This is a genomic window from Curtobacterium sp. MCBA15_016, assembly GCF_001865105.1.
Classification (GTDB): Bacteria; Actinomycetota; Actinomycetes; order Actinomycetales; family Microbacteriaceae; genus Curtobacterium.
The window spans coordinates 173,187-214,673 of the sequence record NZ_MJGR01000002.1 but is presented as its reverse complement, the minus strand read 5'-3'; the positions used below and the strand labels follow the sequence as shown (position 1 = coordinate 214,673).

The window sequence follows — 41,487 nt, the reverse complement described above, 5'->3', positions numbered from 1 at the left end:
GCACGATCGTCGCGGTCGAACCGGCGGGGCGCACGGTCGTCACGGTCGAACCGGCGCGGGGCGCGGTCGTCGTCACGACGGGGAGCGCGGTCGTCGCGGTCGAAGCGACGCGGGGCACGATCGTCGCGGTCGAAGCGACGCGGGGCACGGTCGTCGCGGTCGAAGCGACGCGGGGCACGGTCGTCGCGGTCGAACGAGCGACGCGGACGGTCGTCGTTGTTGTCACGACGGGGCGCACGGTCGTCGCGGTCGAAGCGACGGGGAGCGCGGTCATCGCGGTCGAAGCGACGGCCGCCACGGTCATCACGCTGCGGGCGGCCCTGGCCACCGTCGCGCGGCTCCCAGTTCGGACGGCTCGGGCGCTCGCCCTGCGCCGCACGGCCGCGACGCTCCTCGGCGTCCCAACGCTGCTTCTGCCGCGGAGCGGACGGGTCGGCGGCGCGGAAACCGCGGTGCTTGCTGCTGCGAGCGGCGGGGGTGCCGTTCGGGTGACGGACACGGTCGGAGGCGCGGTTGTCCGCGCCGCCCTTGTTGTACGGGGCCATGGCTACTTTCTCGGGGTGCAGACGTACCGCAGCGCCCGGCAGCGACATCGGCGGGGGCTTGCGTGCGGAGAGGGGGTTCTTCCCGTCGCGGATCGACGTGAATCCAGCCCTCGAGCAACACACACCCAAACGAAAACTCCGTGATCGCAATGTCACGGCGTCGAAGGCCGACCGAGTGAGTCTACGCGATCGGACCGTCGCTGGCCAGCCCACCGCCGGGCCGGGGCTGCGAGACGGGGGCGATCCGTGCCTCCTGGACCGTTCGCGGGTCAGGACTCGGCGAGCCGCTGCCGCTGCTCGGCCACGTCGAAGTCCGCTGCGGGCCAGGTGAGCTGCATGTCCTCGAGCGTGCGGAGCAGGAGCTGCTGCACGGCGAGCCGGGCGTACCACTTGCGGTTCGCCGGGATGACGTACCAGGGGTTCGTCGCGGTCGAGGTGCGGTCGAACACCGTCTGGTACGCGTCCTGGTAGTCGTCCCAGAGCAGGCGCTCGTCGATGTCGCCGGGGTTGAACTTCCAGTGCTTGTCGGGTCGGTCGAGGCGCTCACCGAGTCGTTCGCGCTGCTCGTCCTTCGAGATGTGGAGCATGACCTTGACGAGGCTCGTACCAGACGCGGCGAGCTCGTCCTCGAAGTCGACGATGGCTCCGTAGCGGCGCTCGATCTCCTCCGGCGGGGCGAACGCGCGGACCTTCTGGATGAGGACGTCCTCGTAGTGGGAGCGGTCGAAGACGCCGAGCTGGCCGGCGCCCGGGAGCTGTCGCTCGATGCGCCAGAGGAAGTCGTGCTCGCGTTCCTCGGCGTTCGGCGCCTTGAAGCCGGCGTAGTGCACGCCGTTCGGGTCCACCGCGCCGACGACGTGCGAGACGATCCCGCCCTTGCCCGCGGTGTCCATCGCCTGGAGGACGAGGAGTACACGGCGCTGGTCACCGGCGGTCGAGGCCGCCCAGAGTCGCTCCTGCAGCGCGGACAGTCGGGAGGCCCCGGCGGCGAGCGCCTCGAGCCCGTCGATCTTCCGCCCCGGGAACCCCGGGGTGCCGTCGGGGTCGACCCGGTCGAGGCGGAACCCCTCCTCGACGCGGAGCAGTGGTTCGGGGTCGGCGTTCCAGGCCTTGCGACGGCTCACGGGTCCTCCTGCGGGGTCGTCACCATCCTGGCACCGCCGGACGGGTTCGTCCGGCGGTGGTCCTCGGGTCGGAGGAGGGGACGGTCGGTTCCTCCCGTGGGTGGACGACGGCGTGCGGGGACCGGGTTACCGTTGATCCGATGAGGTCAGGCTGTCGCACGCTGCTCGCGCTCGTCGCCGCGGTCGTGGCGCTCGGCGCGGTCGCGTCGTGCAGCACGGACCCGGTCGGTGACGAGAACCGCACGGTGACCGCCGGACCCGTGATCTACCCGCTGTCGCTCCGGTACCACGGCATCGACGTCGTCGCCGACGTGCCGTACGGGTCGGACGCGCTGCAGCGGCTCGACGTGTGCCTGCCGGCGGACAGTGCACCGGACACCACGAGGACCCCGACGCCGACGCCGGGCGGGACGGCTTCCGCGACGGCGGACGAGGTCGGGGCCGACGCGGGCGGGGACGGGAGTGCGAGTGGTGCCGGGACTGCCGGGACTACCGCGGCCGGCATCGCCGCTGCGGGGGCCGGGGCAGCCGCCGACGGGAACGGTGCCGGTGCTGGTGCTGGTGCCGGTGCCGGCGACGCTGCCGTCGCCGAGGCGGCCAGCGGCACGCGTCCCGCCGTCCTGATGATCCACGGCGGGAGCTGGTCCCACGGCGACAAGGCCACCGCGGCGTACCGATCGGTGTGCAAGTACCTGGCCTCCGAGGGCTTCGTCACCTTCAACGTCGACTACCGGCTCGCCCCGACGGACCCGTTCCCGGCCGGGCTGGACGACGTCCGACGGGCACTCGACTGGGTGTTCCGTCCGACGACGCTGTCCACCTACGACGTCGACAGCAAGCGGGTCGGGGTGTTCGGGGGCAGCGCCGGTGGGAACCTCGCGGCGATGCTCGCCGTGACGGACCACGACTCGACCGCCTACGCCGAGGGGGACCGGATCCGGGCCGTCGTCGACCTGAGCGGCCCCACGAACCTGACGACCCGCTCGACCGAGGCCGACGGCGTCTCCGCCGCGTTCCAGCGGAAGCAGTTGCTGTACCTCGGTTGCCGGACCTACTCGGACTGTCCGGCCGCGACCCGGGCGTCGCCGGAGTACCACGTGACCTCGGACACGGCGCCGTTCTTCATCGGCCACTCCACCGACGAGTTCATCCCGCTGTGGGAGTCGCAGGAGTTCGCGGCGACGCTCCGACGACATGACGTGCCGGTGACGTTCGTCGCGGTCGAGGGGTCGGCGCACTCCATCGCGCAGCTCGACGAGGCGATGAGCAAGCGCGTGGCGAGCTTCCTGCGGGAGCACCTGGACTGAGGCGCGGCCGCGGGCCGCGCGTGGCTGGTGGCCGCCGCGGCCCCGAGTCTCGGTTCGGCGGACGTTCCTCGGGCGGTGCGGACGCGAAAGTGTCCGCGGGGCCGAGACTCGGGCACCGGCACCGGCACCGGCCGCACGTGCCCCGGCCGGGTGGCACCCGGAGTCGGGACTGCCGCCCGGCGCCCGCGCACCGCAGACTTCGGGGGTGACCGACACCTCGATGCGCCCTGCACACGCGACTGCCTCCCGCTGGGAGCGGCACTCCTCGCTGCAGACGTTCGCCGAACTCCTGCTCGGTCTGTCGTTCACCGCCGCGGTTGCCTTCGGCGGGTACGCGGCCGTGACCGGACGGATGACCGTGCTGTCGCAGGGCGCCGGCGTGGTGTTCCTCGTGACGCTGACGTGCGTCCTCGTGTCGTGGTTCCGTGCCGTCGAGCGCGAGGAGGCACCCGTGGCGGCGCCGGCAGCCTCCGTCGTCGACCCGATCTCGGCGATCGACGCGGAGTACCGCCGCTAGTCCTCCCCCGCCGCGACATCCCCCGCAGCGGCCTCACGCGCAGCGGCATCCCCCGCAGTGGCCTCACGCGCAGTGGCCTCCCCCGCCGCGGCCTCGCGCGCCGCCCGCCGGTCGGCCCGCCGCTCGAAGAGCCCCTCGACGAGGGCGTACAGCGACGGCAGCACCACGAGGGTGAGCAGCGTCGACGACACCAGCCCGCCGATGACCACGAGCGCGAGCGGCTGCGAGATGAACCCGGACCGGCCGGTCAGCCCGACGGCCATCGGGAGCAGCGCGAAGATCGTCGCCAGGGCGGTCATCAGGATCGGCCGGAGTCGTCTGGTCGCACCCTCGATCAGGGCATCGTGCACGCGGAGCCCCCGGCGCCGGTACTGGTTGACGAGGTCGATGAGGACGATCGCGTTCGTCACCACGATGCCGACGAGCATGAGCAGGCCGATCAGTGACGCCACACCGAGCGGGATCCCCGTCACGATCTGCAGGAGCAGCGCGCCGGTGACCGCGAACGGCACCGACACGAGCAGCAGCAGCGGCTGCCGCAGGCTCCGGAACGTGGCGACCATGATCACGTAGACGATCAGGACCGCGACGAGCATGGCCAACAGGAGCTGGCTGAACGCCGACGACTGGCTCGAGGCGACACCGCCGATCTCGGCGGATGCGCCGCGCGGCAGGTCGAGCGCGTCGACGGCCGCGGTCACGTTCTGCACGGCGGCACCGAGGTTCGTCGAGTCCGGGGTCACCGTGATCGTGGCCGTCCGGACGGCGTTCGACGTCGTGATGGACGTCGGCCCCTCGGACTGCTCGACGGTCGCCAGGTCGGACAGCGGCACCGACCCGGTCGAGGTGGGGATGGACAGCGACCGCAGTGCTGCGACGGTCGTCGGGGGCTCGGGGTCGGCGATGTACACGTCGAGCGTCGCGTCGTCGATCTCGATCGTGCCGGTGTCGCGGGGCGAGACCGCCGCGGCGACGATCCCGCCGACCTGCGTCTCGGTCAGGCCGCGCTCGGCGGCGGCCTGCCGGTCGACCCGGACGGCGAGGTACGGCTCGGACGCCGACAGGTTGCTCGTCGCGCCGGTCGTGCCGTCGACCTTCCGCATCTCGCGCAGCACCGACGCCGCCGCGGTCCGGAGCTCAGCCTGGGTCGGCGCGGTGACGTCGACCTCGATGTCGCTCGAGCCGCCGAACCCGCCACCGGCCGACGAGAGGCTGACCTCGCCGACGCCGTCGATGCGGTCGATGCGGTCGCGCGCGGTGGACTGGATGGCGGTCTGGTCGTCGCCGGCGTCCGTCGTCACGTTGTACTGCACGGAGGCCGACGCCCCGCCCCCGAAGGCCGCCTGGATCGACTGCCCGCTCGTCCCGATGGTGGTCTGCACGGTCTGCACACCCTGGACACCGCGGAGCACGCGCTCCACCTCCTGCGCCGCGTCGGACTGCTCGTCGAGGCTCGTCCCCGGCTCGAGGTCCTGCGTGACCGTGAAGGTGTTCTGCCCGGAGTCGCCGAGGTAGTTCGTCTTGACGAACGGCACGGCGGCCGCGGTGCCGCCGAGCACGAGGACCGCCAGGACCACCACGAGCGCCGGCCGACCGATGGCCCAGCGGAGCACGGGCTGGTACCCGCGCCGGAGCCGGTCGGACGTGCCGGCGTCGTGCAGGTCCTCGGCGGACGACAGCGCGGTGGTCGCAGCGGACCCGTCGGCAGCAGCGCCACCGGCAGCAGCGCCACCAGCGGCGGCGCCACCAGCGGCGGCGCCACCAGCGGCGGCGCCACCGGCGACGGTGCCACCGGCGGCGGCAGGCGTCCGGAGGAACCAGTACGCGAGCACCGGGACGATCGTCAGCGACACCAGCAGCGACGCCACGAGCGCCATCGTCACGGTCAGGGCGAACGGCCGGAACAGCTCGCCGACGAGCTCCGCGACGAACGCGACCGGCAGGAAGACGGCGACGGTGGTCAGGGTCGACGCAGTGACGGCGCCGGCCACCTCGCGGACGGCGTCGAGCACCGCCCGGGTCCGGTCCACCCCGGGTTGCAGGTGCCGCTTGATGTTCTCGATGACCACGATCGAGTCGTCCACCACGCGTCCGATCGCGATGGTGAGCGCGGCGAGCGTGATGACGTTCAGCGTGTACCCGGTCGCCCGCATGCCGATCGCGGCGAGGAGCACCGAGGTCGGGATCGAGATCGCGGTGACGATCGTCGACCGCACCGACAGCAGGAACAGCAGGATCACGACGACGGCGAACCCGAGGCCGAGGAGCCCCTCTTCGGCGAGGGAGTCGATGGACTGCTGGATGTAGGGCGCCTGGTCGAACACGACGGTGAACCGGGGGTCGCCGGCGACCTTCGCCTCGATGCCGGGGAGGGCGTCGCGAACCGTCTTCGAGACGTCGACGGTGTTCGCTTCCTGCGTCTTGGTGATCGCGATGGTCAGTGCCGTCTCGCCGTTCACACGGCTGATCGACGTGCGCGGCGACTCCTCGATCGCGACCTTCGCCACGTCGCCGATGGTGGTCGGCGTCGTCGCGGCGGCCCCGGCACCGGCGGTCGCACTGGAGGCGCTGCCCGCCCCCGCCGCACCGCCAGCCGCCGTCCCACTGGTCGCGTCCACGGCCCCGGTCGCGCCCGCCCCGCCGGTCGCGCCTGCCCCGGCGTCCGCCGCACCGCCGGACGAGGAGCTGCCGGAGGATCCCGCCCCGGACGACGACCCGCCGCTCGACGACGCGGTCAACGGCAGCCCCTCGATGTCCTTGATCGACGCGATCCGCTCCCCCGTCTGCACCGACAGCGTCGTGCCGTCCTGGGTGATCGTGCCACCGGGGACGAGCGTCCCGTTGTCTTCGAGTGCGTCCGCGATGGACTGGGTGCTCAGGCCCCGCGACGCCAGCTCGTCGGTGTCCGGGGTGATCACGACGCGGCGCCCCGGGTTGCCGAAGACGTCGGCCTGCCGGACCCCGTCGAGCTTCTCGATGTCGGGGATCGCCGTGGCGTTCAGCCGGTCGACCAGTTGTTCCTGGTCGCCCTTCCCCGTGACGGCGAGCTGCAGGACGGGCAGGTCGTCGAAGGACCCGGTGACGATCTGCGTCTGCACGGTGTCCGGGAGCGACAGGGCGTTCACCGCGGTCTGGATCTTGTCCTCGGCGCTGGCGAGGTTCGATCCGTAGTCGAACGACGCCGAGACGACGCTCTGCCCGGTCGACGACGTCGCGGTGGTCGACTCGAGGTTCGGCACGACCTGGATCGCCTGCTCGATCTTCGTCGACACGTCGTTCGACACGACCTCGGGCGTGGCACCGGGGTACGCGCTGACGATGGCGACCTGCGGGAACTGGACGCTGGGGATGAGCTCCTGCTTGAGGCTCGTCAGCGCGATGCCGCCGAACACCGCGACGACGACGGTGACGAGCGCGATGAGCGCGCGGTTGCGGAGGCTGAAGACCGAGAGGAGGTGCACACCCTGATCCTTGCAGGGCGTCCCTCGACGCGCTCAGCCGCCGAGGAGCAGGTACGCGCCGAGCACGCCCACGGTCCCGAGCACGCCGGTCGCGAGCGCCACGATCCGGCCGAGCGGGGTCCGTGCCGTCACGACCGCCACGACGAGGACCGCCAGACCGACGACGATCTCGACCACCCAGGTCACCGGCCCCGTGGTGTCCGCGACCTGCAGCAGGGCCCGGACGCCCTCGCCGACGAGCACGGCGGCGGTCGCCCCGAGCGCTGCCCCGCGCCACCCGACGTCCCGGGACCGGAGTGCCACCGCGACCGCACCCGCGAGCACCCCGGCGGGGATGCCCATCAGGACCCAGAAGTTCGTGATCGACAGCACGTCCGGGTAGCCGCGCAGGTTCGTCGCCGCCCAGTACCCCACGTGCATGAGCTCGAGGAGCACGACGCCGAGCACCATCGCGACCGGCGACGCCCAGCGCCCCGACCGCACACCGGCGAGCAGGCACAGCGCAGCCGCGACGACGAACCAGGGTCCGGCGGAGTTCGCGACGGAGGAGAGTCCGGGCACCGCCTGCCCGAACGAGGTCAGCACCCCGGCGAGCAGTGCCCCCGTGAGCGCCATCGAGACCCGGGCGGCGGCGGGCACCGCGTGGGTCGGAGCGGGCGCCGGACGGACCGTCGTGCCGGCGTGCATGGTCGTCTCCATGGGACCAGGATCCCGGTGGCCGGGCGTCGCGCGCATCACTCCGCAGAGCCAGATCGCACGAGGGGCGTCACCCCGGAGGATGACACTGCCGAGCGAGGAGGGCGCGTCACACCACCGCGGCGAGCGACCCCCGCACGCCGGCGGCGTCGCCACCGATCCGTGCCCACGACCGTTCGAGCACGTCGACGAGCCGCACCCGGTCGGCCGGGGACATCGTGAACGGCACCCGCAGGAACCGCTCGAACCCACCGTCCGGCCCGAAGACCCCGCCGGACGCGAGCACGACGCCCTCGGTGCGCGCGGCGAGCACCAGCGCGCTCGACACCGGGCGCCCGAGCCCGACCCACGTCGTCAACCCGCCCGCCGGCGACGGCACGTCCCACTCCGGGAGCCGCGCGCGCAACGCATCCACGACGTCGTCGCGACCCTGGCGCAGGTAATCGCGCCGCGCCTCCAGGACCGCCGCCGTCCGCGGGACGAGCTCCCGCGCGACCAACTGGTCGAGCACGGGCGTGCCGAGGTCGCCCGTCGGCCGGGCGAGGAGCAGCCGCTGCAGGAGCGCCGGTGCGGCGCGGATCCAACCGATCCGCAGGCCGCCCCAGAACACCTTGTCGGCCGACCCGATCATCACGACCGATGCCCCGGACGGGTCGGCCGCTGCCAACGGCAGGGACGGCGAGCCCTCGATCCGCAGCTCGCCCATGGTCTCGTCCGCGATGACCGTCGTCCCGGTCGACGCGGCGACGGACAGCAGGAGCTCCCGGGTGGACGCGGACATCGTCGCTCCGGTCGGGTTGTGCAGCTCGGGCATGACGTACGCGACCGCCGGCGCCGTGCGGCGCATCGTGGTCTCGAGCGCCGTGGCGTCCCACCCGGTCCGCGCGTCCACCGGCACGCCGACGAGTCGACCGCCGACCTCGCGGAAGGCCTCGTGCGCGTGCGGGTAGGTCGGGGACTCGACGAGGACGGCGTCGCCCCGGCGGACGAGCACCCGGGCGAGCAGGGCGATCGCGTGCTGCGCCCCGATCGTCACGACGACCTGGGACGGGTCGGTGGGCAGGCCGCGTTCGGTGTACCGCTCGGCGATCGCCGCGCGCAGCCCGGGATCCCCGACGGTGTCGTACCCGATGCCGGCGAGCGCTGCGGGGACGTGCCGCACCGCGCGCTCGACCGCCTCGGCGATCCCGGGAGCCGCGTGCAGTGCGGCCTTGCGGAGGTCGAGCAGGTCGTCGTCGACGACGCCGCCGAGCCGTTCCGGGTCCGGCCGGCCGATCAGCCCGGCCGGGAGCCGGACCACGCTGCCGGACCCCCGGAGCGACACCACGAACCCGTCGGACCGGAGCCTCGAGTACGCGTTCGCGACCGTGGTGCGCGAGACGCCCAGCGCGGTGGCGAGGCCCCGCTCGGCGGGCAGCCGCACGCCCTGCGGGATCCGGCCGTCGATGACGAGCACGCGCAGCGCGTCGGACAGCGCCTCGTACGCGGGGGCGTCGGTACCGGCGCGCCAGTCGGTCAGGAGGAGCGCTGCGGATCGGGCACTGAGCAGGACCGGGGTCATGGATCCACGGTAGCGGAATTGGCTCTCGACCCGCAGTCCAATCTCCACGACGATCGAGCCATGCCCCGCTCGACCGCCCTCACGCTCCGCTTCGTCCAGCTCTTCGTGGGCCTGTTCCTCTACGGCGCCTCGACGGCACTGCAGGTGCGTGCGGTCGTCGGGGTCTCGTCGTGGACGGTCCTCACGGAGGGGCTCGAGAACGTGGTGCCGTGGTCCTTCGGCGTCATCACCGTGGTGTCGAGCGGCGTCATCCTGCTGTTCTGGATCCCGCTCCGCCAGAAGCCGGGCATCGGGACGCTGCTCAACGCCCTGGCGATCGGACCGAGCGCCGACCTCGTGCTCTGGCTCGTCCCGACACCGTCGGAACTCCTCGGCCGGGTCCTCCTGTTCGTCGCCGGGCTGGTGCTCCTGGCGGTCGCCACCGCGTTCTACATCGGCGCCGGCTTCGGCACGGGCGCTCGAGACGGCCTGATGGTCGGCCTGCACGAGCGCCTCGGCTGGCCGGTGTGGGTGGCGCGGACAGTCATCGAGGTCTCGGTCGTGATCGTCGGCTGGTTCCTCGGCGGCGACGTCGGAGCCGGCACCGTGGTCGCGGCGTTCGCGATCGGTCCGATGGTGCAGCCGCTCATGCCGGTCTTCCGCCGGTTCCCGTGGAGCCCGGAACGGACGCGTGCCGCCACACCGGTCCAGGAGGCACGGGTCGCCGCCGCCTCGGAGGTCGCCTAGAGCCCTTGCGTGCGTCCAGGTCGCGATATAACGTGTCCGTCACAGACGCGATACATCGCGAGTTCGAGGAGGCAACATGGCCCAGGAGAAGTGGCTCGTCGAGGAGCCGAAGGTGATCGACACCGGGATCGTCCGCCGCTTGCGCGTGGGCCTCGCCGGAGGACAGGTGGACGTCGTCGCGCACGACGAGCCGACCGCCCGCGTCGAGGTGCACAGCGTGTCCGGCAAGCCGATGAAGATCGAGCTCGACGGCGACACGCTCACGATCGACCACCCGCAGGTCCGGTGGGACGACCCGATCGGCTTCCTGAAGTCGTTCCGCGGCAAGGCCCACGCCGACGTCAGCGTCCTCGTGCCCCGCGACGCCATCGTCACCCTCGGCGTCGTCTCGGCCGGCGCCCTGCTGTCCGGCACGAACCGCGGCGCCACGCTCAACACGGTGTCCGGCGACCTCGTCGTCGACGACGTCGCGGGTGACGTCACCGTGAACGCGGTGTCCGGCACGACGACCATCCGCGAGCTCGACGGCGCCCTGACGGTGCACACCGTCTCCGGCGACGTCGTGGCGACCGGGGCGATCCCGCGGTTCTCGGCCGACGGGGTGAACGCCGACGTGGTGCTCGACCTGCACGGCACCCCCGACCAGGCCCGCGTCAACACGGTGTCCGGTGCGGTGAGCGTCCGACTCGAGGACGGCGTGCCCTACCAGTGCACCGTCAGCACCGCCTCGGGCAAGCTGCAGTTCGACGACTCGGAGATCCGCGGCGTGCGGGGGTCCTACGTCAAGCAGGGCGGCGAGCTGTCCGGGCAGTGGCTCGACCTCAAGGTGAACTCGGTGTCCGGCGACATCGCGGTGCTGCACGCCCCACCCGTCGCGGAGCCGACGGCACCGATGGAACCGACGACACCGACCGCGCCGGCTGCACCGACCACGCCCGCGGCCCCGGTGAACGACGGCGAGGTGCCCGAATGAGCCCCGTCTTCGCGCACGGCCACCTGCGCCTCTACCTGCTCGTGCTGCTGGCGGACCACCCGATGCACGGGTACGAGGTCATCCAGGCCCTCGGCGACCGCTTCGGCGGCACCTACGTCCCGAGCGCCGGCACCGTGTACCCGCGGCTCGCCAAGCTCGAGGAAGAGGGACTCGTCACGAAGTCCGCGGACGGCCGGAAGACCGTCTACGCGATCACCGACGCGGGCCGCGCCGAGCTCGACGCCCGTGCCGACGAGATCGCCGCGGTCGAGAACGGCGTCAACGACTCGGTGAAGTCCCTGGCCGACGGCGTCCGCGCCTCGGTGGGCGAGGCGATGCGGTCCCTCCGTGCCGACCTCGCGGCGAGCGCGCAGGCACCGCGCGGCCGGACCGCCGACGAGCCCGTGGACGTCCCGTCCGAGGGCGCCCGCGCCCTGCGCGAGGTCGAGATGGTCCTGTCGTCGTTCCGGCAGCAGGTCCGCGCGGACCTCCGCCGTCGGGCGACCCGCGGCACGCTCGGTGCGGACACGGTCACGCGTCTGCGCGACGGCCTGGAGGCGCTGCGCAAGTCCCTCTGACGACCGGCGGCCGACAGACGGTGACGACCCGCGCCTCCAGGCAGCCCGCCAGGAGGCGCGGGTCGTCCGTCACAGACCGCGGTCGGCCAGGGCGTGCATCGCGTCCCGCAGGGCGCGGGCGGCACCCGCGCCCGCCCACTCGTAGGCGTGCGTGAACCGTTCGTCCTGCACGTACATGTCGCCGAGCGTGCGGAACCGGTCGGCGGTGAGCTCGGCCGGGGGCGTCGCCTCGGCGAGCCAGGCGAACTGACGCCGTGCAAGTGCTGCGCCGGCCTCCGACGCCGGACCCGCGCCCGACGCGGCGAGCGCTGCGGCGTCCTGCGCGATCGCCCGCTGTTCTGCCTGGAAGGCCTCCTTCGCGGCGGGGTCCTTCGACTCCCACCAGCGTGCGCCTCGGTCCCAGGCCGCGGGCCCCCAGCGCTCCTCGACCTCCTGCCGGAAGCGCGTCTGGTCGAACCCGTCGAACGTGTCGGTGGCAATCATGTCCTGTCCTTCCTCGATCCTCGTGATGGTGGTCCGCACGGCCGCGAGCTGCCGCGCGAGCCGGTCGCGCTCGCGTTCGAGCCACGCGACGTGCGCCGTGAGGGCCGTGACGTCGTCCTGCTCGCCGTCGAGGACCCGGCCGACGTCGGCCAGCCCGAGTCCGAGCCCGCGCAGCAGGAGGATCCGTTGCAACCGGACCAGCGCGCGGTCGTCGTAGCGTCGGAGCCCACCTTCGCCGACCGCGGTCGCGGGCAGCAGCCCGATCGCGTCGTAGTGCCGGAGCGTGCGGCTCGACACACCGGCGGAACGCGCCACGTCGGCGATGCCGTGCGGTGCTTTCGCAGCTGCGGCCGCTGTGTCTGTCGAATCCCTCATGCAGGCCACGGTAGAGGTTGACGCAGCGTCAACTGCAAGGGGTTTCCGGGGTGCGCCCGACCCGAACCGGCACGGACGGGGAATACCACCGGGGTCGGTCGTGTTGACTCGCGCCCGGAAATGAGTAGGTTTGCCGCTCGTGACGAACGAGATCCGGTCGTTGAAAGCGCGACTGATCGGGGATCCCCTCCCCTCCGAGAAGCTCGAGGGACAGCTCCTCCCGAAGCACCTGGCACTGCCGATCTTCGCGAGTGACCCGCTGTCCTCCGTGGCGTACGCGCCGCAGGAACTCCTCATGATCCTGCTGCTCGGCGGGATGGCGTTCCTGACGTTCGCCCCGTGGGTCGCCGCCCTCGTCGTGCTGCTGCTCGTCGTGGTCGTCGCGTCCTACCGACAGCTCATCAAGGCGTACCCGTCCGGCGGTGGCGACTACGAGGTGGCACACCGGAACCTCGGCGAGAAGGCGGGGCTCGTCGTGGCTTCCGCACTGCTCGTCGACTACGTCATGACCGTGGCGGTCTCGGTCGCGTCGGGCGTGGACAACATCATCTCCGCGCTCCCGTTCCTCAACGAGTTCCGGGTCGAACTGGCCCTGGTGTTCGTCGTGCTCCTCGCCGCCGCGAACCTCCGGGGTGTCCGCGAGTCGAGCAAGGCCTTCGCCGTGCCGACCTACCTCTTCGTGGCGAGCGTCTTCGTGATGGTCGTCGTCGGGCTCGTCCGGGCCGCGGCCGGCAACGCCCCGGTCGCGGAGTCCGCCGCCTACACCGTGCAGAACGTCGAGCACACGACGCAGGCCGCGTTCATCCTGCTGCTCCTCCGCGCGTTCGCGTCCGGCTGCTCGGCGCTGACCGGTGTCGAGGCGATCGCGAACGGCGTGCAGGCGTTCCGCCGCCCGAAGATCAAGAACGCGCAGATGACCCTCGTGTTCATGGGGTCGATCGCGATCGTGCTGTTCGTCGGTCTCATCACGCTCGCCCTCATCTCCCGCGTGCACTACGCCGAGAGCGCGTGCGACCTGCAGGGCTTCGCGCAGTGCGCCACGACGCCGCAGCGTTCCCTGATCGCGCAGATCGCGGCCGCGACGTTCGGCGACAACACGGTCCTCTTCTTCGTGATCCAGGCGACGACCGCGGCGGTGCTGCTGCTCGCCGCCAACACGGCGTTCAACGGCTTCCCGCTGCTCGGGTCGATCCTCGCCCGGGACTCGTACGCCCCGAAGGCCCTGTCGACCCGGGGCGACCGGCTCATCTACTCGAACGGCGTGATCGTGCTCGCCCTCGTCGCGGCGGCGCTGCTGATCGTGTACCGGGCGAACGTCACGAGCCTCATCCAGCTCTACATCATCGGTGTGTTCGTGTCGTTCACGCTCGGGCAGACCGGGATGATCGTGCACTGGACGCGGTTGCTGCGGGCGGACCGGGCGGGCACCGCGGACGGTCCGGTCAACCGTGGGCAGGTCATGCGCTCCCGCGCCATCAACGCCACCGGCGCGACCTTCACGTTCGTCGTCCTCGTCATCGTCACGATCACGAAGTTCACGCACGGCGCCTGGCTCGTGTTCCTGATCATGCCGATCCTGTTCGTGCTCATGCTCGGCGTGAACCGGTACTACCGCGACGTCTCGCACGAGATCGAGGCCGACGAGGAGACCCGGTTCGGCGCGACCGGCGACCACGCGATCGTCCTGGTGAACAAGCTGCAGAAGCCCGTGCTCAAGGCACTCGACTACGCGATCGCCGCCAAGCACGCGAGCTTCGAGGCCCTGCACGTCGCGATCGACGACGCCGATGCGGCCCGGCTCCGGGCGCAGTGGGAGGAGTACGGCATCGAGGTGCCCCTGACCATCGTGCCGAGCCCCTACCGCGACATCTCGATGCCGCTCATCAAGTACATCAAGGCGCACCGGATGGAGCACGGCTCCGAGGTCGTGACCGTCTACACGCCGGTCTTCATCGTCGGGCACTGGTGGGAGACCTTCCTCCACAACCACCGCGGTCGTCGCATCCGGAAGAAGCTGCTGCTCGTGCACGGCGTGACCGTCGCGCTCGTGCCCTGGCTGCTCGACTCCTCCGAGCTCCTGTACGGCCGGCGTTCCCGCCCGCTCCCCGGGCAGGAGCGCCGCGGCGAGCCGATCCGCCCCGCACTCCGCCGCTCCCCGCACGGCGTCGTCCAGCACGACGCCGAGGACGACCGTCTGCTCCGGTCGGCCCAGCGGAACAGCCTGCAGCCGCGCCGCGCGACCCGTCCGGCCGGTCCCGCCGAGGGCGTCGACCCGACCCAGTGCACCGGTGAGATGCACGTCCTCGTCCCGTCGCCTCCACGCGGCGACGGTCGCTCGTCGTAGCATCTGTCGTCATGACGATCTCCGACCTGCGCACGTTCGCCACGTTCGACGGGCACGGCGGCAAGGTCTCGAAGCGCGTCGAGGTGCTCGACCACGAGCCGACGCCCGGCGGCCCGCACGAGGGACTCGTCGCCGTCCGCGGCCCGCACCCCCTCGGCGCACTCGACGAGCAGGCGGCCGAGGACTCGACGCACCGCATCGGCTGGGTCGACCCGGCGACGCTCCGCGACTGGTACCGCCCGGACCGCGTGGTGGTCTCCCGGATCGAGGCGCGTCGGTCCGGCATCGAGCCCGGCACGTACGCGGATTCGCGCGGTCGCGGTCGGGTCCGGATCGACGGCCTGGAGGCGCGGCTCGCCCCCGACGGTCGGCCCGCCTTCCGCGCACTGGCAGGTTCCGCGGACGCCCCGGTCGTCGACGTGCCGCTCCCCACCGACCAGGCGGTGCGGCTCGTGGCGGTGCGCGCGGTCGACGAGGGCCTCGAGATCGTGACCACCCCGGTGTCGCCGTTCCTGTCGCCCGGTCGGTACCCGGCCTTCGGCGACGACGTCGTGGGGCTGCCGCCGCGCTCGGGCACCGGGCACGTCCTGGTCCGCGCTGCCGTCCTGATCGACGGCACCCTGCACGAGGTCGAGCGGATCGACGAGCGTGCCGCGACGATCTGGATCCGCCGCGAGGACCGGTCGGTCCCGATCGCGGTGAGCTCGGTCGGTCCGGACCTGGTGCGGTACACCGCGGTCGCCGACTGACCGCGGGCGCTGCCGCGGGCGTGGGCGCCGTGTGTCCGGGGGACGCCACGGTGGGGTTTCCGGTCGGGGGTGCGGCGTAGCGTCCACGCCATGAGTGACGCAGACCCGATCGACGACCGCACCGACCAGCCCGAGACCCTCGGCGGAGCCCGCCCCGACCCCAGCACCGACGCCAGCAAGGACCCCGAGCAGTGGGTCACCGGTGACGAGCCCATGACCGGGCCGCAGCGCAGCTACCTCGACACCCTCGCCCGCGAGGCCGGCGAGGAACTCCCCGCCGACCTCACCAAGGCTGAGGCCTCGGAGCACATCGACCGCCTGCAGCAGCAGACCGGACGCGGCGCCGATTCCTGAACGCGGGTCCGCGCTTCTGCGGACCCGGGCCTGGGCATGTTCTGGTGATGTCCGGGAAGTCCCCCGGACGGGGGTGGATGATGACGCGTCACCGGTTAGCTTCGACGGCATGCGAACGACATCGACCTCCATCGGCCTGACCGCGCTCCGCATCGTCCTCGGCGTGGTGTTCATCGCCCACGGCGCCCAGAAGTTCGCGCAGGGGATCGGCTCCGTGTCCCAGGGCTTCTCCGGCATGGGCGTCCCCCTCGCCGAGGTCGCGGCGCCCCTCGTCGCCGGGCTCGAACTCGTCGGCGGGGTGTTCCTCGTGCTCGGTGTCGCGACCCGGATCGTGGGCGTGCTGCTCGCGGTCGACATGGTCGTGGCCGGCCTGCTCGCGCACGGGTCCGCGGGGTTCTACTCGCAGGACGGCGGGTTCGAGTACGTCCTCGTGCTCGCGGTGGCGTCCCTCGCGGTGGCGCTGACCGGGCCGGGGCGGTTCTCGCTCGACGCGGTGTTCCTGCTGGCCTCGCGCCGGCGTCGTGGCGTCGAGGAGCCACTGCCCGCCTGACGCCCCCGCCAGTGTGCGAGGTTCCGCGCTCCGTGGGACGGCCTGCGTCCCGCACCGGGCGCGGAACCCCGCACGGTGCGTCGGCGACGTCGCACCGTGCGAGGTCAGTCGGACCCGACCGCCGGCGCCGATCCCGCATCGTCACCCGCGAGCACGTCCATCACCTGCCGGGCGATCCGCCGCCCGGCACGGTTCGCCCCGATGGTCGACGCCTGTGGCCCGTACCCCGCCAGGAACAACCGCGGCTCATCCACCGACCGACCGTCCTCGACCACGATGCCGCCGGCCGCGGTCCGCAGGTGCAACGGCGCGAGGTGCCGCAGGTCCGCACGGAACCCGGTCGCCCAGATCACGGCGTCGGCGTGCACGTGCTCACCCTCGGCCGTGACCACACCGGTCTCGTCGAGCCGGGTGAACATCGGCGAGTCCTGCAGCACACCCCGCTCGAGTCCGGCACGGATCCGGCGCGACACGGGGACACCGGTGCCGGAGACAATGCTCGGCAGGGTCTCCCCCGCCCGTGCGGCCCGGTCCTGCTCGTCGACCGCCGCCACCGCGGACTCGAGGTCGAGCGCCGCCGACTCCGACCACACCATCGGTCGCCGGGTGAACCACCGGGTCCGTGCGGCGACGCCGTCGAGCTCGAGCAGGAACCCGATCGCGCTCGTGCCACCGCCGACGACCACCACGTCCTGACCGGCGAAATCCGCCGCACTCCGGTACTCCGTCGTGTCCAGCTGCCGACCCCCGAAGGCATCCCGACCCGGGTACCACGGGACGAACGGCGTGCCCCACGTCCCGGAGGCGTTCACGACGACCTCGGCGCCGATCCGGCTCGTGCGCCCGTCGGCGGTCCGGACGGTGACGCACAGGCCTCCGGACGCTCCGGGGCTGTCCCCGATGCGCGACACGGACGACACCGAGACCGGACGACGGACCCGCAGGTCGTAGTGCTGCTCGAAGCGCCGGTAGTACTCGCCGACGACGTCCCGCGCCGGTCGCGACCGGTCCGCGTCGTCGAACCGGAGGCCCATCGCGTTCATCCCGGGCAGGTCGTGCACGCGGTGCGCGGCTCCGAGGCGGAGGGCCTCCCACCGGAACTGCCAGGCTCCACCCGTGCTCGGCGCCCGGTCGAGCAGCACCAGATCGCTCCCCGGCGTCAGGCCGAGCCGGCGGAGGTGGTATCCCACCGAGAGGCCGGCCTGACCCGCGCCGATCACCACGACCCGGGCGTGCTGGTCGGCCGGGGCCTGCGCGTCGTCTGTCATCACTTCGATTCTGCTGTGGGCGGGGCCGTCGCGGCGACGTCCAGATCGGGGTACATGGTAGAGTGATCGGCAGATTTCAAACCACGAAACCGTTCGGTTCCCCGGGTGACTCCTCTCCCGCCAGGACCGGACCAGAGCCGATCACGAGGGGGTCACGCATGGGGCGCGGCCGTCAGAAGGCGAAGCACACCAAGGTCGCCCGGGAACTGAAGTACTTCAGCCCGGAGACGAACTACGGTGCGCTCGAACGAGAGCTCTCCGCCGGGCAACACTCGGACGAGAACTCCTACGTCGACCGCTGGGCAGACCAATACGGTGATGACCAGCTCGAAGAAGACGACGAGTTCGAACCGCAGCAGGACCAGAACAAGTCCGCCTGACCCAGGCTCGATGACGACGCCGCGCACCCTCCTGGGCAGCGCGGCGTTTCGTCGTGCGTGCCGCCCGGTGCCGCCAGCCGCCCGCGTCTGACGTCGGCCGGGGCCCCGCGGACTCGGAACGACATCCTCGACGTCGTACGACAGCGACGATGTCGCACCCGCGCGCCTGCAAAGGCCCGCGCACGCAACGAACGACGAAGCCGACGTCGCACGACAGCGACGATGTCGCACCCGCGCGCCTGCAAAGGCCCGCGCACGCAACGAACGACGAAGCCGACGTCGTACGACAGCGACGATGTCGCACCCGCGCGCCCGCAACGACCCGCGCACGCAACGAACGACGAACCCGAGGTCGCACGACCTGCCGCGCCCGTTCCGCCCCGGTCGCACGAACTGCCGCCCGGAAGGAGTCCGGACGGCAGTTCGTGCGACCTCGAGCCCGCGCGGCGCGCGCGGCCCCGCGCGCCCCCGCGCTCAGCCCGCGTACGCCCCCACGAGCCGCACCGCGCCGCCGTCGACGCCCTTCGCGCCCTGCTCGAACCCGTCGAGGTCACGCGCCGAGGTCGAGATCGTCCCGACCGCCCACGACGGCAGCCCGGCGGCCCCGAGCGACGCGATGACGTCCGACGCTGCAGCGGCCGACACGACCGCGAACATGCCGATGCCGAGGTTCCAGGTGCCCTCGGTGTCCTCGATGGGAGTGCCCGCCATCGACGCGAGCACACGGAAGACGGGGAGCGGCTCCCACGTGGAGCGATCGACCTCGACCCAGGACCCGACGGGCAGCACGCGCGCCAGGTTCGCCGCGATGCCACCACCCGTGACGTGTGACAGCGAGTGCACGGCGCCCGGGTGCTGCTCGATGAGCGACAGCAGCGGCGTCGTGTAGAGGCGCGTCGGCTCGAGCAGGGCTTCCCCGACGAGGCCGCCGAGCTCCGGCAACGAGTCGGTGTACCCGACGCCGCGCGACGACAGGATGTGCCGCACGAGCGAGTACCCGTTGGAGTGCAGCCCGGAGGACTCGATCGCCACGACGACGTCGCCGTCCTGCACGAGGTGCGCGCCGAGCTGCGACCCGGCCTCGACCGCGCCGACCGCGGCACCGGCCACGTCGTAGTCGTCCGGCCCGAGCAGCCCGGGGTGCTCCGCCGTCTCGCCCCCGACCAGCGCGGTGCCGGTCTCCGAGCAGCCGCGGGCGATGCCGGCGACGATGTCCGCGATGCGCCCGGGGACGACCCGGCCGCAGGCGATGTAGTCCGTCATGAAGAGCGGCTTCGCGCCGACCACGACGATGTCGTCGACGACCATGCCGACGAGGTCCTGCCCGATCGTGTCGTGCTTGTCGATCGCCTGCGCGATGGCGACCTTCGTCCCGACGCCGTCGGTGGAGGTCGCGAGCAGCGGCCGTGAGAAGTCCTTCAGGAACGAGACGTCGTAGAGCCCGGCGAAGCCACCGACGCCGCCCATGACCGACGGGGTGTGGGTGGCCGCGACTGCGGACTTCATGAGTTCGACGGCCAGGTCACCGGCGGCGGTGTCCACTCCGGCTTCGGCGTACGGGTTGGGCATGCTGAGTCCTTCGCGGTGACATGGCAGACTTGTTCGGTACCCCCCGATTCTACGGTCTGGAGCACACCCGCGAATGTGCGGCATCGTCGGCCTCGTTGCACAGGGCCCCGCCAACCAATCCATCTACGACGCACTGCTCCTCCTGCAACACCGGGGACAGGACTCGACGGGCATCGCCACGGTCGAGGGTCACATCCACCACATGCACAAGACCCGCGGTCACGTGCGGGAGTCCTTCCGCACCCGTGACATGCGCGCCCTGCTGGGCACCATGGGCCTCGGGCACGTCCGGTACGCCACCAAGGGCGCCGCCAGCAACGAGGAAGAGGCCCAGCCGTTCTACGTGAACGCGCCCTACGGCATCGTCCTCGTGCACAACGGCAACCTGACGAACACGCGGGAACTCACCCGTGAACTGTTCGACATCGACCGGCGGCACCTCAACACGAGTTCCGACACCGAGCTGCTGGTGAACGTGCTCGCGCACGAGCTCCAGGGCCAGGTGCGCGGCAAGGACCTCGACCCCGGGCAGGTCTTCGACGCCGTCGAGCGCGTGCACGAGCGGGTCGAGGGCTCCTACGCCGCCATCGCGACCATCGCCGGGCACGGGCTGCTGGCGTTCCGCGACCCGTTCGGCATCCGCCCGCTGATCCTCGGGCACAAGTTCGACGAGGCCGGCAAGCCGGAGTGGGTCGTCGCCTCCGAGTCCCTCGTGCTCGAGTCCGGCGGCTACGAGATCGTCCGCGACGTCGCCCCCGGTGAAGCGATCTTCATCGAGATGAACGGCCAGATGCACGCCCGTCAGTGCGCGAAGAACCCGCGCCTGGTGCCGTGCTCGTTCGAGTACGTCTACCTCGCCCGTCCCGACTCCGTCATGAACGGCATCTCGGTGTACGACGCCCGCCTCCGGCTGGGCAACCGTCTGGCGGACACGATCGCGCAGTACGCCCCCACCGGAGACATCGACGTGGTCATGCCGATCCCGGACTCGAGCCGCCCGGCCGCGATGCAGGTCGCGCAGAAGCTCGGCATCGAGTACCGCGAGGGCTTCTACAAGAACCGCTACGTCGGCCGCACGTTCATCATGCCCGGGCAGGCGGAGCGCAAGCGGTCGGTGCGCCAGAAGCTCAACGCGATGTCGTCCGAGTTCAAGGGCAAGAACATCCTCATCGTCGACGACTCGATCGTGCGCGGCACCACGAGCCGCGAGATCGTCGAGATGGCCCGCGCCGCCGGTGCGAACGAGGTCACGTTCACGAGCGCCGCTCCCCCGGTCCGGTACCCGCACGTCTACGGCATCAACATGCCGACCCGCGCGGAGCTCATCGCCCACGACCGGAAGATCCCGGAGATCAACAAGGTGCTCGGCAGCGACCACCTGATCTACCAGGAGATCGGCGACATGCGCGACGCGATCATCGAGGGCTCCGACGTCACGGACCTCGAGATGAGCTGCTTCACGGGCGAGTACGTCACGGGCACGGTCAGCCCGGAGTACCTGTCCTGGGTCGAGGCCAACCAGCTCAGCTGAGCGACGGTCGCGAACGCGACCCAGCAACGGACGGGAGGCGCGGTGCCAGCTGGCACCGCGCCTCCCGTCCGTTCGTCCGGTCGCGTCTACCGCGCCTGGTCGCCGTGGTCCTCGATCTCGCCGTCCACCGTCTCGGGCGGCAGCTCGACCTCGACGCGCTCCGCCGTGAGACGAGCCGCACGGCGCGAGAACACGCGGTCCAGGACCACGGCGACGACCGCGCCGACGAAGGCGCCGATCGTGACGCCCCACAGGCTGAAGTACCCCACCAGGCTGCCGAAGCTCGCGGTCTCCTGCGTGTCCCCGCGGTCGATGTCCATGGTGAGCGACACCACGATGAGCGTCGCGATGAAGCCGAGCACCGCACCGCCCACGATGAAGACGCCGAACTTCGGGGCGCGACGGATCGTCACCTCGTCGGAGGAGGAGACGGCGTTCGGCGCCGGAGCCGGTCGTTCGTCGGGTCGATCGGTGTTGCTCACGGTCCCATTGTCCCCCACTGTGGGACGTGCTCCGGTCTGTGCGGCCAGGTCGATCCGGGAGAGGATGGTCCCTACCGATCGGTATCCACGGGGAGGAGGTACGGCAGATGCGCGAACGGACCACTCGTGGTTCCCGGATCCCGGCGCGGATCGGCTGGCCGATCCTCCAGCGTCGCGAGGAGGACCGAGCCGTCTCGGTCGTCGCCGAGCACCGGTGGAGCGTCGCACTCGTCGGGGCTCCCGGTCTCGGCAAGAGCTCGGCGGCGGTGCGGGTCACCGACCGCGTCTCCGGGCGTGACACCTCCGGCCGGACCCTCGTCGTGCCGATCACCGCCGTCGCCGCCAGCCGCTCGATGCCGTTCGGCGCGGTGGCCGAGCGCTTCGGAGAGCTCCCCGGGTCGCTCGCCGAGCTCGTCGGTGCCGGCGGTGCCGAGCAGCGCCTGCGTGAGAGCGAGGAGCTCACCGACCGCGACGTCCTCCTGCGCGTGGACGACGCCGACCACCTCGACGCGATCTCGGCGCGGTACGTGGCGTGGCTCGTCCGCGAGCAGGGTGCCCGTCTCGTGCTGACGTGCCGCGACTTCACCGCGCTCCCCGAACCCCTGCGCGCCCTGTGGCAGGACGACCTGCTGGAGCGCATCGACCTCGAACCGCTCGACCTGCACGAGACCTCGTCGCTCATCGCCGAGGCGCTCGGTGCCCAGCTCGAGACGGCGTCGGCGGAGCGGGTGCACCGCGCCACCGCCGGCAACCCGCTCTACATCCGCGAGGTCGTCCGGTCCGCGCTCGCGTCCGGTGCCCTCGACCAGACCGCGACGGGCTGGTACTGGCGGGGCCGGGTGACGGCGTCGAACAGCCTCGCCGACATGTACCGGACCGAGCTCGGCTCGCTGCCGGAGGACCTCCGCGACGTGGTCGACATCGTCGCCCTCGCGGATCCGATCCCCCTCGCGCGGCTGATCGGGCTCGTCAGCGGCGGGGACGTCGACCGGGTGGTGGCGCTCGGCCTCGTCCGCATCGACTCGCTCGAGGACGGCGCCGCGGTCGTCCGTCCGTCGCACCCGCTCGTCGGCGAGGTCGTCCGGGCACTCGTCCCGGTCGCCCGGCGCACGGCACTGTTCGCCCGCGCCAACGCGTTCCGCACCGACCGCCCCGAGGGCGCCCCGCCGGCCGCCCGGCTCCGTGCCGCGCTGTGGTCGCTGGAGTGCGGCGTGCTGCCCCCGGTCGACCAGCTGCTCGACGCCGCCCAGGTCGCCGTCCGGCTGCAGGAGCACGAGAGCGGCATCGCCCTCGCCTCGGCGGCCCTGCGCACCACGCTCAGCCCGAGCGAACGGGTCGCCGCGCACTGCCTGCGGTCGCTCGCGCACTCGTACAGCACCGGTCGCGAGGCCGGTCGCGCCGACGCCGAGGCTGCCTGGGCCGTGGTGTGCTCGGCCCCGACCGAGGTCGACGACCACGCCGTGATCGAGGCGTGCGAGACCCTCGCGAACATCCGACAGTTCCACGACGACGACGTCCTCGCCGCGGTGGCCCTCACCGACGTCGCCGCACGGTTCGTCTCCGGCGACGCCGTCGAACGGCTCCGGCTGCTGCGGCTCGCCCACCTCGGCTGGGGCGGCAGCTTCGACGAGGTCCGTGCCGAACTCGAGCGCTCGGGCATCGTGCACGCGGCGACGGTGCCGTTCGCCTTCCTCTGCCTGGCGCCGTGCGCGGTGATGGCCCTCGCGACCGGGGGCCGGCTGGACGAGGCGGCGGCGTTCGGCCGGGCCTGCCTGGCGACCGCGGTCGAGCACCTCGAGGACGCCCCCTGGAGCGTCGGCGAGATCGTCTCCGTGCTGCACCAGCTGCAGGTCTGGCGGGGCGACATCGCCGACCTCATCACCGAGGTCCCGGTCCGCCGGTCCAGCCCCTACCTGAAGTACGACTTCACGCTCGAGCTCATCGGCGAGGGCAACCTCGCGCTCGGCCAGCGGCGCTGGGACGACGCCATCGCCGCGTTCTCGGCCGCCTGCGAGCGGTACGACGTGGCGGACCACGGCGGGTTCGCGGCCTACCCGTGGGCACGGCTCGCGATGTCGTACGCGTACGCCGGCCGCGCCGAGGAAGCGTCCACAGCGCTCGAACGCGCCCGGTCGACGCCGCTCCGGGCGATGCGGATCATCGGCGAGCAGATCGCGGTGACGATCGCGTGGACCGAGGCGGTGCTCGGCAACCCGGCGGGCCTGCGGCACGCGGACGACATCATCGAGCGCGGGACGGCGAGCGGATCCTGGACGCACGTCATGTACGCGCAGACGCTGCACTACACGAACGACATGCTCAACGGGCGGGACTCCGCCGCGTCCCTCGAGCGGATGCGCGACGCCGCCACCCGGGTCGACGGACCGCTCGCGGGAGCCATCGTCGAGTACGCCGAGGCGATCCGCGCCGACGAACGGACCCGGATCATCGCGGCCCAGGGCGTGCTCGCGTCGCACGGGATGGCGGTGTCGGCCGGACGAGTGAAGCCACCGCTGACCAACCGCGAGTACGAGGTCGCCGAGCTCGCCGCGCAGGGCATGAGCAACCGTCGCATCGCCGAGGTGCTCGGCCTCAGCGTGCGCACGATCGACGCCCATCTGTCGCGGGTGTTCACGAAGTGGGACCTGCACGCGCGCACGGAGCTCGCCGAGCTGCTCTGATCGGCGAGTCGTCCGGGCGCAACCGCGCCTCCGGAAGCCGCAGGTTCGTTGCGGAATGCAGCACGACTCGCCGGAACGGTTGACAGGATGTACGGAATGTCGCGTACCTTTGACCCTGTCGCCGGGTTCGGACCCGTTCGGGTCGGGTCCGAATCCCGGCGACTTCTACGGTATTCGCCGGGTCGGTGACGTCACATCAGTAGGTACTACCTAATTCGGTGAGGCCGTCTAAGTACTTGCGTCCGTATGGACCAGGAGGCGCGGGGCGGGCTGGCACCGTTCCTCCCGTCCGGCACACGCGACCGTCTGCTGGCTGCTCCGCGACCGTCTGCTGTCCCGCTTCGGGGCCGTCTGCTGTCCCGTGTCGGCGGCCGTCTCAGACGGCCAGACGCACCGGCAGGAAGTCCGTCAGGTCCGCACGTGACCCGGACGCGCTGACGCGCGACTGCGCGACGGCCTCGTCCCAGCGCAGCTCGCCGGTAGCGAGCGCGAGCCACGTGGCCGCGTCCGTCTCGACCACGTTCGGCGGCGTCCCACGGGTGTGCCGGGGACCGGGGACGGCCTGGACCGCCGCGAACGGCGGGACCCGCACCTCGACGCTGTTGCCGGGCACGTCCTCCGCGAGGCGCTGCAACGACCACCGCACCGCGGTCGCCAGGGTCGGCCGAGCGGTGGCCCCCTGCTGCACGGCGGTGAGCGCGGCGCGGCCCTCCGCGTCCTCGATCCTCCTGGGTGGCATGTCCACAGGCTAGCCGTCGCATCGCAACGGGCGAGTCGGGATCGGTAGGGTGATCGGGTGCGAATCCTCGTCCTCGGTTCCGGTGCCCGCGAGCACGCGATCATCACGGCCCTCCTCGCGGAGCAGGCCGGTCACGTCATCACCGCAGCGCCGGGCAACGCCGGCATCGCGGCCGACGTCGAGACTGTCTCGATCGACCCGACGAACGGTGCCCTCGTCGCCGAGTACGCGCTCGAGAACGGTGTCGAACTCGTCGTCGTCGGGCCCGAGGCGCCACTCATCGCCGGTGTCGCCGATCCGGTCCGCACGCGGGGCATCCCGGTGTTCGGTCCGAGCAAGGCCGCCGCGCAGCTCGAGGGCTCCAAGGCCTTCGCGAAGCGGATCATGTCCGAGGCGGCGGTGCCCACCGGGCGCCCGGTGTACGCCGGCACCGTCGACGAGGCCGTCGCCGCGATCGACGAGCTCGGCGCCCCCTACGTCGTGAAGGCGGACGGGCTCGCCGCCGGCAAGGGCGTCCTCGTGACCGAGGACCGCCAGGCAGCGATCGACCACGCCACCTACTGGCTGCAGCACGGCCACGTCGTGGTCGAGGAGTTCCTCGACGGCGAAGAGGTCTCCCTGTTCTTCCTGAGCGACGGGCACGACGTCCGACCGCTCAGCCCCGCACAGGACTACAAGCGACTGGGCGACGGCGACGTCGGACCGAACACCGGTGGCATGGGCGCGTACTCGCCGCTGCCCTGGCTCGCAGACCGCTGGGCGTCCGAGCAGGCCTTCGTGGACGAGGTCACCGACCTGGTCGCGCTCCCCACCGTCCGTCGGCTCGAGCACGAGGGCACGCCGTTCGTCGGCCTCCTGTACTGCGGGCTCATCGTTACCGAGCAGGGCGTCCGGGTCATCGAGTTCAACGCGCGCTTCGGCGACCCGGAGACCCAGGTCGTCCTCCCCCGCCTGGCGACCCCGCTGAGCGGGCTGATGCTCGCCGCGGCCACCGGGCAGCTCGGGGGCACCCCGGCGCCGTCGTTCCGCGACGAGGCCGCCGTGACGGTCGTGCTCGCGAGCGAGGGCTACCCGGAGAACCCGCAGACCGGTCGGCCGATCACCGGGATCGACGCCGCGAACGCGCGCGAGGGGGTCTCCGTCGCGCACGCCGCCACCGGGGTCCTCGACGACCAGCTCGTCGCGACCGGCGGGCGGGTGCTGAGCGTCGTCGCCACCGGGTCCTCCTTCGCCGAGGCCCGCGACCGCGCCTACGCCGGCCTGGGCGACATCACGCTCGAGGGAGCACAGTTCCGCACCGACATCGCCGCGAAGGTCGCCCGATGAGCCCGGCGCCCGTCCTCGACGGCTGGCAGCACGTCTCCTCCGGCAAGGTCCGCGAGCTCTACGTCCCCTCCGGCACCGCGGACGTCGCGAGCGCCACCGAGCTGCTCCTCGTCGCGTCCGACCGGGTGAGCGCCTACGACTTCGCGCTCGAGCCGCCGATCCCGGGCAAGGGCGAGCTCCTCACCCGGCTGTCCCGCTTCTGGTTCACCCAGCTGGCCGACGTGCCGAACCACCTCATCGCGCCGTCCGCCGGCGGGACCCCGGTGCCGACGTCGGTGGCATCGCGCTCCATGCACGTCATGCCGCTCGAGATGTTCCCGGTCGAGTGCGTCGTCCGCGGGTACCTCGTCGGCAGCGGATGGGCCGAGTACCAGCAGTCCGGCAGTGTCTGCGGCGTGCCCCTCCCCGCTGGTCTGTCGAACGGCGACCAGCTGCCCGAACCGATCTACACGCCGGCGTACAAGGCGCCGCAGGGTGAGCACGACGAGAACATCTCCTTCGAGCAGACGGTCGACCTCGTCGGGTCCGACGTCGCGACGCAGCTGCGGGACCTCTCGCTCCGCGTCTACTCCGAGGCGGCGGCCATCGCGCTCGACCGCGGGGTGGTCATCGCGGACACGAAGTTCGAGTTCGGGCGCGATGCCTCGGGGCAGATCCGGATCGCCGACGAGGTCCTGACGAGCGACTCCAGCCGCTACTGGGACGCCCGGTCGGGGAACCGGACGGAGTCGTTCGACAAGCAGATCGTGCGGGACTGGCTCAGCGCGAACTGGGATCGGCAGGGGACGCCGCCGGTGCTGCCCGAGGCGATCGTGGCGCGGACGGCCGAGCGCTACCGCGAGCTCATCGAGCGCCTGGGCGCGTAGCGCCCGCGCCGGCGCGGGCGCGGGCGCCGCGAGCGGGCACGACACGCCACTCACGTCCGCCGAGAGGGCACGAAGTGCCGCCTGCCGGCGCCGAGCGCGACAGATTTTGCGCTCTCGGCGCCTGACCCGCGCGACCGCCGGGCGGGAGGAGCGGCGCCAGGCCGACCCGCGCCTCCAGGCCGCACGCACGCCGGACGACCCGCGCGCGAGCACAACACGCCGCTCACGTCCGCCGAGGGCGCACGAAGTGCCGCCCCGCGGCGCCGAGCGCGACGGAACGTGCTCTCTCGGCGCCTGACCCGCGCGACCGCCGGACGGGAGGCGCGGCGCCAGGCCGACCCGCGCCTCCAGGCCGCACGCCCGCCGGACGCTCCCGCGAGCGGGCACAACACGCCGCTCACGTCCGCCGAGGGCGCACGAAGTGCCGCTGCGCGGCGACGAGCGCGACAGATATTGTCCTCTCGGCGCCCCGCCCGCGCCCCGTCAGTCGCGCGCGACGACCACGACCGTCAGGTCGTCCCCCGGGTCGTGCGTCGCCGCACGCGCCCGCACCCGCCCGAAGAACACGTCGAGCTCCGGCGCGTCCCGCCACATCGCCCCGAGCGCACCGAGGGACGCGAGCGTGGAGTCCCACAGCTCGAGCGCCCCGTCGCTCACGACGATGAGGACGTCCCCGCGCTCCAGCTCGAGCGTCCCGGTGACCCGCGCGGCGCCCACCGGGTGCAGCCCGATCGGCAGGTCGTACGAGCGCAGCACGGTCTCGGTGCCGTCCGCGTGCAGGTGCAGCACGAGACCGTGCCCCGCGTCGGTGAACTCCATCCGCCCGGTCGAGGTCGTCAGGCGGCCGTGGAACAGCGTCGCGAAGGACTCGGCACGACCGAGGTCCGGGGCGACCTGGGCCTCGAGCGCCGCCACGGCATCGCGGGACGACGACGTCCCCCGGGCGAGCAGCGCACCACGGATGGTCGCGGCGAGGAGCCCGGCGGACATCCCCTTGCCCATGACGTCGGCGACGGTCACCGAGAGCGACGCCCCGTCGACGTGCCAGTCGTGGAAGTCACCGGACACGACCCCGTGCGGCTTGGACATGCCGCCGACGCGGTACCCGGGCAGGTCGACACCGGCTGGTTCGAGTCCGGCGAGCACCGAGCGGAGACGGTCCTCGTCGGCGCCGGCGGCGAGCTCGCGCTCCGCCCACACGCCGAGCTCCTGCAGCAGCGCGAGGTCGTCGTCGTCGAGCGTGCGCGGTGCCGGGTCGATGAGGCAGAGCGTGCCGACCTTGACGTCGTCGTCGCCCACCCGCAGGGGCACCCCGGCGTAGAACCGCACGTTCGGGTCGTCGACGACCATCGGCATGTCGGAATACCGGACGTCGGCGCGGGCGTCGGGGACCACGACGGGGCCGTCGACCGCGAGGGTCCGGCCGCAGAACGTGTCGTGCAGCGGGATGGTCGGGCCGAACACCGTGTCGCTCTGCTGCGACTTGATGAAGACCTCGGACTCCCCCGCGAGGTTGAGGAACGAGCCGGTGACGCCGAACGCCTCGCGCGCGATCCGCGTGATCCGTTCGAAGCGTTCCTCGGGCCCGCCCTCGACCACGTCCAGCGCGGCGAGGAGCGCTGCCCGCCGGACGGCGTCCGTGGCGGGTCGGTCGGTGACGACGGGCTCGTGGTGCATGCACCAACGCTAACGCGCCTACCGGACAGTGGCCGTCCCCAGTACGGAGGACGCCGGGTCGGCCGTGACAGATGTCATGCCCGATCCGTGACGCACAGCAGAGGGGCACGTCCGCACGCAACGTCAGGCTGTGGACCATGAACGACACACCGGTCATCCAGCTCCGCGACCTCCGCAAGCGCTTCGGCGCCGTGGCCGCGGTCGACGGCGTCGACCTGACGATCCGTCCGGGCGAGGTCGTCGCCCTCCTCGGCCCGAACGGTGCCGGCAAGACCACGACCGTCGACCTCGCGCTCGGGCTGTCCACGCCGACGACCGGCCAGGCCCTGCTCTTCGGCGAGGAGCCCCGCGCCGCGGTCGTCGCCGGCCGGGTCGGCGCGATGCTCCAGGGCGGCGCACTCCTGCCGGACACGACGGTCCGGGACGCGGTCGCGCTCGTCGCCGCGGCACACCGGCGTCCGATGCCGGTCGACGAGGCCCTCCGGCGAGCGCGGTGCACCGAGATCGCCGGACGCCGGGTCAACAAGCTCTCCGGCGGGCAGCTGCAGCGCGCACGGTTCGCCGTGGCCGTGGTCTCGGACCCGGACCTGCTGGTGCTCGACGAGCCGACCGCGGCGATGGACGTCGAGGCCCGGCACACGTTCTGGTCGTCGATGCGCGAGTTCACCGACGCGGGGCGCACGGTCGTGTTCGCGACGCACTACCTGGACGAGGCCGACACCTTCGCCGACCGCATCGTCATCATGCGCGCCGGCCGGATCGTCGCGGACGGCACGCCCGCCGAGATCAAGGCGATCACCGCCACGCGCGCGGTCCGGTTCTCCGGGCTCGGCACCGACGCGCACGTCGCGTTGCGCGGTCTCCCGGGGGTCGTCTCCCTGGAGGCGCGGCACGACTCCGTCACGCTCCGCTCGGACCGCAGCGACGACACCCTCAGGGCCCTGCTCGCCACGTTCCCCCAGGCACACGACATCCAGGTGGTCGCCTCGACCATGGACGACGCCTTCCTCGCGCTCACCGCCGACCCCGCCGCAGCTCCCACCGACACCGCTCCCGAAGGAGTCCTCGCATGACCACCGCCACCGCCTCCGGCCGCCTGCCGATCCGCTACGTGTACCTCGAGACGAAGCGACAGCTCCGCAACGTCCGCGCGATGGTCTTCACCTTCGCCGTCCCGGTGATCATGCTGCTCGTGTTCGGCTCGGCGTTCGGTTCCCAGACCGACCCGACGACGCACCTGCAGTACCTCACCGTCACGACGCTGCAGATGGCGTCGTACGGCGCGATGATGGCCGCGCTCAGCCAGGCGTTCGCGATCGTCAACGAACGGTCGATCGGCTGGAACCGGCAGCTCCGCGTGACGCCGCTGTCCGGGTGGGGGTTCATGGTCTCGAAGGTGATCGCCGCGATGGCCTTCTCCGCGGTGTCGATCGTCATCACGGTGCTCGTCGCGACCGTGGTCCTGCACGCCGCGCTCGACCCGCTGCACTGGTTCGCCGCCGGGTTCGGCATCTGGTGCGGGGTGATCCCGTTCGCCCTCATCGCGATCCTCATCGGGCAGTTCGCGAAGCCGTCGTTCGCGCAGCCACTCTTCATGGTGGTGTTCATGGGCCTGGCGATCCTCGGCGGCCTCTGGGTCCCGCTGTCGGTGATGCCGGGCTGGATGGGGAGCGTCGCGCACCTGCTGCCCTCGTACTGGCTGAACCGGATCGGGCAGATGGGCGCCGGGGCGACCGGGTCCTCGGGCATGACCGAGCCGGCGATGGTCCTGGCGGGCTGGGCGATCGTCCTCGCCGCGGTGATCGTGTGGCGCTACCGCCGCGACGCCGCACGACAGTGACCGACGGTCCTACGCTGGCACCGATGTCCGAGGCGACCAGCACGACCGAGGCGCGTGGTGCGGAACACGCACCCCGCGCCTCCAGGTCGTCCCGCCCGTCACCCCGATCGTTCCCGTGGGCCGTCCCACCGGGCGCGAGCGACGACGACATCCGCATCGGGCGGCGCCGCTGGTACACCGGCGCGGTGTTCGCGCTCCTCTGGCAGGTGCTCGAGATCATCGCCGTCTGGAGCGACGGCCGGAGCCTCCGGGCGCACGTCCTCTCCACCGTGGCCCTCGCCGTCGTCTACGCGGCGTACCTGTTCGCGCCGGAGCTGATGTGGCGGCGGAGCCTCCGCGGACGAGTCGTGGTCCTCGCCGGGGTCGCCCTGCTCGCGGGGCTGCTGCTGTTCGTGATCGGGCCGCTCGCCGTCTGGACCTGGCTGCTCGTCGCCGCACTGTCCGGGTTCGTCGCGGAACGGTTCTGGGTCGCCGGCGTGGTCGTGCTCGCGATCCTCGGCGCACAGTTCCTCGTCGCCGCGAGCACCGGCTGGGACACTGCGGTGAACAGCGGCATCCTGTTCGCCCCGGTCATCACCGTGTCCGTCGGAGCGTCGATGCTCTTCTTCGGCCGGCAGCGCGAAGCGGAACAGCGGCTCGGCGTCGCGCAGGACGAGATCACCCGGCTCGCCGTCGTCGAGGAGCGCGCACGGTTCTCCCGCGACCTGCACGACGTCCTCGGCCACTCGCTCACCGTCGTGGCGATGAAGTCCGAGCTCGCCGCACGGTTGGTGGACGTCGACCCGGCACGGGCGAAGACCGAGATGCAGGACGTCGAGCGGCTCTCCCGCGAGGCCCTGCAGGGGCTCCGGCGCGCGGTGAGCGGCTACCGCGAGGCCGACCTCGACGCCGAACTCGTGTCGGCACGGGCGGCGCTCGAGGCCGCGGCGATCGACGCGGTGCTCCCCCGCGACGGCGACGCGGCGGCCGACGATGTCCGGAGCCTGTTCGCGTGGGTCCTGCGCGAGGGCGTCACGAACGTCATCCGCCACGCGGCAGCCAGTCGGGTCCGGGTCACGCTCACCCGGTCCGCCCTGACGATCGAGGACGACGGCACGGGCCTGCTCGACCCGGACGCCGCCTCCACCACCCCGGGCAACGGGCTGCGCGGGCTCCGCGAGCGTGCCGACGCCGTCGGGGCGACCCTGACCACCGGCACGAGCGACCTGGGCGGCTTCCGGCTGCGGGTCGAGAGGAACCGACGATGACCGAGACCATCCGTGTGCTCCTCGCCGACGACCAGGCGCTCGTCCGCGGTGCGCTCGCGTCCCTGCTGTCGCTCGAGCGGGACATCGAGGTCGTCGCCCAGGTGGCCCGCGGCGACGAGGTGCTCGAAGCAGCACGGTCGTCCGGCGCCACCGTCGCCCTGCTCGACGTCGAGATGCCCGGCGCCGACGGGCTCACCGCCGCCGCTGCCCTCGCCCGCTCGCTGCCCACGTGCCGATCGCTCATCGTGACGACGTTCGGCCGGCCCGGGTACCTCCGGCGCGCGCTGGAGGCCGGGGCCGCGGGCTTCGTCGTGAAGGACACCCCCGCCGAGCAGCTCGCCGACGCCGTCCGACGTGTCGCGGGCGGGTTCCGGGTCGTCGACCCCGTGCTCGCCGCGGAGTCCCTCGCCGCCGGCCCGTCCCCGCTCACCCCGCGGGAGACCGACGTGCTCATCGCCTTCCGCACGGCGCCGACCGTGGCCGGGGTCGCCGGGTCGCTGCACCTGTCCGAGGGCACGGTCCGCAACCACCTGTCGTCCGCGATCGGGAAGACCGCCGCGCGCAACGCGACCGAGGCGCTCCGGGTCGCGGCGGACAACGGCTGGCTGCTCGGGACGGCGTAGCCTTGCCGACGTGCTCCGACGTGTCGCCCCCGTGTTCGTCCTCGGCGTCGCCGCGGTCCTGACGCTCACCGGCTGCGGTGCGCACGACTCCACCGGGCAGCTGTCCGTGACCGTGTCGGCCAACGCCGCGGACCACCCCTACGAGGTGAAGGTCTTCACCGCCGAGACCGGGAAGCTCTCCGAGCACCAGCGGGTGTTCCCGGGCGGCACCGCGGACTTCGCCGGGGTTCCGCTGGGCACGGTGACCGTGCGGGCGAACGAGCTCTGCCCGCAGGAGGCGACCGTGTCGAACGGCGAGGTCGCGACGGTCACGCTGACGACGACGGGCTGCTGACGCACAGGAGGCGCGGTGCGGGTCAGACCCGCACCGCGCCTCCTGTGCGGGGTCCGGCTGGTCAGCCCTCGGAACGGCCCGACCGCCGGAGCGTCTGGTGCGGACTCTCGCCGAACCGCTGCCGGTACGAGGCCGCGAACCGGCCGAGGTGCGCGAAGCGCCAGCGCCGGGCGATGTCGCGGACCGTCACGACCCCACCCCGGCGGGACGTGAGTTCGAGGTGCACGCGGTCGAGGCGGACCTCGCGGAGGTAGCGCATCGGCGTCACGGCGAGGCGTCGGCGGAACAGGTCCTGCAGACCCCGTTCGCTGAGCTCCGCGCCGGCGGCGATGTCCGCGACCTCGAGGTCCTCGTCCGCGTGGTCGTGCACGAAGCGGATGGCGCGACGCAGCCGGTGCTCGACGTCGGAGCGGGAACGGGTGAACGTCGACAGCACGACCGTGGCCACCCGCCGGTTCAGCGCTGCCCGCTCGGTGGCGTCGAGGTCGGGGTCGAGGATGCGGTCGGTCACCTCGCGCAGCAGGGTCAGCAGGGGCTCGACGCCGGGGTCGGCGGCGTCCGGTTGCACGAACTCCGACGGCTCCTCGGCGTCGCCGAGCATCGCGGGCGCGACGTGCAGGAGCGTCATCGCGGTCGCGTCGGTGTCGAACGCGTACGCGACGGGTGCCGACAGCATCATCGGTCGTCCGGGCCCGACGTCCCACTCGCTGCCGTCGTCGGCGGTCAGCGTCGCCCGACCGTTGGCGAGCACGAAGACGACGTGGTCGGGGCGGGGGCCGATCGTGCCGGCCTGCGGCCCACCGGTGCGGATCTTCCGGAGGGAGACGTGCTCGTCGCCGCCGGAGCGGTAGTCGAACGGCTGGTCGGAGGACGTCACGAGAGCCTCCGTTCGACGATCCGCGCGCCGGGTCCGGCGGGCCACCGAACGCTACCGTGACCGTCCGGCGCACGCGAGACCCCCGTCCGCGTCGCGCAACGGGTCGGCCGTTCGCCGTCGATCACCGGTCCGGGACCGCGTCCCAGACGTCGCCGTGCCGTGACAGCACCGTCCACCGCGACACCGGCCAGGTCGTGACGAACGCCCGACCGACGACGTCCGACACCGGGACGGTCCCGTGCGCCCGGGAGTCGGCGGAGTCGTACCGGTTGTCGCCCATCACCCAGAGCCGGCCCTTCGGCACGGTCACCGAGAAGTCGGTCAGCGCGACCCGGTCGGAGCCGGGCTGCAGCACGACGTACGACTCGTCGACCGCGTGACCGTTCACCGACAGGCGCCCCTGCGCGTCGCAGCACGAGACGGTGTCGCCGGGCAGGCCGATCACCCGCTTGATGAGGTCGTTCCCCTGCCCGGGCCCGAGCCAGCCGCCCGGGTCCTCGAAGACGACGACGTCGCCGCGTCGGAGCGGCACCACTCCGGGGACGAGTTCGTTGACGAGCACCCGGTCGCCGACCAGGAGCGTGTTCGCCATCGACAGTGAGGGGATGAAGAACGACCGGACGAGGTACGACTTCACCAGGAAGGACGCCAGCAGCGCGACGACCACGATGATCGCGAGGTCACGGAGGAACTTCCAGCGGGCACGCCTGCGGGGCTCGGGGACGGCTTCGTCACTCAATGCGTCAGCACCACCTTGACGACACCGATGACGAACGCGACGGCGGCGAGCACGATGCCGCCCCAGAGCCCGAGGAACGTCGGCCGCTTGCCGCTGAACCGCTGCATGAACACACCGACCATGCCGATGCGGACCACGAGGATCACGAGCGCGGCCGTCTGCGCCCACGACGCGGGCAGCCAGCCGATCCACGCGACGGCGTACAGCACCGCGGGGATGAGGCCGGACGTGGCGATCGGGTTCGCGTTGCGGACGATGGTGACCACGGACTCGCGACGGACGTCGTCGGACGCGTCGTCGTCCCCGAGCCCGTGCGCGACCAGGTGCGACAGCACGTGCGCGAGGTACGTGAGCACCGCGGTGCCGAGGACCGCCCACACCGCCGAGCCGTGGTGGATCGCGGCGGGGTCCACGGCGATCGCGGCGGCGAGCACGGTGATGTTGCCGTAGACGTACGACGACATCCGGTCGCGCATCTGCTCGATCGGCAGGTCGCGGCGGTCCGGACGGCCACCACCGCGCCCGTCCACTCGGTCCGGCAGTCGTCGTGTGCGTGGCATCCCTCCATCTTGGCCCTGCCCGGGGCCGCGCAGCCGACAGGACACCGAGTGCGATGGCACACGCCGTGCTCGCGATGGCACGCGCCACGCTTGCGATGGCAGACGTCACGCCCATTTGGTTGACGCGTCAACCAAATGGGCGCACACTGGTCGCATGACCACGCAGGACCTCCTCGCCGCCGACACCTCGATGGGCGCCGTGACGCTCCGGGTCGCCGACCTCGACCGCATGATCGGCTACTACCGCGACGGCGTGCGGCTGTCCCTCCTGTCGAACGAGGGCGGTGTGGCCGTGCTCGGGCGCGGCACGACCCCGATCGTCATCCTCGAGCACGCGCCGTCGATGCAGCACGCCGGGCCGCACGACGCCGGCCTGTTCCACACCGCGATCCTGTTCGACACGAAGGCCGACCTGGCCGCCGCGCTCTACTCCGTCGCGACCCGGTACCCGCAGACCTTCACGGGCAGCGCCGACCACCTCGTCAGCAACGCGTTCTACTTCACCGACCCCGAGGGCAACGGCGTCGAGCTCTACTGGGACCGCGACCGCACCGAGTGGTCGTGGACGCACGGCATGGTCGACATGGCCACCATCTCCGTCGACCCGAACGCCTTCCTGCAGGAGCACCTCACGCAGGACGCCCTCGACGGCGCAGCGGCACGCCCCGGACGTGTCGGCCACGTGCACCTGTCGGTCGGGGACGTCGCCACCGCCGAGGAGTTCTACGTCGACCGACTCGGCTTCGCGACCACGGCCGGTTGGGGTGAGGCGCTGTTCGTCAGCGCCGGCGGCTACCACCACCACATGGCGATGAACACGTGGAACTCGCGCGGAGCCGGACGCCGCCAGCTCGCGCTAGGACTCGGTCTCGTCCGGATCGAGGTCCCCGGCGCGGACGACCTCGGCGCCCTGGTCGAGCGGATGCACGACTCCGGGGTGCGGTCGGCGGACGACGGTCGGACGGTCGCCTTCGAGGACCCGTGGGCGAACCGGATCGAGGTCACGGCGCCGGGTCGCGGCTGACCACCACGCACCGGGACGGGCGGTCTCCGGCAGGATGGACCCGTGACTGAGGACATCCGGTGGGAGGTGGTCGAGGAGAGCACGCTGTCGCTCCCCGACCACGAGGCGATCGCAGCGCTCCTGGGGCAGGCGTTCCCCGACTGGTCGCACTGGTACGTGGGCGGCCGCAGCTGGGCGGGCATGCAGCCCGAGCGGCGCGTGCTCGCCCGTGACGCCGACGACGTCGTCCTCGCCCACGTCGGGATCCGCCGGATGTTCATCACCGTCGGCGGCCGGGACGTGCTCGTCGGCGACACCGGCCTCGTCGCGGTGTCGCCACGACTGCAGGGCACCGGCAAGGGCCGCGACCTGATGGAGCGTGCGCATGCCGTACTCGAGGGGCTGGCGGTGCCGTACGGGTTCCTCGGCGCCGGTGAGAACCGGGTGCCGTTCTACGCGAACCTCGGCTGGCACGTGTTCGACGACGTCGTCGCGGACTACACGGCGTTCACGGCCGAGGGCGCCGGGCTGCCGATGACCGATCAGGGCGGCTGGATGGTGCTCCCCGTGGCGAAGCGGCTCGAGGACTGGCCGGCCGGCCCGATCTGGCTGAACGGCCAGCAGGTCTAGGACGGGACGACAGACGGGAGGCGCGGTGCGGGTCCGACCCGCACCGCGCCTCCCGTCTGGTGAGAGCGGGGCTTACGCCTCGACCGCGACCTTCTCCGGGTCCTCGTTCGAACCGGGCGCGCTCGGCGCGACCGCTGCGCGCACGCGCGCGCCGAGGTCGGCGTCGACGTTCGTCCAGTAGGCGAACACCCGCTCGCGCAGGTCGTCGCGCGTCACCTTCGAGACGTGCCCGGCGATGTTGCCGACCAGGCGCTCACGGGCGGCGTCGTCGAGGACCTCGCGCACCAGGGTGCCGGCCTGACCGAAGTCGTCGTCCTCGGGGTGGAGGGTCGCGGCGGAGCGCTGCAGCGCGCCGTCGGACTCCCAGCCGGGGGTCTCGTCGGTCGCGGCCGGGTCGGCGTGCGCACCGCCGAGGGAGTTCGGCGCGTAGACCGGGACCTCGGACTTCTGGAAGTCGAAGCGCATCGCGCCGTCCTTCGAGTACGAGTGCACCTCGTTCTTCGGGGCGTTCACGGGCAGCTGCGCGTGGTTCGTGCCGACGCGGTAGCGGTGCGCGTCCGCGTAGCTGAAGATGCGCGCGAGGAGCATCTTGTCGGGGCTCGCCGCGATGCCGGGGACGAAGTTCGAGGGGGCGAAGGTCGCCTGCTCGATCTGCGCGAAGTAGTTCTCCGGGTTGCGGTTGAGCTCCATCGTGCCGACCTCGATGAGCGGGTAGTCCGCGTGCGGCCACACCTTCGTCAGGTCGAACGGGTTGAAGCGGTAGCCCTCGGCGTCGGCGTAGGGCATGACCTGCACCTTGAGGGTCCAGCGCGGGTTGTCGCCGCGCTCGATGGCCGCGTGCAGGTCACGGATGTGGAAGTCCGCGTCCTCGCCGGCGATGCGGTCGGCGTCCTCCTGCGTCAGGGTCTTGTGGCCCTGCTCCGTGAGGAAGTGGTACTTCACCCAGAAGCGCTCGCCCGAGGCCGAGATCCACTGGTAGGTGTGCGAGCCGAAGCCGTCCATCTCGCGCCACGATGCCGGCAGACCACGGTCGCCCATCAGCCACGTGACCTGGTGAGCCGACTCGGGCGACAGGGTCCAGAAGTCCCACTGCATGTCGTGGTCGCGCAGGTGCGAACCCGGCAGGCGCTTCTGCGAGCGGATGAAGTCGGGGAACTTGATGCCGTCGCGGATGAAGAACACGGGGGTGTTGTTGCCGACGAGGTCGTAGTTGCCGTCTTCGGTGTAGAACTTCAGCGCGAAGCCGCGCGGGTCGCGCCAGGTGTCCGGGGAGCCCTGCTCGCCGGCGACGGACGAGAAGCGGGCGAGCATCTCGGTCTGCTTGCCCGGCTGCAGGAACGCGGCACGGGTGTACTTGCTGATGTCCTGCGTGACGGTGAAGGTACCGAAGGCACCGCCGCCCTTGGCGTGGACGACCCGCTCCGGGACGCGCTCACGGTTGAACTGGGCGAGCTTCTCGACCAGGTAGTGGTCGTGCAGCGCGAGGGGGCCGTCGGCGCCGACACCCATGGAGTGCTGGTCGCTCGACACCGGCGCGCCGGAGTTGGTGGTCGTGGTGGGGGTGCCGGCCGGCTGGCCGGGCGTCGTGTTCTGGTCGGACACGGTTCCTCCTTGGGTGGAACGGTTGGTTCGGTCAGGGGTGCTCGGGTTGCTCGTGGTCCCGGTTCGGTGCCGGGAGCGGGAACGACTGCGGTCGTCCCCGGGTCGGGGTGTCGGCGGTCAGGCCGGGACGGCCACGGTGTCGTCGCGTTCGGCGGCGGCGCACTGTTCGCAGATGCCCCAGTAGGTGACCTCGGCCGTGGTGACGGCGAAGCCGTGCGTCTCGGACGGGGTGAGGCAGGGCGCGTGGCCGACGGCGCAGTCGACGTCCTCGATCGCGCCGCACATCGTGCAGACGATGTGGTGGTGGTTGTCGCCGGTCCGTCGCTCGTACCGGGCGGGGCTGCCCGCGGGCTCGATGCGCCGGACCAGTCCGACGCCGGTCAGTGCTGCGAGGACGCCGTACACCGCCTGGTGGCTCGTGGTGGGCAGCTCGGCGGCGAGCGCGGTGACGATGTCGTCGGCGGTCGCGTGCGGCATGGTCTCCGTCGCGCGGAGGACCGCCAGCCGTGGTGTCGTGACCCGGAGACCGGAGGCGCGGAGCAGGTCGGCGTCGACGTCCATGCTGAGCCTTTCTTTTGCAGAGATCAAGACAACACCGCCACTGTACACCAGGCGATCCGATGGTCGAGCGCGAACGGTGGGGCATGACAGATGCACCACCAGTCACTCCCGTCCCCGCCGCACTCCCCGCCCGCCTCGTCGCCGAGGCCGCGGGGACCTTCCTGCTCGTGTTCGCCCTCGTCGGCGCCGCCACCTCCACCGCCGTGTTCCCCGACGAGCACAACACGCTCGGGATCGGGCTGCTCGGGGTCGCGCTCACCCTCGGCCTCGTGGTGATGATCGGCGCGAGTGCGTTCGGTCCCGTCAGCGGGGGACACTTCAACCCCGCGGTGACGATCGGCCTCGCGGTCGCCGGCCGGCACCGGTGGGCGGACGTCGGCCCGTACCTCGTCGCCCAGTTCGTCGGCGGCACGGCCGGGGCTGCCGTCCTCGTCCTGTTCGCCGGACTCGGACCGGCCACCGCGCTGCAGGGCACGCTCGACGGCGGCTTCGCCTCGAACGGCTTCGACGCGCAGAGTCCCGGCGGCTCCACCCTGCTCGGCGTCGCCCTCGCCGAGACGATCGCGACGGCCGTCTTCGTGACGGTGATCCTCCGCGTGACCGGAGCCCGCGGGAGCGCGGTCCCGGCGCCCGTGGTCATCGGCGCGACCCTCACGATCCTGCTGCTGACGCTCATCCCGATCTCGAACGCGTCGCTGAACCCGGCGCGGTCGTTCGCCACCGCGGTGTTCGCGGGGCCGGACTGGCTCGCGCAGTGGTGGGTGTTCCTGGTCTTCCCCGTGCTCGGCGCCGTCGTCGCGGGAGCGGTCGGTCGGATCGGACGGACGTCACGCGCGGACGACGCGACGGTGGAGCCCGACGTACCGCGGGCCTGAGCCGACCCGGGGCGCGGGCGGGCCGAGCGACCGGCGCGACCCGCGCCTCCCGGAGCTCGTCCGCAGCGGCGCGACGTGCGGGAAGCATGCCGGACGCATGCCAGTCGCATGCCCCTGGCGGAATACGATGTGTCACGATCCGGTCGCGATCGGCTGGAACGACGCTGGGAGGGTGGGAACGCGCGCTACCGTCCCGACATGTCCATGCAGCAGGGCCTGCCGCAGCAGGCGCACAGCGCTCAGGACGTCCGGGGGATCATCGCGCAGCGGGACCTGGTCGTCGACCTCATCCGGACGGCCTGCGTCGTCCTCGTCGTCTTCGTGCACGTCACGATGGTCGGTGTCGCCGCGGGGGCGGACGGCATCGCGGTGACGAGTCCGCTCCAGGAACTCCCCTGGTACGTCGCCGCGACCTGGATCGGCCAGGTGATGCCGCTCTTCTTCGTGGTCGGCGGCTTCGCCAGCGCCGTGGGGTGGCGTTCCACGGTCGCGCGGGGCGGCGGCGCGCGGGACTTCGTGGCGACGCGGCTCGTGCGGCTCTTCCGGCCGGCGATCCCGCTCTTCGCGGTGCTCGCGCTCGGGCTGGGCGTCGCCACGCTGCTCGGCACGCCGCCGGAGCTCCTCGCCGAGGTTGCGTTCGGCATCGGCTCCCCGCTCTGGTTCCTCGCCGCGTACGGGATCACCCAGTGCTGCGTGCCGGTCATGGTGCGACTCCACGAACGCGCTCCGTGGTGCACGCTCGGCGCACTGCTCGTGCTCGCCGCGGCCGTCGACGGCGTGCGGTTCGCCACCGGGACGGCAGAGGTCGGTCTCCTCAACCTCGGCCCGGTGTGGCTCTTCGCGCAGCAGCTCGGCTTCCTCTGGGCCGACGGCTGGTTCGCCCGACGATCGCGCGTGCTGCTCGTCGCCGTCGCCGCGGCCGGGTACGGCGTGCTCGTGCCCCTGACGTCGATCGGGCTCTGGGCTCCGGACATGCTGCAGGACCTCAACCCGCCGATGCTCCCGCTCGCCGTGCTGGCGATCGCCCAGGCCTGCCTCGTCCAGGTCGTGCACGCCCCGCTCACCCGGCTGATGCGCACCCGCGCGGCCCAGGGCGCCGTCTGCCTGCTCGGCCGGGACGGGATGACGATCTACCTCTGGCACCTGCCGCTCTTCATCGCGCTGAACGGGGTCGCCCTGCTCGTCGGCGTGCCGTTCCCGGCGCCGGGGTCGCCGACGTGGTGGGCGACCCGTGGGGTGGCCCTCGTCGTCCTCCTCGCGGTCGCCCTCGGCACCGCCCGGGCGCTGCGTCGGTTCGACCGGCCGCTCCCCCGGCTCGTCCCCGGCACCGATCGCCCGGCCTGGCCCGTGCTCGCCGTCGCGGCGCTCTGCACGATCGGGCCGGCCTTCGCGGTGATGCAGCTGCACCTGTCGTTCGGGGTCGCCCTGCTCGGTGCACTGGCCGTGCCGGTGGGGGTCCGGCTCCTGACGAGGACCGTGCCGACCCGGAGCGCCGCCCGGATCTGAACCGGTTCTCACCGGCAGGGGCTGCTCCGGGGTGCGTACCGGGCGGAGGATTGTGGTCGGCCGCACGATCCTCGAGGAGGCACCCCACGCCGTCGACACCCGAGTTCTGGAGCACGTGGCACCTCGACCCGCTCGCGGCCGTCCTCATCGCCGTGGCCGCGGTCACCTACGGCTGGTGGGTCGTCGGTGCCGCCAGGCGGGGCACCCGGTGGCCGTGGTGGCGGACGC

Annotated in this window: 40 protein-coding genes (1 of these 40 cut by a window edge); 25 read left to right on the top strand and 15 right to left on the bottom strand. The window is 72.3% G+C overall.

Going from position 1 to position 41,487, the window contains the following annotated elements; all coding sequences use genetic code 11:
• The coding region (locus tag BIV03_RS19400) for a hypothetical protein (protein WP_175475677.1) at nucleotides 1–689 on the top strand (689 nt) is incomplete at its 5' end.
• Nucleotides 690–814: 125 nt separating this feature from the next.
• On the opposite strand, the gene BIV03_RS02330 is transcribed toward BIV03_RS19400, so the two are convergent.
• A complete protein-coding gene (locus BIV03_RS02330) occupies nucleotides 815–1,669 on the bottom strand; it encodes a PPK2 family polyphosphate kinase (RefSeq protein ID WP_071294488.1) in 855 nt (284 codons plus the stop codon).
• 140 nt (nucleotides 1,670–1,809) lie between these two features.
• Here BIV03_RS02330 and BIV03_RS18975 point away from each other — a divergent pair, with 140 nt between their 5' ends.
• Entirely contained in the window at nucleotides 1,810–2,976 is a 1,167-nt protein-coding gene (locus tag BIV03_RS18975; RefSeq protein ID WP_071294487.1) for an alpha/beta hydrolase, read from the top strand.
• 205 nt (nucleotides 2,977–3,181) lie between these two features.
• The gene (locus tag BIV03_RS02320) at nucleotides 3,182–3,493 is read left to right on the top strand and encodes a hypothetical protein (protein ID WP_139199463.1); all 312 of its coding nucleotides are present in this window, start codon (nucleotides 3,182–3,184) and stop codon (nucleotides 3,491–3,493) included.
• Here BIV03_RS02320 and BIV03_RS02315 read toward each other — a convergent pair.
• The 3 genes from BIV03_RS02315 to BIV03_RS02305 form a co-directional block, all read right to left on the bottom strand.
• Nucleotides 3,490–6,954: an efflux RND transporter permease subunit gene (locus tag BIV03_RS02315; protein WP_083403146.1), complete on the bottom strand. Its 3,465-nt coding sequence runs from the start codon at nucleotides 6,952–6,954 to the stop codon at nucleotides 3,490–3,492. The genes BIV03_RS02320 and BIV03_RS02315 overlap by 4 nt on opposite strands.
• Nucleotides 6,955–6,987: 33 nt before the next feature.
• Nucleotides 6,988–7,653 (bottom strand): DUF6518 family protein, encoded by a 666-nt coding sequence (locus tag BIV03_RS02310; RefSeq protein WP_071294486.1) that lies wholly within the window; start codon nucleotides 7,651–7,653, stop codon nucleotides 6,988–6,990.
• 106 nt (nucleotides 7,654–7,759) lie between these two features.
• Nucleotides 7,760–9,211: a PLP-dependent aminotransferase family protein gene (locus BIV03_RS02305; protein ID WP_071294485.1), complete on the bottom strand. Its 1,452-nt coding sequence runs from the start codon at nucleotides 9,209–9,211 to the stop codon at nucleotides 7,760–7,762.
• A gap of 60 nt (nucleotides 9,212–9,271) precedes the next feature.
• On the opposite strand from BIV03_RS02305, the gene BIV03_RS02300 reads away from it, so the two are divergent.
• From BIV03_RS02300 to BIV03_RS02290, 3 genes are all read left to right on the top strand, one after another.
• Nucleotides 9,272–9,937 (top strand): YitT family protein, encoded by a 666-nt coding sequence (locus BIV03_RS02300; protein ID WP_071294484.1) that lies wholly within the window; start codon nucleotides 9,272–9,274, stop codon nucleotides 9,935–9,937.
• 76 nt (nucleotides 9,938–10,013) lie between these two features.
• Complete coding sequence (locus BIV03_RS02295; RefSeq protein ID WP_071294483.1) at nucleotides 10,014–10,910, top strand: DUF4097 family beta strand repeat-containing protein; 897 nt, start codon at nucleotides 10,014–10,016, stop codon at nucleotides 10,908–10,910.
• Nucleotides 10,907–11,488, top strand: coding sequence for a PadR family transcriptional regulator (locus tag BIV03_RS02290; RefSeq protein WP_071294482.1), 582 nt, complete (start codon nucleotides 10,907–10,909; stop codon nucleotides 11,486–11,488). Before BIV03_RS02295 ends, BIV03_RS02290 begins: the two co-directional genes overlap by 4 nt.
• Nucleotides 11,489–11,557: 69 nt before the next feature.
• Here BIV03_RS02290 and BIV03_RS02285 read toward each other — a convergent pair whose 3' ends face one another.
• Nucleotides 11,558–12,346 carry a MerR family transcriptional regulator gene (locus BIV03_RS02285; RefSeq protein ID WP_071294481.1) on the bottom strand — a complete coding sequence of 263 codons (789 nt, stop codon included), beginning with the start codon at nucleotides 12,344–12,346 and terminating at the stop codon, nucleotides 11,558–11,560.
• A 130-nt stretch (nucleotides 12,347–12,476) separates the two neighbouring features.
• Here BIV03_RS02285 and BIV03_RS02280 point away from each other — a divergent pair, with 130 nt between their 5' ends.
• From BIV03_RS02280 to BIV03_RS02265, 4 genes are all read left to right on the top strand, one after another.
• On the top strand, nucleotides 12,477–14,690 hold the full coding sequence (locus tag BIV03_RS02280; RefSeq protein ID WP_071294480.1) for an APC family permease: 2,214 nt from the start codon (nucleotides 12,477–12,479) through the stop codon (nucleotides 14,688–14,690).
• 11 nt (nucleotides 14,691–14,701) lie between these two features.
• Nucleotides 14,702–15,439 carry a hypothetical protein gene (locus BIV03_RS02275; protein WP_071294479.1) on the top strand — a complete coding sequence of 246 codons (738 nt, stop codon included), beginning with the start codon at nucleotides 14,702–14,704 and terminating at the stop codon, nucleotides 15,437–15,439.
• Nucleotides 15,440–15,529: 90 nt separating this feature from the next.
• Complete coding sequence (locus BIV03_RS02270) at nucleotides 15,530–15,793, top strand: DUF3072 domain-containing protein (protein WP_070416997.1); 264 nt, start codon at nucleotides 15,530–15,532, stop codon at nucleotides 15,791–15,793.
• Nucleotides 15,794–15,902: 109 nt separating this feature from the next.
• On the top strand, nucleotides 15,903–16,343 hold the full coding sequence (locus BIV03_RS02265) for a DoxX family protein (RefSeq protein ID WP_071294478.1): 441 nt from the start codon (nucleotides 15,903–15,905) through the stop codon (nucleotides 16,341–16,343).
• Between the two features lie 104 nt (nucleotides 16,344–16,447).
• Here BIV03_RS02265 and BIV03_RS02260 read toward each other — a convergent pair whose 3' ends face one another.
• Nucleotides 16,448–17,611 carry an NAD(P)-binding domain-containing protein gene (locus BIV03_RS02260; RefSeq protein WP_071294477.1) on the bottom strand — a complete coding sequence of 388 codons (1,164 nt, stop codon included), beginning with the start codon at nucleotides 17,609–17,611 and terminating at the stop codon, nucleotides 16,448–16,450.
• Nucleotides 17,612–17,769: 158 nt separating this feature from the next.
• Here BIV03_RS02260 and BIV03_RS02255 point away from each other — a divergent pair, with 158 nt between their 5' ends.
• Entirely contained in the window at nucleotides 17,770–17,991 is a 222-nt protein-coding gene (locus tag BIV03_RS02255) for a DUF3073 domain-containing protein (RefSeq protein WP_070417000.1), read from the top strand.
• Between the two features lie 474 nt (nucleotides 17,992–18,465).
• Here BIV03_RS02255 and purM read toward each other — a convergent pair whose 3' ends face one another.
• On the bottom strand, nucleotides 18,466–19,560 hold the full coding sequence (purM, locus tag BIV03_RS02250) for a phosphoribosylformylglycinamidine cyclo-ligase (RefSeq protein WP_070417001.1): 1,095 nt from the start codon (nucleotides 19,558–19,560) through the stop codon (nucleotides 18,466–18,468).
• Nucleotides 19,561–19,633: 73 nt separating this feature from the next.
• Here purM and purF point away from each other — a divergent pair, with 73 nt between their 5' ends.
• Complete coding sequence (gene purF / locus BIV03_RS02245) at nucleotides 19,634–21,091, top strand: amidophosphoribosyltransferase (protein WP_071294476.1); 1,458 nt, start codon at nucleotides 19,634–19,636, stop codon at nucleotides 21,089–21,091.
• A gap of 86 nt (nucleotides 21,092–21,177) precedes the next feature.
• On the opposite strand, the gene BIV03_RS02240 is transcribed toward purF, so the two are convergent.
• On the bottom strand, nucleotides 21,178–21,573 hold the full coding sequence (locus BIV03_RS02240; protein ID WP_083295078.1) for a hypothetical protein: 396 nt from the start codon (nucleotides 21,571–21,573) through the stop codon (nucleotides 21,178–21,180).
• Between the two features lie 107 nt (nucleotides 21,574–21,680).
• On the opposite strand from BIV03_RS02240, the gene BIV03_RS02235 reads away from it, so the two are divergent.
• Nucleotides 21,681–24,254: a helix-turn-helix transcriptional regulator gene (locus BIV03_RS02235; protein ID WP_083403145.1), complete on the top strand. Its 2,574-nt coding sequence runs from the start codon at nucleotides 21,681–21,683 to the stop codon at nucleotides 24,252–24,254.
• A gap of 376 nt (nucleotides 24,255–24,630) precedes the next feature.
• Here BIV03_RS02235 and BIV03_RS02230 read toward each other — a convergent pair whose 3' ends face one another.
• Nucleotides 24,631–24,993, bottom strand: a complete 363-nt coding sequence (locus BIV03_RS02230) for a sterol carrier family protein (RefSeq protein ID WP_071294508.1) — start codon at nucleotides 24,991–24,993, stop codon at nucleotides 24,631–24,633.
• 57 nt (nucleotides 24,994–25,050) lie between these two features.
• On the opposite strand from BIV03_RS02230, the gene purD reads away from it, so the two are divergent.
• On the top strand, nucleotides 25,051–26,319 hold the full coding sequence (gene purD / locus BIV03_RS02225) for a phosphoribosylamine--glycine ligase (protein ID WP_071294474.1): 1,269 nt from the start codon (nucleotides 25,051–25,053) through the stop codon (nucleotides 26,317–26,319).
• On the top strand, nucleotides 26,316–27,185 hold the full coding sequence (locus tag BIV03_RS02220; protein ID WP_071294473.1) for a phosphoribosylaminoimidazolesuccinocarboxamide synthase: 870 nt from the start codon (nucleotides 26,316–26,318) through the stop codon (nucleotides 27,183–27,185). The genes purD and BIV03_RS02220 overlap by 4 nt, the downstream gene beginning before the upstream one ends.
• 483 nt (nucleotides 27,186–27,668) lie before the next feature.
• Here BIV03_RS02220 and BIV03_RS02215 read toward each other — a convergent pair whose 3' ends face one another.
• The gene (locus BIV03_RS02215; RefSeq protein ID WP_071294472.1) at nucleotides 27,669–28,862 is read right to left on the bottom strand and encodes a GAF domain-containing SpoIIE family protein phosphatase; all 1,194 of its coding nucleotides are present in this window, start codon (nucleotides 28,860–28,862) and stop codon (nucleotides 27,669–27,671) included.
• Between the two features lie 137 nt (nucleotides 28,863–28,999).
• Between BIV03_RS02215 and BIV03_RS02210 the strand changes: the two genes are divergently transcribed.
• The 5 genes from BIV03_RS02210 to BIV03_RS02190 are packed head-to-tail and all read left to right on the top strand — an operon-like array spanning nucleotide 29,000 to nucleotide 32,906.
• A complete protein-coding gene (locus BIV03_RS02210) occupies nucleotides 29,000–29,935 on the top strand; it encodes an ABC transporter ATP-binding protein (protein WP_071294471.1) in 936 nt (311 codons plus the stop codon).
• Nucleotides 29,932–30,702, top strand: coding sequence for an ABC transporter permease (locus tag BIV03_RS02205; RefSeq protein WP_175475675.1), 771 nt, complete (start codon nucleotides 29,932–29,934; stop codon nucleotides 30,700–30,702). The genes BIV03_RS02210 and BIV03_RS02205 overlap by 4 nt, the downstream gene beginning before the upstream one ends.
• Nucleotides 30,703–30,725: 23 nt before the next feature.
• On the top strand, nucleotides 30,726–31,949 hold the full coding sequence (locus tag BIV03_RS02200; protein ID WP_071294470.1) for a sensor histidine kinase: 1,224 nt from the start codon (nucleotides 30,726–30,728) through the stop codon (nucleotides 31,947–31,949).
• Nucleotides 31,946–32,572, top strand: coding sequence for a response regulator transcription factor (locus tag BIV03_RS02195; RefSeq protein ID WP_070417009.1), 627 nt, complete (start codon nucleotides 31,946–31,948; stop codon nucleotides 32,570–32,572). Before BIV03_RS02200 ends, BIV03_RS02195 begins: the two co-directional genes overlap by 4 nt.
• A gap of 10 nt (nucleotides 32,573–32,582) precedes the next feature.
• Complete coding sequence (locus BIV03_RS02190) at nucleotides 32,583–32,906, top strand: hypothetical protein (protein WP_139201831.1); 324 nt, start codon at nucleotides 32,583–32,585, stop codon at nucleotides 32,904–32,906.
• Between the two features lie 61 nt (nucleotides 32,907–32,967).
• Here BIV03_RS02190 and BIV03_RS02185 read toward each other — a convergent pair whose 3' ends face one another.
• The 3 genes from BIV03_RS02185 to BIV03_RS20070 form a co-directional block, all read right to left on the bottom strand.
• Entirely contained in the window at nucleotides 32,968–33,783 is an 816-nt protein-coding gene (locus BIV03_RS02185) for an AraC family transcriptional regulator (protein ID WP_070417011.1), read from the bottom strand.
• 121 nt (nucleotides 33,784–33,904) lie between these two features.
• Nucleotides 33,905–34,522, bottom strand: a complete 618-nt coding sequence (gene lepB / locus BIV03_RS20075) for a signal peptidase I (RefSeq protein ID WP_071294468.1) — start codon at nucleotides 34,520–34,522, stop codon at nucleotides 33,905–33,907.
• Nucleotides 34,519–35,082, bottom strand: coding sequence for a hypothetical protein (locus tag BIV03_RS20070; protein WP_071294467.1), 564 nt, complete (start codon nucleotides 35,080–35,082; stop codon nucleotides 34,519–34,521). The genes lepB and BIV03_RS20070 overlap by 4 nt, the downstream gene beginning before the upstream one ends.
• Nucleotides 35,083–35,236: 154 nt before the next feature.
• On the opposite strand from BIV03_RS20070, the gene BIV03_RS02170 reads away from it, so the two are divergent.
• Together BIV03_RS02170 and BIV03_RS02165 are read left to right on the top strand one after the other, a co-directional pair.
• Nucleotides 35,237–36,106, top strand: a complete 870-nt coding sequence (locus BIV03_RS02170; RefSeq protein ID WP_071294466.1) for a VOC family protein — start codon at nucleotides 35,237–35,239, stop codon at nucleotides 36,104–36,106.
• Nucleotides 36,107–36,148: 42 nt separating this feature from the next.
• Nucleotides 36,149–36,715 carry a GNAT family N-acetyltransferase gene (locus BIV03_RS02165; protein WP_071294465.1) on the top strand — a complete coding sequence of 189 codons (567 nt, stop codon included), beginning with the start codon at nucleotides 36,149–36,151 and terminating at the stop codon, nucleotides 36,713–36,715.
• Nucleotides 36,716–36,787: 72 nt separating this feature from the next.
• On the opposite strand, the gene BIV03_RS02160 is transcribed toward BIV03_RS02165, so the two are convergent.
• A complete protein-coding gene (locus tag BIV03_RS02160) occupies nucleotides 36,788–38,317 on the bottom strand; it encodes a catalase (RefSeq protein ID WP_071294464.1) in 1,530 nt (509 codons plus the stop codon).
• A 117-nt stretch (nucleotides 38,318–38,434) separates the two neighbouring features.
• Nucleotides 38,435–38,878, bottom strand: coding sequence for a Fur family transcriptional regulator (locus BIV03_RS02155; protein WP_070417017.1), 444 nt, complete (start codon nucleotides 38,876–38,878; stop codon nucleotides 38,435–38,437).
• Between the two features lie 83 nt (nucleotides 38,879–38,961).
• Between BIV03_RS02155 and BIV03_RS02150 the strand changes: the two genes are divergently transcribed.
• The 3 genes from BIV03_RS02150 to BIV03_RS02140 all read left to right on the top strand — a co-directional run.
• Entirely contained in the window at nucleotides 38,962–39,753 is a 792-nt protein-coding gene (locus tag BIV03_RS02150) for an aquaporin (RefSeq protein ID WP_071294506.1), read from the top strand.
• Nucleotides 39,754–39,951: 198 nt separating this feature from the next.
• Nucleotides 39,952–41,259: an acyltransferase gene (locus BIV03_RS02145; RefSeq protein ID WP_175475673.1), complete on the top strand. Its 1,308-nt coding sequence runs from the start codon at nucleotides 39,952–39,954 to the stop codon at nucleotides 41,257–41,259.
• 152 nt (nucleotides 41,260–41,411) lie between these two features.
• Nucleotides 41,412–41,487: the 5' portion of a cytochrome c oxidase assembly protein gene (locus tag BIV03_RS02140; RefSeq protein ID WP_083403150.1), read on the top strand. It continues 734 nt past the right edge of the window; 76 of the gene's 810 nt are visible here — the first part of the coding sequence; it begins with the start codon at nucleotides 41,412–41,414; its stop codon lies beyond the right edge, outside the window.

Excerpts from the sequence above, each read along its gene's own strand:
- BIV03_RS18975 (WP_071294487.1), top strand. The coding sequence starts at position 1,810 with ATGAGGTCAGGCTGTCGCACGCTGCTCGCGCTCGTCGCCGCGGTCGTG.
- BIV03_RS02310 (WP_071294486.1), bottom strand. The coding sequence starts at position 7,653 with ATGGAGACGACCATGCACGCCGGCACGACGGTCCGTCCGGCGCCCGCT.
- BIV03_RS02305 (WP_071294485.1), bottom strand. The coding sequence starts at position 9,211 with ATGACCCCGGTCCTGCTCAGTGCCCGATCCGCAGCGCTCCTCCTGACC.
- BIV03_RS02300 (WP_071294484.1), top strand. The coding sequence starts at position 9,272 with ATGCCCCGCTCGACCGCCCTCACGCTCCGCTTCGTCCAGCTCTTCGTG.
- BIV03_RS02295 (WP_071294483.1), top strand. The coding sequence starts at position 10,014 with ATGGCCCAGGAGAAGTGGCTCGTCGAGGAGCCGAAGGTGATCGACACC.
- BIV03_RS02290 (WP_071294482.1), top strand. The coding sequence starts at position 10,907 with ATGAGCCCCGTCTTCGCGCACGGCCACCTGCGCCTCTACCTGCTCGTG.
- BIV03_RS02285 (WP_071294481.1), bottom strand. The coding sequence starts at position 12,346 with ATGAGGGATTCGACAGACACAGCGGCCGCAGCTGCGAAAGCACCGCAC.
- BIV03_RS02275 (WP_071294479.1), top strand. The coding sequence starts at position 14,702 with ATGACGATCTCCGACCTGCGCACGTTCGCCACGTTCGACGGGCACGGC.
- BIV03_RS02270 (WP_070416997.1), top strand. The coding sequence starts at position 15,530 with ATGAGTGACGCAGACCCGATCGACGACCGCACCGACCAGCCCGAGACC.
- BIV03_RS02265 (WP_071294478.1), top strand. The coding sequence starts at position 15,903 with ATGCGAACGACATCGACCTCCATCGGCCTGACCGCGCTCCGCATCGTC.
- BIV03_RS02260 (WP_071294477.1), bottom strand. The coding sequence starts at position 17,611 with ATGACAGACGACGCGCAGGCCCCGGCCGACCAGCACGCCCGGGTCGTG.
- BIV03_RS02255 (WP_070417000.1), top strand. The coding sequence starts at position 17,770 with ATGGGGCGCGGCCGTCAGAAGGCGAAGCACACCAAGGTCGCCCGGGAA.
- purM (WP_070417001.1), bottom strand. The coding sequence starts at position 19,560 with ATGCCCAACCCGTACGCCGAAGCCGGAGTGGACACCGCCGCCGGTGAC.
- purF (WP_071294476.1), top strand. The coding sequence starts at position 19,634 with ATGTGCGGCATCGTCGGCCTCGTTGCACAGGGCCCCGCCAACCAATCC.
- BIV03_RS02235 (WP_083403145.1), top strand. The coding sequence starts at position 21,681 with ATGCGCGAACGGACCACTCGTGGTTCCCGGATCCCGGCGCGGATCGGC.
- BIV03_RS02230 (WP_071294508.1), bottom strand. The coding sequence starts at position 24,993 with ATGCCACCCAGGAGGATCGAGGACGCGGAGGGCCGCGCCGCGCTCACC.
- BIV03_RS02220 (WP_071294473.1), top strand. The coding sequence starts at position 26,316 with ATGAGCCCGGCGCCCGTCCTCGACGGCTGGCAGCACGTCTCCTCCGGC.
- BIV03_RS02215 (WP_071294472.1), bottom strand. The coding sequence starts at position 28,862 with ATGCACCACGAGCCCGTCGTCACCGACCGACCCGCCACGGACGCCGTC.
- BIV03_RS02210 (WP_071294471.1), top strand. The coding sequence starts at position 29,000 with ATGAACGACACACCGGTCATCCAGCTCCGCGACCTCCGCAAGCGCTTC.
- BIV03_RS02205 (WP_175475675.1), top strand. The coding sequence starts at position 29,932 with ATGACCACCGCCACCGCCTCCGGCCGCCTGCCGATCCGCTACGTGTAC.
- BIV03_RS02200 (WP_071294470.1), top strand. The coding sequence starts at position 30,726 with ATGTCCGAGGCGACCAGCACGACCGAGGCGCGTGGTGCGGAACACGCA.
- BIV03_RS02195 (WP_070417009.1), top strand. The coding sequence starts at position 31,946 with ATGACCGAGACCATCCGTGTGCTCCTCGCCGACGACCAGGCGCTCGTC.
- BIV03_RS20070 (WP_071294467.1), bottom strand. The coding sequence starts at position 35,082 with ATGCCACGCACACGACGACTGCCGGACCGAGTGGACGGGCGCGGTGGT.
- BIV03_RS02170 (WP_071294466.1), top strand. The coding sequence starts at position 35,237 with ATGACCACGCAGGACCTCCTCGCCGCCGACACCTCGATGGGCGCCGTG.
- BIV03_RS02155 (WP_070417017.1), bottom strand. The coding sequence starts at position 38,878 with ATGGACGTCGACGCCGACCTGCTCCGCGCCTCCGGTCTCCGGGTCACG.
- BIV03_RS02150 (WP_071294506.1), top strand. The coding sequence starts at position 38,962 with ATGACAGATGCACCACCAGTCACTCCCGTCCCCGCCGCACTCCCCGCC.
- BIV03_RS02145 (WP_175475673.1), top strand. The coding sequence starts at position 39,952 with ATGTCCATGCAGCAGGGCCTGCCGCAGCAGGCGCACAGCGCTCAGGAC.